A 57,339-nucleotide genomic window follows, 5' to 3' on the forward strand; every position below is an offset into this window, starting at 1 on the left:
TGGTTTTCGGAACTTTGAAAACTTTAAGAAACGAATTTTTATCGCTCTGAATATAAAAATGGAGAGAACGACGATCGTCCTCTCCAGATGTTAGCTTTTTTCAACCCACTACAGTTGACAAAGAGCCGATTTTTGTATAAATGAATTGAGTGTGTTAATTTGTCTACACTTACAACTCTGTTCGATTTTCAATGGCTCGTAAGAGTGTAACTTCATCCGCATACTCAATATCCGCTCCGACAGCGAGACCTCGTGCTAGACGCGTAACCTTGATACCAGCTGGCTTGAGCAAACGTGAAAGATACATGGATGTCGCTTCCCCATCTGCTGTAGCATTGGTCGCCACGATTACCTCTGAAACTTCACTATCCATAAGACGAGTCATAAGGCTCTTGAGATTGATATCATCTGGACTGATACCATTCATTGGAGAAATAAGACCATGTAAGACATGATAGAGTCCATGGTATTCTTGGATATTCTCCATGGCTGCCACATCGCGACTATCTTCGAGAACTAAAATCGTTGTCTGGTCACGAGTCGGATCGGTACAGATAGAGCACGGATCGTCATCAGTCAGGCGACCGCAGATGGAACAATAGGTCAGCTCTCTCTTAGCAGAAAGGAGATTTTTAGCAAATTCATTGACATCGTCATCAGACATTCCAATCGTATAGAAGGCCAGACGGGTAGCCGTCTTAATCCCGATACCCGGTAACTTAGAATAACTGTCAATCAGCTTGGCAATAGGTGTTGGATAAAGCATATGTTCCTTTCTAATTCATTGGATGATGTTGGTTATAGAGATTGATAATATCGCGCGCAATGGAAGGTCCGACACCATTTGTAAGGTTGGTGTTATGAGGGAAGACAACAGCTACAGCGATTTGAGGATTATCTGATGGTGCATAGGCCACAGCATTGGTATTATTAGCTTTTTGACCACCCTCAACATAACTTTCGGCAGTACCTGTTTTCCCACTAATGGAAACTGCTGCGCCATTTGAAAAGGCACGACCGGTTGTCAAAGCACCACCACCATGTGAAACTTGATAAAAGCCTTGTTGGAGGATGGAAACATCAGACTCAGAAATATTAATTTTATTCATTTCCTTGGTATCAATAGATTGAATTAAATCTCCTAAACCACCTTGCTCATTATTTCCATAAATCCCCTCGACAATGTGAGGTGCAATCCGAACACCGTTGTTTGCAATTGTGCCAACGTACTGGGCCAATTGCATTGGGGTGTAGTTATCAAACTGACCAAAGGCATTGGTAATGTAATTAGCAAAATTATACTCTTTTGGTATAAAACCAGTTGACTCATCTGGAAGGTCAATGCCTGTTGAGGCTCCAAGACCATATTCCGCAAATGTCGAACGAAGTTTCCCCATAGCGGATTCTAAATTGTTAGTTAAAACAAACATATTGGGTTGATAGGTCTGACCCATAATGCCCAAAGCCGTTTGAACCATGTAGGTATTAGAAGAATACTCCAAGGCTTCCACAGCTGTAATCGGGAATGAACCGTAGGCCTGAGTATACCAAGAATTAATTGGAGCTGAACCTTGGAAGACAATCGGCTGGTCTGTCAAGGTCTGGTTCCCTGATAAGACTCCATTTTCCCAACCGGAACTGATGGTTGCGGCCTTGACAACCGAACCGGGTACGAAGACATTGGTTACGGTTCCCAAGGAATCAGGTGTTAAATCTCCCGTTTTCAAGTCATGTTTTAGCCCTGACATAGACAAAACCGCACCTGTTTTTGGGTTAAGGGCGACTGCATAGACACCTTCAGAATACTTGGCTCCTCCATTTCCCAGTTCGGAATTGAAATAACTCTTAAGCAGATTGTCCACGCTATCTTGGAAGGCCAAATCAATGGTCAGTTTAATATTATTCCCTTTGGTACCATCTTCAATATTTTCGACACTTTCCATGTTGCCGTGCTTATCTAGATGAATCTCCTTCACCGAGCGTTTCCCTTGCAAGGTTTCTTCATATTGTTTTTCTAGATAAGAGGTTCCAACACGGTCGTTTAGAGAATAACCCTTTTTGATATAAGCATCTGCTTCCTCAGCTGGGAGACCAGCTTTTTCACTGGATACACTTCCTACTATAGACGAAAGCGAAGTCTCTAGAACCTTTCGATCCCACGAAGTTGAAATACTGATACCAGGTAAATTCTTAGAAGCAGAAGCTATCAAGGCAATCTGTGTATCTGTCAAGGAATCTGTCGCAATGGTCCCTGTCGCAAAATTTCCAACTGCATTGAGTTGGCTAAAGAGGTAAATTTCTTTCTTTTCGTCATCCGAGTAGGCCAATTGACTTGGATCGATACTTTCAACAGTATTATTGTAAAGCTCGGATTCAGATAATTGATTGCCATCAGAATCAAGTCGCTTCTCACGTGGTAAACTTTCCATTGCTTTCTTATAGACATCTTGATCTGCTAGATAATAGTCCGCCAACTGTCGGTCAGTCAATGTTGGAGAAGAAACTCCCACATAGGCCAGCAACTTCTTGGCTGTTTCTTTCAAATCGGCAGCCGTCATTTTATTGTTTCGAGTAAAGGAAACAACCTGTTTCACAGTATTTTCAACCAAGGGTTTGCCGCTGGCATCATAAATTTCGCCTCGAGCTGAACTAGTGGTCACCTTTGTTTTACTAGCCGATGCTAATTTTGCCTCATAAAAATCCTTGTTCAAAACCTGCATATAAATCAGGCGACCAATAATGGCCATAAAGAGCAAAATGACAATTGAAAACAATAAATTAAGCCGAATCGGAATCGAATGGCTATCAAATTTTCTCATACAAATCAGTCTCATTTCTATTTTAAATCTTACTCTTCATTGTACCACAAATTAATAAGAAAATTATAGAAAAGGAAAAAGCTTTTTTTCGTTTTTACGGTAAGATAAGTTTTTATTTATTCATCCCTATATTATATGATATAATAAATGTAAAAGTTCGATAACCCAATTTTTTCCAATACGACTCATTTAAAGGAGCCTTCCCTATGAACAAATCAGATATAGCAACCCTCATTGATTCCCACTTCGAAGAAATGACAGATTTAGAGCAAGAAATCGCTCGCTATTTTTTGCAAGATGAGACGATTAATGATAATTTATCTTCTCAGCAGGTTACTCAAAAATTACATATCTCTCAAGCTGCTCTGACCCGCTTTTCTAAAAAGTGTGGTTTTACTGGTTATCGGGAATTTATTTTCCAATACCAACATCAGGCAGAAAATCAAACCAAACAAGTCTCCAAGCACAGTCCACTGACAAAACGAGTCCTCAGAAGCTATAGTAATATGAGGGAACAAACACAGGACTTGATTGACGAAGAACAACTAGAACGAATTGCCCAACTAATCGAAGATGCTGAGCGTGTCTACTTCTTTGGAACAGGGAGTTCTGGGCTTGTCGCCCGTGAAATGAAATTGCGCTTCATGCGTCTAGGTGTGGTCTGCGAGGCTTTGACTGATCAAGACGGCTTTGCCTGGACAACCAGTATTATGGATGATAATTGCCTAGTAATGGGCTTCTCACTTTCTGGTACAACACCTTCTATTTTAGATAGTCTATTAGACGCTAAGGAGATGGGAGCAAAGACTGTACTCTTTACAAGTGTTCCCAATAAAGATAGTCTGGCCTATACAGAGACTGTTCTTGTAGCCACCCACAGCCAACCCTCCTACATCCAACGAATATCTGCCCAACTTCCTATGCTCTTCTTTATTGATTTGATTTATGCCTACTTTTTGGAAATCAATCGTGAAAACAAGGAAAAAATCTTTAATAGCTATTGGGAAAATAAAAAACTCAACGGCTATCGTAGACAAAAACGTGTAAGAAAATCCTAGTTTGGCTTAACCAAACTAGGATTGTTTTGTTTTAAAATGATAGTAGGCACCCAACATACCTGCTGTATTTTGGTGATGGGCAAATTCTAATCGTGTTTTTTCAGCTAGGCTTGGAACCAAGGCCTCTTTCAAGGCTGTGCGGATCTTGGGTTTGAGGATAGCCTCTTGCCCCATGATACCGCCGCCAAGAATAACAACTTCCGGATTGGCAACGTAGCAAATATTAGCCAGACCTTTCCCAAGGTAATCTACCATACGGTCAATACCAGCCATGCAGATTTTGTTTCCTTCGGTAGCTTCCTTAAAGATACGTCGGCCATTCCACTGATCAACATCTTCTCCATGTGCTTCAGCGACATATTTCACTAAAGCTGTTGTAGAAGCCAAGTCTTGAAAAGCTCCATCCTGCATATGCATATAACCGACTTCACAAGCCGAATTGCTAAAACCATGGAAAACTTTTCCATCCATAATCAAGCAACCACCGATACCTGTTCCAATAGTCAAGCAAAGAGTGACACTCGCTCCCTTGCCTGAACCAGATACTGCCTCAGCCAGACCTGCACAGTTAACATCATTTTCAATCTCACAAGGAATATCAAAGCTAGTCTCGATTTCCTTTTTGAACTGGGTTCCTGCGTAGTTAGGGATTTGAGGACCAGCATAGAAAATCTCACCCTTGTCAGGATTCACCATTCCTGCAGAAGATATGGCAACACCTGCTACTGGGCCCGTTTCTAAATAGCTGGCTACGATATCTTTGGTCTTTTGTAAGATATGAGGTCCACCCTTATGCGCCTCTGTTGGCATTTCATGCGATTCAACAAGTTGGCCTTCTTGGTCAATTAAACCATATTTGATGTTGGTTCCACCGATATCAATTGCAACGTAGTGTGTCATAAATACCTCCTTATGAATTAGAGGAAGCGCTCCTTGGTTTCACGAATCAAGGCTGCAGCTGCTTCTACAACTGGACGATCTTCTTCAGTCACTGGTGTCAATGGTGAACGAACAGAACCAATATTCAAGCCTTCATTGATTTTCAAGACTTCCTTAATCACACCGTACATATTTCCATGAGCTGCAGTCAATTTACCAATGATAGCGTTAATAGCATACTGCAATTCACGCGCTGTTTCCAAATCTTTATCCGCAATCAACTGATTGAGTTTCAAGAAGAGTTCTGGCATAGCACCATAAGTACCACCGATACCAGCTTTAGCTCCCATGAGGCGGCCACCTAGGAACTGCTCATCTGGACCATTAAAGACGATATGGTCTTCTCCACCAAGGCTCACAAAGGTTTGGATATCTTGAACTGGCATAGAAGAGTTCTTAACACCGATAACACGAGGATTTTTCAACATTTCAGTGTAAAGACTTGGAGTCAAAGCAACTCCTGCCAATTGAGGAATGTTGTAGATCACGTAGTCTGTATTTGGAGCTGCAGAACTAATATCGTTCCAGTATTTAGCAACTGAGTATTCTGGCAAGCGGAAGTAAATTGGTGGGATTGTTGCAATGGCGTCTACTCCCAAGCTCTCTGCATGACGAGCCAGTTCCATACTATCTTTGGTATTGTTGCAAGCAACGTGAGCAATGATGGTCAATTTACCTTTGGCAACTGCCATGACTTCTTCCAAGATTAACTTGCGGTCTTCAACGCTTTGGTAGATACATTCACCAGAAGAACCATTGACATAAAGACCTTGAACACCTTTATCAATGAAGTATTGAACCAAGGCACGCGTACGCTCTGGACTTACTTCTCCTTGTTCATCATAACATGCGTAGAAGGCTGGAATGACACCTTCGTATTTTTTTAAATCTGACATAGATTTTCTCCTAAGATTTCTTTTTTTCTGCTAAAAGCAGGATTTATTCTTTACGTGTTTAGTATACACCTTATGAAAAACGCTTTCAATATCTTGTGTACACTTAGATTTTAGTTTCGATATGAATTTTGAAATGTTTATGGCTTGAAAGTAGTTTCATAGACAAGCCATCCTATTGGTATTTTGCGAAAATTTTCTCCATCAATCCAGTCTGGAGAAAGACCAAGAGCCCAAACCCAAAAAGCAGGAAGGCTGAACCACCTAAAAGTAAACTGAAGGCGGACAGATAAAGAACCATCACAATAAGAAAGAGAATAACTAACATGAGGAAGAACCAAGGAAAGTTAAAACTTGCCAAGATAAGTCCTTTTTGTAAGACTTCTTTCCAAGTTAAATCAAAGCGTGCAGCGATGGGATAGCTAGCCAACATCACGATAGTGAGGAAGATAAGAATACCTAGACAAATAGCTTTCACCATTTGGAAAGGCATGGCTGTCTGACCCCAGAAGAGATAGAGATCTAGAAGGCTTAATGAGACAATGCCCAACTCAAGCAGACCTAACTGAAGACCTAGCTTCAGATTTTGCTTGAAAGCTCTTAAATAGATTCTAAAGACAGGCACACGTCTGCTCTTCTTAATTTCAAACATAGTCTCGTAGAGGCTTATTTTAGCCACCCCAATCGTCACAATGGGCAAACAAGAGACGACAAAAAGAAGATTAGCTGTCACAATATCCAAGACCTTCTCACTAAAACGCATGAGAAAGTTATCTGTATCAAATGCTGCCTTGATAAGGCTTACTCCTTTTTGTGCCATGTTTGCTCCTCCTGATTTTTTAATCAATCAAAATTTTAAAGAGATATTTGCGAACCTTGTCTTCCATACCTGCATAGCCATTTGGCTGGTGAGGTTCTCCTGGGAAGAAAATCGCAAAATTGTGATAACCCAACAAAAGTGGGTAGTGTTCATGACAATGAACAAAGCCAATGTCACTCGATTCGTCGAATGCTACTGCCTCGTCTTTGATACGTGAACCGTAGCTCGAATATTCATGTCCTGCTACCAGCAAATGCAAATCTGCATAGTTCTTATGATGCTCAAATTGATCATTTTCAGCTTGATTGAGGACATTTTCCTGAACAACTAGAAAGACCTTGTCCCCATCAATCTCATACTTACCTAATTCGAAAGAATCTTTACGGTGTTGGTAGAGATAGTCGATAGCCTTGTCTAGGTTGGGATGAATCCCTTTGTAAAAGGTGATGTTTTTCAAATCGTCAAAAATCATACTCTTTCCTTCGTTTCTGATAGTTAACTAAAATCATAGATTAAGTTTATAAGTGTCTGACAAAATCTTTAAGGTAAGCAAATACCCAACATTTTGTAGACACTTATAACATCTATATTTCCATAGCATGTCAAGACCACTTCCGCAATCTTGATAAACTAGTTTACTTTTCTTATCCTTTAACAGCTCCCATAGTAATCCCTTGAGTAAATGATTTTTGGAATACTAAGAAGACCGTTACGATTGGCACAGCTGCAAGGGCAGCACCAGCCATGATTAAACCGTAGTTAGTTGCCATCTCAGCCTGCATGGTCGCAACCCCGAGTGAGATGGTCAAGTTTTGACGTGAAGTCAACATTACCAACTGCATGAAGTAGTCGTTCCAAGTATTGATGAAGGTAAAGATTGCAAGGGCTGCAAATCCTGGCTTTACAATTGGGAAGGCTACGCTCCAGAAAGTACGAATTTCACCACAACCGTCGATCTTAGCTGATTCGAGCAATTCTGTTGGGATGTTTTCACTGAACTGTTTCATGAGGAAGACCCCGAATGGCCATCCAATCAAAGGCAAGATAACTGCCCAAAGAGTGTCATGGATTCCCATGAAGTTGACGATACGTACCAATGGTACAAGGACAACTTGTTTTGGAAGTGCCATGGCAGCAATAAAGATAGCAAATAGGATGCGTTGGCCATAGAAACGTTTTTTAGCTAGTACATAACCTGCTAGAGATGAGGTCGCACAAACTAAGAACATGGTTACCAATGAAATAAACACAGAGTTCCACATCCACTGCATAGCAGGGTTTTGCACCATGAGTTGTTGGAAGTTTTCCATGGTTGGCATTTTAGGGAACCATTGTGGCGGAATCATAATGGTATCAGGCTGTGATTTGAAGGCACCTGTCAAAATCCAGTAGAATGGAAAGATGAACAGCACGGTCAACAAGAGCAAGATAATAGTTGAAATAACAGTGAATGCTGTTAAAGGTTTCTTTTGTGTAGATTGCATAGCTGTCTCCTTTCTTTAGTATTCTACGTCGTTTCCAAGTACTTTAAATTGAACAAAGCTTACGATAGCAATCATAACTGCCAAGAAGACACCAATGGTATTTGCATAGCCGTACTCTGTCAATTGGAAGGCTTTTTCGTAAAGGTAGTACATAAGTGTACTTGTTGAGTAGTTTGGACCACCAGATGTCAACAACTGAATCAAGGCGAAACACTGGAATGAGTTGATTGTTGTAATGATTGCGATATAAAGTGTTGTTGGAAGGAGGCTAGGCCATTTAATCTTCCAGAAAACTTGCAATTCAGTCGCACCATCAACACGCGCTGCTTCCACCAATGAATTGTCAATATTCCCCATGGCAGCGATATAAAGGATAATCGGCTGACCAACAGATGTAGTCAAAAGGATAATCATAATCGCCATCAAAGCCCAGTTTTTATCTCCCAACCAAGAAATATTTTGGCTAATGATGTGGCTTGACTTAAGGACAAAGTTTAGAATCCCTGATAGTGGGTCATAGATCCATTTCCAAACAACTGTTACGGCAACACTACCTGTTACAACAGGAAGGAAGAAGACGAAACGGTAGAAAGATCTGGCAATGGCATTTTGATGATAGGTCTGAGATGCTACAAAGAGTGAGAACAGAACAACAACTGGTACAGATCCAATAACCAGAATCACGGTATTGATCAAAGACTTCATAAAGACAGGATCTTTAAACATACGAATGTAGTTGTCCAAGCCCACAAACTCAAATTTAGTCATTGAGTAGTTAAAGAAACTTGTAATGAATCCCATAATCATAGGAGCCAATACAAAGATGACAAAGAAGAATAACACTGGTGCTAGGAAAGCGTAGGAAATCACTGTTTCCCGCATACGAATTTTATTGACTTTCACAGTCGGCACCTCTCTTTCACAAATAGAATATTTTGGATTTTCTTGAACTGTTTTAAAATCAAAATGAAATTTTTTAAGATTCACTTATGTAAGAACTTCATTTTAATTTCGTGACAGTTCCTGATATTTCAAATAAAATCCTCCCTTTTCTTACATAGATTATGCACAGGGAAAAGGGAGGAGTCAATCTGATTTAGTGCTTATTGTTTTGTAGCTTTTTTAATTGTTTCGTTAGCTTTTTCAGTGAAGGCTTTCAAAGCATCCGCTGGTTTTTCGTCACCATTTGATACAGATTGCAACATTGGGAACCAAAGTGTTCTCATTTCAGCAAAACCATTGATAGTGTTGTAGTATGGTGAGTAGTATTGAGTCCAACCACTGATTGTTTCCATACGTTTGTCTTCATAAACTTTGCCAAATGAAGTACGAACTGGGAAAGCACCTGTACGAACAACGTCTTTTGGACCCCATTCTTTGTCATCCGCGATGAATTGAACGAATTTCTTAGATGCTGCAACTTTCTTGTCGTCCTTGTTGTTGAATACTGCAAATCCGTTTACAAGGTATTCAAGAGCTGGTTTACCTGAGTCTGATGGGAATGGTACTTCTACCACTTCTACTTTACTAGCTTCCAAGAGTTTAGCTTGGATACCGTTTTGAGATGGTGCCCAAAGAACTGTGTAAGATGTTTGACCGTTAGCAAAGTTTTGGATATCTGCTCCACCGTCAAATTGTGAACCGTTGTTCAACAAACCGTCTTTAATCCAGCTAGCTGCTTTTTCAAGACCTTTGACGAATTTAGGATCATCAGTTGTATATTTAGTTACTTCTTTATCAGTTACAGAACCGCCGTAAAGGTTAGAGATGAAGGCACGTGTTCCTTGGTCTCCCCCTTGACCAGAACTGAACAATGAACCTGGAGTATATCCTTTATCTTTAAGCGCTTTCAAAACTTTTTCAAAGTCGTCTGTTGTCCAACCTTCTTTAACAAGGTTAGCTACACCAGCGTCTTCCAACATTTTCTTGTTCATAGCCATGTAGAATGGTGCAGAACTGATTGGATACATATAAGCTTTATCGCCTGCTTTACTTGCTTTTATAATGTTTTCATTGTTAACATCTTTGACGAAGTCATCTGTGAAGAGGTCGTTCAACTCAGCCAATTTACCGTTTTTACCATATTGGATGATACGTCCTGGTGCGTCAAAAAGCACATCTGGAGCTGTTCCTGCTTCGATAGCTGTTGTGATTTTTTCAGGACCAGACTTGAAGTCGATGGTTTCCAATTTCACCTTTACATCTGGATTTGCTTTTTCAAAAGCTTCGATGATTGATTTTTCATATGTTCCAACACCGTCACCAGTTTTTTCTTGTGTGAAGACTGGGAATGCCCACCAAGTGATTTCTGTTTTTCCGCTATCGCTACCAGATTTTGCAGCATCTTTACTTCCGCCAGAATTACCACATGCAGCAAGGCCAAGAATCGCAGCACCCGCAAGTACTGTACAAGCTAGTTTTCTAAATTTCATTTGTATTCTCCTAATTGATAAGCGTATCCATATTGGATAATGAGTTCTTTGTATTTGTATACGTTTTCATTTTATTCGACGCATCCACCACTCTCCTCTGTTTTGATATTGTGTTATTTGAGACCAGCAACGAAGCGTTCCGTAATCTCTTTTGGTCTAGTAATAGCACCACCAACAACGATGCCTCGCACTCCGTACCCCAGGATTTGTTTGGCTTGTTCTGGTGTATGAATTTTTCCTTCTGCAATGACGTCCACGCCGGCATCACAGAGTTTTTTGATTAATTCAAAATCGGGACCATCCACTTTAGGACTGTAAGATGTGTAGCCTGATAAGGTTGTTCCGACAAAGTCAATTCCTGCTTCTACAGCTGCTAGCCCTTCTTCGATAGTACTTGTATCAGCCATCAAGAGTTGGTTAGGATATTTTTCCTTGACCTGACGGATAAACTCCTGAATCTCCAAACCATCGTAGCGTTCACGCTTGGTACAATCCAGAGCAATGACCTCAATGTCTAGTTCAGCCAATTCATCAACTTCTTTCATAGTAGCAGTGATGAAGGGTTCTTGTGGCGGATAATCTCGTTTGATTATCCCAATGATTGGAAGGTTTGTAACCTCCTTGATTTCCTTGATATCGCGAACACTGTTGGCTCGGATACCGACTGCTCCACCTTGCTCAGCCGCTTTGACCAGCAAGGGAATGACTCCTCCCGCTTCTGTATAAAGCGGTTCGTGAGGAAGGGCCTGACAAGAAACGATGATTCCATCTTTGATTTGTGCAATCAAGGCTTCTTTAGTAATCTGTGGCATCCTCTTTCCTCCTTCTCTTTTTTCTTATGGGTTTATTATATATCATTTTTAAAGCGCTTTCAATACTTTGTAGTGGAATAGATTTCAGTTTCAAAAACTAGACAAGTCAAACAGCACCTCTGAAAGTACTTTCAGAGGTGCTAGTCGACCTATAATAGGAGAATACCAAAATTTATTTTACAATTTCTGACAATTTTACTTTGCGATCTTCAAACATAGATTGGGTACAAGCATCTGCAGTAGCAATTGCTTCGAGAGCAGCTTCACCTGTCAACAATTTTGCAAATTCTTCTGATACTGGAGCTCCTTGCATAATCTCATGCAGATAGCGCATTTCTTTATCAATGACAGATGATAACCATAATGGAGTACGTTTACCTGGTTTTCCATAAGCAATTGCTCCATCCATCTCTGTACTATGATAGATACGAGTACGGTCATCATCTTCTTCTTGCGATTCATGAATCAAGAAATAACTTTCTTGTCCATCTAGCTTAAGAGTTCCTTTACAGTTGAATAAGTCTAAACGGATGGCACCTTTCGTTCCTTGAATCAAGACATAATGCTCACCCCAGCGATAAGCTGAACCCCATTCTAACAAAGCAAATCGCTTATTAGAAAATTCCATATTGACAAAAATCATATCATCTTCATCACCGAAATTTTCACCCTCATGGGCTACATTTCCACCTGTCATGGTTACAGTTTCAGGCATTCCACCCATAAGGAATTGCACGCAATCCAATTCATGAATATGGTGATACAAGTGACCACCTGATTTTTCACGAATTTTTTTCCATGATACTGACGGTTGTTGTTCTTCCCAACCATTACGAGCTGTGTGACAATATAGAACGTCTCCTATAACTCCTTGATTAATTAGTTCTTTTGCATGATGGACACCATTGAAGAAGTTCATAATATGTCCTGCCATAAAGGTTACATTGTTTTCTTTACATGCATCTACCATCTCGCGACAATCTTGATAAGAAAGCGCAATTGGTTTTTCACAGAAAACATTTTTACCATGTTGTGCAGCCTTAATAACCGGTTCCTTATGAAGATTATTTGGAGTTGCGACGATAACACAATCTACCTCATCGCTAGAAACCAACTCATCTAGGGAACTTGCTACTTTTGCTCCCAATTCTTCTGCAATCGCCTCTGCATTATCTGGATCATAGAGAAGAGTAATCTCTGCTCCATCATTCTTTTGCATATAGCGAGCTAACTCAGCTCCAAAATATCCTGTTCCAACAACACCATATTTAACCATGTTTTTTCTCCTTTATTAAATAAACTTTCTAATTTTAACTTATTTCACAGATCCTTCTGATAATCCACTTGCAATTTTATTTTGAATGATAGAGAAGAAAATGATTGATGGAAGAACTACAATAACAGATGCTGCCATCATATCTCCCCAGTCTAGGATTTCTGAACCATTAAGCGAACGAAGGGCTACTGCTACTGTCATCTTTCCTGTATTGTTAATCAAGATCAAAGCATACAAGAATTCATTCCAAGCATTAATAAATGTATAAATAGCTGTTGCTACAATACCTGGTGCTACAATCGGTAGCACAACTTTATAAAATGTAACAAATTTATTCGCACCATCAATTCTAGCTGCTTCTTCAATTCCAATTGGAACTGTTTGGAAAAATCCAACTAAGAGCCAAACTGCATATGGAACACTAAAAGATAGATAAACCATCATCAAGCCAAATAAACTATTTGTTAACCCAACTTTAGCAATGGCAATTGAATATGGAATTGCTAACAAAATTGGTGGGAAAATGTAGGTAATGACGAGTAGTCTCGACATGATTGCTCCCAATTTAGGGAAGAATCGGACAATACCATAGGCTGCCATAGCAGAAATAATAATCGCAATAACGGTTGTAGCTAAGGCAATGATTAAACTGTTTCGAATATTATCAATAAAGTGCAAATCGTTGATAACATGAGTGAAATAATCTAATGTAAATTGTTCAGGCCAAAATCGTGTTGGATACTGAGTTAATTCCCCTTTCCCCTTTACAGACGATATGATAATCCATACCAATGGGAAAATTGCAACGATAGTCGCACCAATCAAGAGTGCATGTGAGAGAATATCTAAATAAATATTGGATTTCTTCTTCATTATTTTCTACCCTCCTTTTCCCACTTACTGATGATAGCAAAGTAGATAAAGCAAATCGCCACCAAGAAGATAAAGAGCAATACTGTAACTGCTGAAGCACGACCCAACAATTTAGTTCCCCAACCTAGGTTGTAAGCAAAAATTGGAAGCGTCGTTGTAGCATTGGCTGGTCCACCACCAGTAATTAGGTAGATGATATCAAAGTTATTAAAGATCCATACAGTTCTCAAAACAACTAGAAGCCCTACAACCACTTTAATATGTGGAAAGACAATAAACTTGAACACTTGCCAACTTGAAGCTCCATCTATCTTAGCAGCTTCAAATTGTTCTTCTGGTACTGTTTGCAAAGCTGAAAGTACATTAACCATAATCATCGGTGCTCCAAACCAAATGTTGATAAACACCAAACATAGGAATGCCCATGTACTATCTGTCAAAAATGCAGGTGTATGATCCATTAAACCTAATTTTACTATTAGGTTAGGTAAGTAGCCATAAACCCCGTTTAGAATCCACTGCCAAGAAAAGGCAATGACGATTGTAGGAAATGCCCAAGGAACAATCAATAAGGTCCTATATAATTTCTTGAAGTGGCGTACTCTGTGAAGAGCTAAAGCCAATACAAACCCTACTAAAACTTGACCAACTAATGAGAAAACGGTCCACTTAATTGAATTAAAGAACGCATTAAAGAAGTTGGGATCTGATAGCACAGCTTTATAGTTAGCTAAACCAACAAATTTGTAATTGGGCATAATCAAATGCTTATTGGTAAAGCTATAAAAAATACTCGAGAAAAACGGATAAACAAATAGTAATCCTACAATAATAATAGCTGGCAAAACAAATATCCAGCGAGTTAAATTACGTTCTTTAACCATTCTCCTTCTCCCTTCTTTTACAAGATTGGGCTAGGGCTTTCCAGCTCACTAGCCCACCTATTTTCTAGTCTTTTACATCTACTGAACAGCCTCAAATAAATCGTTTAATTGTTTTTCTGCTTCTTTTGCTGCTTTCATAGGATCTGTTCCATTTGAAATGATATCTTGGAACATTTGTTCAATAATGTGTTGGTTAGTCAACATACCAGCTTGTACACTTGGTCCATTTTCATAACCAATAGCAGTACCTTTTTTAACAGCTTCAGTAATCACTTCTTCAGCATGTTTAAATTTCTTACGAGTTTCATTTTCTTTATAGGCTGCAGAATCGCTAATTCCCTTAATAGTTGGCAACATACCTACTGGAGTTGAATCAAGGAATTTAATGTAGTCTTCTTCATTATAAAGTGATTCTAAGAATGCTTTAGCAACTTCTGGGTGTTTTGAATTTTTCCAAACAACCATTGGAATGTTTGAGGTTTCAATTCCTTGGTCCTTATCAGATTCTTTGATTTTTGGAATAGGATAAGCATCAATCGAATCAATCAATTGAGGACTGTTGGCATTAATCCCTCCAATATGGAAGCCAGAGTTAAAGTCAAATGCTGTTTTTCCTTGGTAGAACAAGGTAGCTTGTTGAAGGACATTAAAGTTCAAAGAATCTTGAGGTGAGATTTCTTTATACATTTTAACCCAGTATTTAATACCATCTTGAGCAAGTTGGCTTGTCAAATCTGCTTTAAGATCTTTTGTCAAGAGACTTCCACCACCACTACGAACATAGAAGTTCAAGAAACGTGTTGCCATTAAGTCATTTGTTCCGAACGGAACAGACAAGCCATAAACTCCAGCTTCTTTCAATTTTTTAGAAGCTTCATAGAGTTGATCCCAAGTTTTAGGAACCTCAATATTATGTTCTTTTAACAAATCTGTTCTAACCCACATGACTTGTGCATGTGAATAAAGAGGAACAGAGTAGTAATCATCTCCGATTTTTGCTTCATTTAAAGCTGTTTCGTTAAATTTATCCTGTCCAATACGCTTGATAGAATCGTTTAGCGGAACCAAAGCATCTGAGTTTACCATTTCCATTACTTGGTTAGGAAGGGCTGTACTGATATCTGGCACATTTCCATTTGCTAAACCTGTAGTCCATTTAGTATAGAAGTCATTCCAAGAAAATGTTTCAATCTTGATTTTCGTTTTTGGATGTTTTTGCATGAAAGCATCTGCTGATTTTTGAATACTTTCTAAACGTGGTCCTTGAGTAAAGGAGTGCCACATCGTAATCTCACCAGATAATTCTGTCGGTGGTTCAGTGTCAGCTGTATTTTCTTTCTTTCCTGAGCAAGCCACCAAGGCAACGGCTGCTAAAGCAACTCCAGCTAGACATAAAAACTTTCTCATTTTTTTCATTGTTCTTCCCTTTCTACATTAAGAAATCGCAACTTTAAAGACAACTTTTTTCACAGGTTCATCATTTATACGAACCTTCGGTTGATGTAAATCTTCTGGAAAAGTGATGAGGCATTCGCCAGCTCTCAAATGAACTAACTGTTCCACTTTCCCTGTGTATAATTCAATATCTTTCTCTTCATCATATTTTTGGGTAACGCTTACATTTTCTGGCGACGTAACAGCCATGGCTTCTTCGTTTTCCAAAACTAAATGAATATCCAAATATTTTTGGTGAGTTTCAAAGAAAGCACCTGCTTGACCATCTGCTAAATATGTAAAGCAATTTCCAAACAATCGATCACCATCGATATCAATCGAACCTTCTGTTAAATTTTCCAGTCCTGTTTTTTCTAGAAAATCTATTAATGTTGCAAAATGTGGATTTACTTTCACATAAGTTCCTAAACGACTAATTTTTGTAATAATCATACCGTATCCTCCTTTCTACATCTAGTTTCACCAATAACTTTTTAAGAGAGAAATACTCTACATTTCATTCTCTAAATTAGTTTTGTTAGCGTTTTCAAATAGAGTATACTTTTTTTTTTTTAGCATTTCAACTCTTTTTCTAATTTGGAATTTAGTTTTAAATCTTTTTAACTATAGCAACCATATTAAAAGTACTTTCAAAAATAAGTAGGTTTCTTGCAAAACTTGTTTCGAGTGTACAAATTAAGAAACAGAAAAAGAAGAAAGTGGAAAAACTCAACTTCAGGAGAAAATGAAGTAAATCTTCCCACAATAAAACGCATAGTATCAAGGTTGTTCAATACCTGATACTATGCGTATTTGTGATTTTTAAGATTTTGTTCCTAGAGTCAACCCCTTATTTTACATACTTAAAAGGAATCTCACTACCACATAGCCAATTGTAGACTTGATCATTGACAAATACATTCATGGCTTCGTGAGCATACTCAGGCATGATGCGATAGGCCTTATCGCAGGTCAGGCGGTTGTAAATCGCAAACTGGGTAATAGGGTAGCAAACATCATCGTCCAAGCCCGTAATCATCTTAACCTCACCCTTGATACGATGGGCAAGATTTTTCACATCGATATAAGCAAGAGTTGCCATGATTTCCTCTTCTGTTTCATGGAAGGGATCGTGGAACTTGAAATAACGGAACAATTCGTCATAGGCCTCACTGGTATTGCCAATCTCAAGTACTCGTCTGAAGTCTGACAAGAAAGGATAGATGGCAACTGTTTTCTGAATTCGAGGATTGAGCGCTGCTGCAACCAGGGCTAAAGCCCCTCCTTGTGAAGCCCCATAGCTAGAAAGCCTTTCCTCATCCACCTGAGGCAGACTAGCAACAATTTCGATCAACTGGTAAATATCCAGATAGACATCCTTATAAAAGAGATGCTCCCGACCTTCCACAGCACCACGGATAATATGCCCCTTAACCGTATTTCCTAGAGGAGAACTCAAACCGTCTTGTGAATAACCCGACTGCCCTCGCACATCCATGGAAACAACACCGTAACCAGCCACGGTGAAGGCCAGCATGTCAGTCCAGTCCCAGCCACGTCCCATATAACCATGGAAATGGAAGATTATCGGAACCCTCTCCTCACTCTTTGGAAGAACGACGCGTGAATAGACTCTTCCTTCATTAGTTCCCTCAAAGGTTAGCTCATAACACTTGACTTGGGGAATATGGAAATCTCTTTCCTCCAACTGGTAGGCTGGAAGAGAGGAAACTTTCTTTACCTCTTCATCCCAGAAAGCATCAAAGTCCTCTGGGACCTCATCTCTTCCTTTATAAGTCTTGATTTCTTCTAGCAAAGCTGGATTTTTCATAGTATGCTCCTTTTATTTTGTAATCGCTACCACAACTGTAGCATATCTAAGTAATCAATGCAAGAAAGAAGGACAAATAGAAAGTGAATTTAGATTTTATTTCTTCAAACCTATCGTCTGAAACTAGTTTTAAAACGAAAAAAGAGCATTTCCGCTCTTTCTTCCATCTATTAAATCTTAATTTTTTACTTCTTTCTTCTGGAAAGTGGTTTGGTAATTTACTTTAATCGTTACTGTCATGTGAGAGTCCTCGTTTCTTTTTGATGACTCTAGTATAAGATCCAAACCTGAAAGCTAGCTTAAGTTTTCCTTAGAGAAAGCTTAATCTAAATGTTCTTTCTTTTCCAGATGAAGAGCAATCATGCGCCATTCTGGATCCTCTTGCCAACCTTCTATGGAACTAATGTAGCTAGCAACTTTTCTAGCTTCTTCTAAAATCGGAAAATCTTCGATAATATCAGCCACTTGGAACTCTGGAAGACCTGACTGTCTGGTTCCAAAAATCTCACCCGATCCGCGCATTTTCAAATCTTCCTCAGCAAGAACAAATCCATTGGTGGTTTCTGTCATGATTCGCATGCGGTCTTTCCCAGAATCTGTCTTAGGATTGGCAACGAGAACAGCGTAGGACTGCTTGTCTCCCCGACCGACACGACCTCTGAGCTGGTGAAGCTGGCTAAGCCCGAATCGATCGGCATCCATGATGATCATGACAGTCGCATTGGGAACGTTAACCCCGACCTCAATAACCGTTGTCGAAACTAGAATATCCGTTTTTCTCTCTTTGAAATCCTGCATGATCTGGTCTTTTTCGTCACTCTTCATCTTACCATGTAGAAGAGCCACCTCTGCCTTACCTGCAAAATGAGCCGTCAACTCCTCAGATAAGGCAATGGCATTTTTCAAATCCAGAGCTTCCGATTCTTCAATCAAGGGAGAGATGACGTAGGTTTGAGAACCTTTTTGAATTTCTCCCTCTAACCAAGTCAAGACCTGAGGTAGTTGCTCATGTTTGATCCAGCGTGTCACAATAGGTTTCCGTCCTGCTGGCATCTGGTCGATAATGGAAACATCCATATCACCAAAGGCTGTGATAGCTAAGGTTCGTGGAATGGGAGTCGCTGTCATCATGAGGACATCTGGATTGTCGCCTTTTTCCCGCAGAACACGCCTTTGCCCCACGCCAAAACGGTGCTGCTCATCAATAATTATCAAACCAAGGCGAGCATAATCCACCCCATCCTGAATCAGAGCGTGGGTTCCGATAATCAAATCAACCTCCCCCTTGGCAATAGCCTCCAAGACTTCTCTCTTTTCTGCAGCTTTCAAAGAACCTGTCAAGAGAGCCAGTTTCAAGTCTGGGAAGAGACTCTGTAGACTCTCAAAGTGTTGCTCTGCAAGGATTTCTGTTGGTACCATGAGGGCGGACTGATAGCCAGCCGTCACCGCTGCAAACATGGCCAAGCCAGCGACCACTGTTTTTCCACTCCCCACATCCCCTTGTAGGAGACGATTCATGTGGTGGTCCGACTTCATATCAACCAAAATTTCCTGCAAACTCTTTTCTTGAGCTGGAGTCAGGGCAAAAGGAAGACTTGCTTTAACCGCCGACACTTTTTCCTGAGACCAATCCAGAACCAGACCGCTTCCCTGAACTCTATTTTCATACTTGAGCGTCTGCAACTGCATTTGGAAATAAAAGAGTTCCTCAAACTTGATACGGCGAAGGGCCTGCTTGTATTCTGCCAAATCCTTAGGAAAATGCATGGCACGAACAGCTTGACAACGGGACATGAGTTTGTATTTGTCAAGCAAGGACTGGGGAAGATTTTCCTCTATCAAGAGGTCCAGTCCCTGATCAAAGGCTGTCTTGATGACCTTGACCAGACTGGCCTGACTGATTCCCTGAGCCAGACGATAGACAGGTTGGAGGTCATCTTCCACCTGAGCCAGAACTTTCATCCCAGTCAGACTAGCCTTGGCACGATCCCATTTTCCAAAAACGGCAAGAGTTGCTCCCAACTCTATCTTATCTGCTAGATAGGGCTGGTTAAAGAAGTTCACCGCAAAAACGACCTCCCCCTGCTTGAGGCTAAAACGTAGGCGATTACGCTTAAAACCATAATATTGAACACTGGCTGGTGTCACTACCTGACCAGATAAAACAGCCTTTTCACCGTCTTCTAGCTCTAGTACCTGTTTGGTCTTAAAATCTTCATAACGGAAAGGAAAGTAGAGCAATAGGTCTTGCAAGTTTTCGATTCCTAGTTTGGCATATTTTTCTGCTGACTTTGGTCCTACACCAGGTAAGACATGCAAGGGTTGATGTAGATTCATGCTCCACTCCTTTCTTTTCTAATAATATTCTCTCGGAATACGGTCACTGAGGAGACAAACCACCTCATAGTTAATGGTTTCGCGGTAGGTAGCTACCTGAGTAGCTGTAATTTCCTTTCCTCCGTTGGAACCAATTAAGGTTACCTTTGTTCCTAAGGGATAAAGCTTAGGCAGACGAATGGTAATTTGATCCATAGAAACCCGTCCGACGATTGGGCAGGCTTGGCCATCTACCAAGACAGAGAAATTCTGCATGTCTCGTGTCCAACCATCCGCATAGCCGATTGGAACTGTCGCGATGACTTGCTCGCTATCCGCCTGATAGGTCGCTCCGTAGCCCATGCAAGCTCCAGCTGGAACTGTCTTGACATGAACCAAGGCAGATTCCAAGGTTAAGGCTGGAGTCAAGTCATAAGGCAAGTCCAAGACCTCTCCGCTAGGATTAAGACCATACATGGCATCTCCCATACGAACCGCATTGAAAATAGTCTCTGCATGCCAAAGAGTCGTTGCAGAATTGCTAGCATGAACCAGGTCTGGAACTTCCTTCATACTAGCCAAAATAGTTTTAAACCGTTCTAACTGGGCATTAAAGTAGGCTTCTGATTCCTCGTCTGCAGTAGCAAAGTGGGTAAAGATTCCCTCAACACGAGCACCGTGTTGTTTAAGCAAGTCTTGAGCTTGATTAGCCTCACTGGCCTCTCTAAAACCAATCCGTCCCATTCCTGAATCAATCTTGAGATGGACTGTCAATCCAGTTAGGTCCACTTCTTTATCTAAGAGTGCTTGAACCCACTCCAGTCCAGCCACTGTCAAGATGATGTCGTATTCTTTAGCAAGAGAAACAGCTTCGATTTCAGAAACTCCTAAAATGAGGATTTTCTTGCTGAGTCCAGCTTGTCTGAGTTCAATGGCTTCATCGATATTAGAAACGCAAAAGCCATCGACATCATCTTGAATCGCCTTGGCAACGGCAACAGCCCCATGCCCATAAGCATTGGCCTTGACCACTACCCACTTGATCGTTCCTTGAGGGATATGGGCCCCCATTTGCTGAATATTTTGTCGAATAGCTCCTAGATGAATCAGAGCCTTGGTTGGTCTATGTGGACTAGCTTTCATGATTTTCCTCCAAAATGACACTAGCTGTCACAAACTGATCGGTGTGGCTGATAGACAGCCAAATCTTTCCTGAAAATGGTGACTGACTAAAATAAGGCGCTCCGCGTTCATTGTTCAAGACTTCCAAATCCTGAAAACCGAGCTTTCCAATACCAGTTCCCATGGCCTTGGAAAAAGCCTCCTTAGCCGACCAGCGACCAGCCAAATATTCGATTTGTCTGCGCCCTTTAAGACTGTTAAACCGTTCCATTTCCTTAGCAGTCAGCACGCGCTTAGCAAAGCCTTCATGTCGTGTAACTGCACTTTCTATCGAAGCCAATTCTTCGATATCAATTCCGTGTCCAACTATCATTCTCATCAAAAGGAGTTGAGATTCCCCCAACTCCATCCTTTTCACTTATTTTGTCAAGGTAGCATAGATTTCTTCTACCAAGGCCTCTGTATTTTCCCAACCTAGACAAGGATCGGTAATAGAGCAACCAAAGACTTCTGGTTGGTTTTGACGACCATCTGCTAGGTAAGATTCAATCATAAAGCCTCGAACTATTTTTTTGATTTTCTCATTCCAATCACGATTCTGCAAGGTCTGACGAACAATTCGAATCTGTTCCATATATTGCTTGCCTGAGTTATCATGGTTGGTGTCAATGAGGATAAAGGGATTTTCAAGCCCCATAGCTTCATAGCGTTCAATGGCAGTTAGCAGAGTTTCATAATAAAAGTTAGGCTCATTTTTCCCATATTCATTAACTGCGCCACGAAGGATGACGTGGGCCAAGGGATTTCCTGAAGTCTCAACTTCTTGGCCGTGGAAGAGGAAGGTCTGTTTGTTCTGAGCGGCATAGATACCATTAAACATGACACCCAAATTTCCAGAGGTTGGATTTTTCATCCCGACTGGCGCATCAATCCCTGAGGCCACAAAGCGGTGCTCTTGGTCTTCCACAGAACGAGCCCCAACAGCATGGTAACTGACCAAATCATCTACCAAGACCAGATTTGACGGATAAAGCATCTCATCTGCCGTTGTCAAACCAGTCTCTGTAATCACGCGGTAGTGCAACTGGCGCACAGCCTGTAAGCCGTTAATCAAGCTTGGAGCCTTCGAAGTATCTGGCTGGTGAACCAAACCTTTATAACCGTCTCCATTAGTGCGAGGTTTAGCTGTATAAACACGCATAACCATGAAAATCTTGTCCGCCACCTTCTTCTGCAAGGCTGATAAACGGCGAGCATATTCCAAGACAGCCTCTTCATTATCAGAAGAGCAAGGACCAATCACCAAAAGGATACGGTCATCTTCTCCTGAAATGATGTCTGACAATTCTCTATCACGGCGCTCTTTTAGTCGCAAGGCTTCCGCAGACAATTGAGTTTCTGCCTTGATTGCTTCAATATCGATTTCTTGACCTTTTTCAATAAATGCCATACTATTCTCCTAGCGTTTGGTAGATTTCTCTGACGAGGGCTTCCGTATTTTCCCAGCCAAGGCAAGGGTCTGTGATAGACTTGCCAAATACTTCCGGTTCGTTTTGACGGCCATCTTCTAGATAAGACTCAATCATAAAGCCACGAACGTACTGCTTGATTTTTGCATTCCAATCACGGTTAATCAAGGTCTGGCGGACAATTCGAATCTGATCCATGTATTGCTTACCAGAATTGTCATGATTGGTATCCACAATGATAAAAGGATTTTCCAAGCCCATTTTCTCATACTGGGCAATGGTATCCATCAAATTATCATAGTAGTAATTAGGAATATGCTTACCATATTCATTGATTGCTCCACGAAGAATGGCGTGCGAAAGCGGGTTCCCAGTTGTTTCCACTTCTTTTCCTAGGAAAAGGAAACTTTGCTTGTTTTGAGCAGCATAAATCCCATTAAACATGACATTGAGATTTCCAGAGGTTGGATTTTTAAAACCAGTCGCGAAATCTGCCCCACTTGCAACAAAGCGGTGTTGCTGGTCTTCAACTGAACGAGCACCAACCGCCATGTAAGAAATTAAATCATCTACTAGCGGAAGATTTTCAGGATAAAGCATTTCATCAGCTGTCGTCATACCTGTTTCCGTAATGACACGATAGTGAAGATGGCGCACGGCTTTAATTCCGTTGATGAGACTAGGCGCTTCTGCTGTGTTAGGCTGGTGAATCAATCCCTTATAGCCATCTCCGTTGGTACGGGGTTTGGCTGTGTAAACACGCATAACCATAAAGATACGGTCTGCTACTTCTTCTTGTAGGATTGCCAAACGCTTAGCGTATTCAAGGACAGCTTCTTCGTTGTCAGATGAGCATGGCCCGATTACCAAGAGAATTCGTTGGTCTTCTCCACGTATAATGGCTTCTAGCTCTTGATCGCGCTGTGATTTTCTCTCCAAAGCTTGGCCTTCTAATTTTGATAAGGCACGAACTTCTTCAATATTAATTTTAGGACTTTTTGCTGTAAATACCATAACTCATCTCCTTATAAAGCAAACGGATACCAAGTAAAAATTTACTTTTCACAAGGTATCCGCCTCTAAACTATCTCATTTTATTGTCTTTTACCGTGACAGTTTTTAAACTTCTTACCAGAACCACATGGGCAAAGTTCATTCCGTCCAATCTGGCTCAAATCCAAATCTTCTGGCATATTTGCTTGGTGGGCAGCGATATTGCGAGTCGCTGTTGTACTGATATGGTGTTCTGCTTGTGGTCTTTCTTGTTCATGAATTTGTGCTTTCATCATCAAGCGTGTCACATCAAACTCAATCGAACCAATCATGTCATTAAACATACGGAAACCTTCTGCCTGATACTCAACAACAGGGTTGTTCTGAGCATAGCCACGAAGTCCAACCGCGTTACGCAATTGATCGAGGGCGTCGATATGATCTGTCCACTTGTTATCTACCACTCGTAGAATCAAGACTTTTTGGAATTCTTTCACTGCTTCTTCATCGCGAAGTTTTGAAACCTGACTATCGTAAACCTTCAAGGCACGTTGGAAGAGTTCTTCCTTGATTGCCTTATCAGACAAGCCTGACAAGTCTTCCAACGTAATAGAATCTTCTGGAAGCAAGTTGTACTTAGCAAAGTTCAAAATTGCCTCTAGTTTTTCATCTTGTTTGGCACGCGCATGACCATCAACGACACGACCAATCGTGCGTTTGATCATTGACTGAATTTCAGGTGCCAAGTCACGGTCTGCAGTGATAACATCATAACGTTGAGCGTAGATAATCTCACGTTGTTCACGCATGACATCATCGTATTGAAGGACTTGTTTACGGGTATCGTAGTTATTTCCTTCGACACGTTTTTGCGCCGCTTCAACCTGACGTGTCAACATACGAGACTCAATCGCCTCTTCAGACATGTTGAGACGTTCAAAGATTCCCTTCAAGCGTTCTGAACCGAAACGTTTCATCAAATCGTCTTCGAGTGATAAGTAGAATTGTGATTCCCCTGGATCCCCTTGACGACCTGAACGTCCACGAAGCTGGTTATCAATACGACGGCTCTCGTGACGTTCTGTACCGATGACGCAAAGTCCACCAAGTTCACGAACACCTTCACCAAGCTTAATATCGGTACCACGACCAGCCATGTTGGTTGCAATAGTAATCGCACCACGTTGACCAGCATTCATGATGATTTGAGCTTCTCTATAGTGGTTTTTGGCATTCAATACTTCGTGAGGTACGCCTGCTTCAACCAATTTCTTAGATAGAAAATCACTGGTTTCAACGGCAACAGTACCTACCAAGACAGGCTGACCTTTTTGGTAACGGGCCTTAACATCTTCAACGACAGCCTTGAATTTTGCGTCGAGGCTAGCATATAGAAGATCTGAATGGTCGATACGTTGGATTGGACGGTTAGTAGGAATTGGAATAACACGAATGTTGTAGATTTCGCGGAATTCTTCTTCTTCCGTTTTACCAGTACCTGTCATACCTGCCAATTTTTTATACATACGGAAAAGGTTTTGGTAGGTAATCGATGCTGAAGTCTTAGTTTCATCTTGGATTGGCACACCTTCTTTTGCTTCAATCGCTTGGTGCAAGCCATCAGAGTAACGACGACCTTCCATGGTACGACCGGTAAATTGGTCGACAATCAAGATTTCCTGTTCTTCGCTAACCACATAGTCGATATCAAGAATCATGATGTAGTTGGCACGAAGGGCGTTGTCGATAAAGTGAGTCAAAGCCACATTTTCGATGTCATAAAGATTTTCTAGTTTGAAGAAACTTTCAGCCTTGTCGATACCTGAATCAGATAAACCAATTGTCTTAGATTGAATATCAATGATATAGTCATCTTTATCCAAAGACTTCACAAAGTTATCCGCCATATGGTAGAGTTGGCTTGTTTCAACTGCATTAGCTCCTGAAACGATCAATGGTGTACGAGCTTCATCGATCAAGATAGAGTCAACCTCATCGACCAAGGCATAGTTGAGCGGACGTTGAACCATGTTCTCCGCACGAACAACCATGTTATCACGAAGATAGTCGAAACCAATTTCTGAGTTCGTTGAGTAAGTAATGTCACAGAGATAAGCTTCTTTTTTCTCCATTGGAGATTTTGCTGCTAAGTTGATCCCTACTGACAAACCAAGCCATGAGTACAACTCACCCATCTCAGTCGCGTCACGTTCTGTAAGGTATTCGTTGACGGTAACTACGTGGACACCTTTCCCTGAAAGGGCATTAAGGTATACTGGCATCGTCGCTGTCAAGGTTTTCCCTTCCCCTGTACGCATCTCAGGAACGTCACCGTGGTGAAGAACGATACCACCCATAACCTGAACCTTGTATGGGAAGAGCCCAAGAACACGTTTAGCTCCTTCACGTACAACTGCAAAGGCTTCGTACAAGAGCTGGTCTAGCGTTTCACCATTTTGATAACGTTGCTTAAATTCTTCTGTCTTAGCTTGCAACTGCTCATCTGTCAAAGCAGCCATTTCATCTTCATATTTGAGGACTTTATCAGCCATCTTTTCTAGGCGGCGGAGTTCCCCTTTATCATTTTCGATGATTGTTTTTAATAAATTTGCCATTTTTTTCCTTACTTTAAATTCTGAATATTTTAGAATGTTCTTTTAATTTTAGCACAATTACTGATTATTTTCAAGGAAGAATCCCCATTTTGAAAAGGAAAAAGAGGCTAGTTTCCAAGCTAACCTCTCTGACTTTTAGGACTGTTTAATTGCCAAAAATCGGCAAAAGAGCAAATAGGATAAATAGATTAATCCAAAGAGAAAGACAGCAAATAAGTCCAAAAACGAAGAGACTGACTTTCTTGGATAAGAAGGCCATCAAAATGGACAAAATTCCAAAAACTAGCAAGACTTTCTGTATGATGAAGATGTCAATCGTTATCCCCAGAACAGGACTGCCCCAAGGAAGAAAGAAGAAAGCAAGCCAGATAAGCAGAACTAAACCAATATAAACCTTGGAATAGCGTGTAATAAATGATTTTAGATGTGCCATAAGTCACCTCCTACAAATAAAAACCGATATAATACTCTTCGAAAATCAAATTCAAACCACGTCAACGTCGCCTTGCCGTATATATGATACTGACTCAGTCAGTTTTATCTACAACCTCAAAGCAGTGCTTTGAGCAACCTGCGGCTAGTTTCCTAGTTTGCTCTTTGATTTTCATTGAGTATAAATCAATGCCTTCCGACTTTAGACTTCCCTAGTTCCCGTCTTAGTCTAAACATTTTTTTGAAAAAGATATAGGTTAACCAGTCAATGGCAAAAGAGATAAGTAGTAATAACAGCCAAACACCCCAAGACTTGATGTCTGCCACATTTTTCAAGACGATATTGAAAAACAGGACTGAAAAAACTGTCCAAGCAAGACTAAAAAGAGCATAGAGGGGGATGTAAAACCAGTAAAAATAGTAGAGGATTGGGAAAATTTTACTGTCCCTGTCAGCTTTGTCTATCCAATTGAAAAAGTAAAAACAGGGAAATAATATTATCAATTTAAACAAATGTTTCATCGACACCTCCTTTTGATAGCGTTTTCTTCAGCTTCATTCTACCAAAAAAATCTGGAAATGTCATTCCAGATTCTACATTTTTATTTTCGTTTTCTTGCGATGAGATGGATTGGAGTCCCTTCAAAAACAAAGGCCTTACGGATTTGATTTTCCAAGAAACGCAGGTAAGAAAAGTGCATGAGTTCTTCTTCGTTAACAAAGATGACAAAGGTTGGTGGTTTGGTTGCCACTTGAGTCGCATAGAAAATCTTGAGGCGTTTCCCTTTGTCGGTCGGTGTTGGATTGATGGCAATAGCATCCATAATCACATCATTCAAGACAGCAGATGGGATACGGGTATTTTGACTCTCGCTGATTTGCTTAATCATCTCAGGCAACTTGTGGAGACGTTGCTTGGTCAAAGCTGATACAAAGATAATCGGTGCGTAAGGCAGGTATTGGAACTGCTCACGGATATCCTCTTCCCAGTTTTTCATGGTGTGGTTGTCTTTTTCAAGTGTATCCCACTTGTTGACCACGATAATCATCCCTTTACCAGCTTCGTGGGCAAATCCAGCGATACGCTTGTCATACTCACGGATGCCTTCCTCGGCATTGAGGACCATCAAGACTACATCTGAACGGTCAATAGCACGCATAGCACGCATGACAGAGTATTTCTCTGTATTTTCATAGACTTTACCAGACTTACGCATACCAGCAGTATCAATCATGGTAAACTCTTGACCGTCAGCATCTGTAAAATGAGTGTCAATGGCATCACGAGTAGTACCAGCGACAGGGCTGGCAATGACGCGATCTTCTCCCAAAATGGCATTGATCAAGCTAGATTTTCCAACATTTGGACGTCCAATCAAGCTGAATTTAATAACATCTGGATTTTCTTCTTCAACTTCATGCGGGAGATTTTCCACAATAGCATCCAGCACATCCCCTGTCCCGATACCGTGAACAGATGAAATTGGTAGAGGTTCGCCCAATCCAAGAGCATAGAAATCATAGATATCATTTCGCATCTCTGGATTGTCAACCTTGTTAACGGCTAGGATAACTGGTTTATGAGTTTTATAAAGTTTACGGGCAACGTATTCGTCCGCATCTGTAATTCCTTCTTTACCTGACACGACAAAGACGATAACATCTGCTTCTTCCATGGCAATTTCTGCCTGGTGCTTGATTTGTTCCATGAAAGGCGCATCGACATCGTCAATCCCTCCAGTATCAATCATACTAAAAGAACGATTGAGCCACTCACCTGTGGCATAGATACGATCTCGCGTTACACCTTCAACATCTTCTACGATTGAGATGCGCTCTCCCGCGATACGGTTAAATAGGGTTGATTTCCCAACATTGGGACGTCCCACAATGGCAACAGTTGGTAAGGCCATGTTCTCTCACTTTCTACAATAACTTCTTCTGCTCAAGATTTTCTCGAGTTGAGCTTGGTTCTGGATTGCCGAATTGCTCTGCCAAACGTTGACTCCAAGTTGTAGTCGCACGCGCACCTGCATATTCAGTCTGTACACGGTCATAGGCTTCAATAGCCTCCGTTGACTGTTCTTGGTATTCTTCCTCAAAGACAACATTCTCAAGTGGCAATCTTGGTTTTACATCATGCTTTTGATTTGGCACACCTAGTGCAATCCCAAATACTGGATAGGTATAGTCAGGAAGCTTGAACAATTCTGCTAATTCAACAGACTTGTAACGCACCAAACCGATAATCACTCCTCCGTAGCCTAGGCTTTCTGCCGCAAGCAAGGTATTTTGCCCAGCAAGCGCAGCATCTACTGAAGTGATGAGGAGTCCTTCCACCCCTTGAGGTTGGAAAACATCCGTATGAAGACGGGCTCCTTTTTCTGCACGGTTTAAATCTCCTACAAAGAGAAGGAAGGCAGCAGACTGACGAATCGCTTCCTGAGGAACCAGCTCATACAAAGCTTCTTTCTTTTCTTGGCTTCTTACAACAATCACAGAATAAGATTGGAAGTTTTTCCAAGAAGAGGCCATTTGTGCGGCAGTTAAAATTTCAGTTAGGTCAGCTTGAGGAATTTCTTGTTCCTTAAAGCGACGTACTGAAGAGTGGGACTTCATTAATGTTGTAGTTTCTGTCATCGACGGTTTTCTCCTTTTAGTTGTGTTTCTTCAGCAAGGTAACGGATACGTTCCATGACACGTCTGGCTTCCCAAGTTTCGTCATTTCCGTTCTTGCCTTTTGCAAAATGTTTTTCCAAATCTTCAAAATTGAAGTTGGAAGTAAAGAAGGTCGGTAAATCTTCTTGCATACGATATTGAAGAATCACTTGTAAGACTTCATCTCGCACCCAAGGTGTTGATTGCTCAGCACCAATATCATCAAAAATCAAGACTTCAGCCAGCTTAATCTCATCCACCAAGGCCTTAACATTGCCATCACCGATGGCATTTTTGACATCGATGACAAAACTAGGATAGTGGAGGAGAGTTGATGAAACGCCACGTTTTTCTGACAAATCATGGGCTAGGGCAGCCACCATGAAACTTTTACCCACACCAAAATCTCCATATAAGTACAGACCTTTTCGAATAGCTGGATATTGCTCCACAAAGGCTAGGAGCTTTTCAAAAACGGACAAGCGCCCCAAATCATCTAAATCAACTTGAGCTAGGCTAGCTTTTTTAAGACTAGCTGGAAGATTGATTAGCTTGAGACGGTTTTTAATCGCCGCTTCTTTTTCTGCCGCGATTAGCTCCGGAGTTTCTTCATAAGAGACATCTGCATAGCCATGGTTCATGACTAGGATAGGCTTGTAACCACGCGCGATATAGTCTGTATCTCCTCGGAGGAACTTATCTCTCTCAGTGATGTATTGGTTAAACTTGGAAATACTACGGTTCAACTCCTCCTGACTGAGAGATTCTTTCTGGATAAAGGCCGCAACATCAGGGTCTTTCACAATTTGCTGGACCAAATCCTGATACTGAAATCGGCTTGGTTGACGCTTGAGTACGTCTCCGACACTTTCCATCTAGTCTCCTCCTTTTTCTAATCGAGCTAACATTTCTTTTTTCTTACGTTCTAGTTCTAAGCGAGTTTCTTCGCTGGTTTCATTTTTATAATCTGGATTGCTCCACTTGGGTACATTGGACTTAGCAGGACTAGGGTTACTGCTTTTTTGAGCCTGACTCTTCTGCCCTCGCTCACGGATGCGCAAGACTGCCTCTTCTGCCGAATGAATCTTTTGATAGGCATAGTCATTGGCTACCTTCATGGCATATTTCTCATTGATATTTGCTGAATCTACCTTATTAAAGGTCAATAAGAGAATGATATTGATGACTTCGTCCAGCAAGCCCAAGCCAGCCATCTGTTGCAAGAGTTCTCTTTCTGTTTGGGTAATGGTCCCCTTGCGTGTTTGTTTGATTTCTGCCAAGAACTGCAGGGCAGTCTTACTTTTGGCTTCTTTGATAATGGTTGCTTCCTTAGGACTAAAGTCAGAGGTAACCGGTTTTTGAGCAATTTTTTCCCGCATGCGTTTGGTTGAAATAACCTGGGAAACAGCTGTTGACTTGGCCAATTGATAAGTTTCAAACCAAGTCCATTTCTTTTCTTCGGCAATGGCAAAGAGATTTAAGACATCGGACTGTTCATCCGCAAAACGAAGCCCATCTCGAGCCATAAATTGACGAAAATGGTCCAAGTCAAAATCGTTGGCCACTTTCTTCTTGAGACCAAGGTCTTCTTGACTGCCTAGTTCTGCCAAGTCTGGAAAGACTTGATTGAGTGAGACAGGTATTGCTTCACCATCAGCACTCTCAGCTTTCAAATCCTCCACAGCTGCATCGCCAATCTTTTTCTCCAAGAGTCTGCGATAAACAGGATGCTCCAAGAAGTCTTGACTTGAAAGGGGAGCATGGAGGGCTAGCTGATAAACGTCCCCCTTTTGATAGAGGGTCAAGAGATTGAAAGCAGATAGGATTTTCAGAGATTTTATCAGTCTATCCATCCCAAAGTTGAGATGGTTGAGAATGCTTGAAAAGAGGTATTCCTTTCTACCATTGTCCCAAAAACTGATTGTATAAAGATAAAGGCTCAGTGCCTCCTGACCGATAATCGGGAGGTAGCACTGTACCAGAGATGAGGTATCTTGCGACACCCGATTATTCTTTAGATAAGAAAAACGGTCAATTGGCTTCATTTATCTTTCCTTTTTCTTTTTAGAGGACTGGGTGATTTGTTGGAGCAAGCTCTCTAACTCACTGACATCCTTAAAACTACGATAGACACTGGCAAAACGCACATAGGTAATCTCGTCTAATTCAGCCAACTCCTCCATGACGAGGGAACCAATGTCCTCGCTTTGAATTTCATTTTCATTTCGACCACGGAGTTTCTGTTCGATACGATTGACTACCATGTTGATTTCATCACTTGACACAGGACGTTTCTGGGCTGAGCGGATAATCCCATTAAAGATTTTATCTCTAGAGAATTGTTCCCGTGTGCCATCTTTTTTAACAACCACTAAGGTTCTTTCTTCTACTCGTTCGTAGGTTGTAAAACGGTGCTGGCATTCATCGCACTCACGTCTTCTACGAATGGTGTTCCCTTCTTCTGCTTGGCGACTATCGATAACACTTGACTTGGTAGCCCCACATTTTGGACAACGCATCCTTTCCCTCCTTATCGTTTTCTTTTCATTATACCATTTTTTAAGCGATTCCCAAAACAATTCTTCTTTTTGCTTGACAAGTTTTTTGTTTTGTTGTATTATTTAATTAAGACAAAAGGATAAAAGAAAGGAGACCAAGATGTCCTGGACGTTTGACAACAAAAAACCCATTTATTTACAGATTATGGAGAAAATCAAGCTTCAGATTGTCTCCCATACACTGGAACCCAATCAACAACTTCCAACCGTGAGAGAGCTAGCAAGCGAGGCGGGTGTTAATCCAAACACCATCCAAAGAGCCTTGTCAGACCTTGAACGAGAAGGATTTGTCTATAGCAAGCGAACAACTGGACGGTTTGTAACTGAGGATAAGGAGCTAATCGCCCAATCGCGCAAACAATTATCAGAAGAAGAATTGGAACACTTCGTTTCCTCCATGACCCATTTTGGCTATGAAAAAGAAGAACTACCAGGCGTAGTTGGAGATTATATTAAAGGAGTTTAAGCCTATGTCATTACTAGCATTTGAAAATGTATCCAAATCTTATGGAGCAACACCAGCCCTTGAAAATGTTTCCCTTGACATCCCATCTGGAAAAATCGTCGGTCTTCTTGGGCCAAACGGCTCAGGAAAAACAACCCTGATTAAACTAATCAATGGCCTCTTGCAACCAGATCAAGGACGCGTCCTTATCAACGATATGGATCCAAGCCCAGCAACCAAGGCCATCGTAGCTTATTTGCCGGATACGACCTATCTCAATGAGCAAATGAAGGTCAAAGAAGCCCTAACCTACTTCAAGACCTTCTATAAAGATTTCAATCTTGAACGCGCCCATCATCTACTTGCAGACCTAGGCATTGATGAAAATAGTCGCTTAAAGAAATTATCAAAAGGAAACAAGGAAAAGGTCCAACTGATTTTGGTTATGAGCCGTGATGCTCGTCTCTACGTTTTGGACGAACCCATTGGTGGGGTGGACCCAGCAGCCCGTGAGTATATCCTCAATACCATTATCAACAACTACTCTCCGACTTCTACCGTTTTGATTTCTACCCACTTGATTTCTGATATAGAGCCAATCTTGGATGAAATTGTCTTCCTCAAAGATGGAAAAGTCGTCCGTCAAGGAAACGTAGATGATATTCGCTATGAGTCAGGTGAATCCATTGACCAACTCTTCCGTCAGGAATTTAAGGCCTAAGCAAAGGAGATTATTATGTTTTGGAATTTAGTTCGCTACGAATTTAAAAATGTTAACAAGTGGTACTTAGCCCTTTACGCTGCCGTGCTCATCCTTTCTGCCCTTATCGGGATACAGACACAAGGCTTTAAAAATCTACCTTACCAAGAAAGTCAGGCTACTATGCTATTTTTTCTAGCTACAGTCTTTGGTGGCTTGATGCTTACACTTGGAATTTCAACTCTTTTCTTAATCATTAAACGCTTTAAAGGTAGTGTCTATGACCGACAAGGTTATCTGACTTTGACCTTGCCAGTTTCCGAACACCATATCATCACAGCCAAACTAATCGGTGCCTTTATCTGGTCGTTGATTAGCACTGCTGTCTTACTCCTATGTATCTATATTATCTTACTGTCAACAAATTCTGATGAAGTTCAACTTTCTACTCTTCTGTCATTTGTTGGAGAACATTTTACCGGCTTTGGTCTTACTGTCTTATCCTTCCTGCTTAGTACAATCTCAGGAATCCTCTGCATTTACTTGGCCATTTCTATTGGACAACTGTTCAATGAATACCGTACAGCACTCGCTATTGTAGCCTACATTGGAATTCGAATCGTCATTGGAATTATAGAAGTCTTCTTCAATACCAGTGCTAACTTCTATGTCAATTCACTTGCAGGATTTAATGATAATTTCTATATGGGTGCAAGCATAAGCATTGTTGAAGAACTCATATTCATAGCTATCTTTTATCTCGGAACCTACTATATCTTGAGAAACAAGGTTAATTTGCAATAAAAAATGCCCAGCTAAAAAGCTGGGTTTTTGCGTTAACTCAAGATCAAATTGGCTACGATCGGACTGACAAATACGTAGAGAATACCTGTAACACCGATGGCTAGTCCTCCCATAGCCCCCGCTACAGCTCCATAGCGAAAGGCAGTTCCTGTTCCAACTGCGTGACCAGTTCCTCCAAGAGCAAGACCTGTGGCTACTGGATCCTCAATTTTTAGCCACTTCAAGAGTGTTGGCCCGATGACACTGGTTAAAATCCCAGTCGCTACTACAACTACCACGGTCACAGTCGTCAAACCTTGCAATTTTTCTGTGATTCCCTCTGCCATGGCGGTCGTTACAGACTTTGGGAAAAGCGAAATCGCCAAGAAGAAATCCATACCAAAAATCTTAGCCACAAGGGCTGTGAAAGAGGTATTGACAACTACTGCTAGCAGACTACCAAAGAGAATACTTCGAGCATGGTGCTTCATCAGATGAAAACTCTTATAAAGCGGAATCCCCAAAGCCACTGTCGATGGGACAATCAAGTTGTTCAGATAAACTCCACCTTGGTAGTAATCTTGGTAAGAAATGCCCGTCACCTTTAGAAAGATGATAATGAAAACAGCTGACAAAAGTAAGGGTGTTGTCAAAGGATGGGGAAAACGTCTGTAAATCAACATCCCCACTAGATAAGCTAGGATGGACAGGGCAAGCCCAAACAGGGGATTGGAAACAAATTCACTCATTTGGCATCTCCTTTCTCATAATCTCCCTCAAACCGTCTCTTGATGAACTGAACTACCACGGCTATGAGGATAATATTGATGACTGCTGCAAAAAAGACAATCAAAACGATGGGCAAGAGATAAGGAGCAATCACATCAAACTTCTCCATAATTCCCACTGCTGGTGGCAAAAAGAGAATGGTCATATTGGCCAGCAAGAAATTCCCCACCATATTGACATGTCTAGTTCTCAGCCACTTGAATTGCAGGGCTAGAAAGAGAATGATCAAGCCGATAATACTGCCTGGGATGGGCAGATGAAAGAAACTGGAGATTCCCTCTCCGATTAGAGAAATCACAAAGAGAATCATTAATTGAACATATAATTTCATCCTAAACTCCACGAAATAGACTTCTTGCATACCAGTTTACTCTTTTTTCAGAAAATTTCAAGGAAATGCACAAGAGTTATTGAAAATTAGAGAAGAAAGGGGATACAGACAATTAAAAACTAGTGAAAACAGGCATGATGTAGGATACAAGATTTCAGCGTCCTTCTTGCCAGCATTCTTGAAAAGTAGTATAATTATTGCATGCGCAATCATCTTGTGATACAGAGACTGTCCGTGAATGGACTTTCTTCTATTTACAACTCTAAAAAGAAAGGAGATACTATGACCTACTTGGAAAAATGGTTTGACTTCAATCGGCGTCAGAAAGAAATTGAAAGTCTCTTGGAAGAGACAATTGCCCAGCAGAGCGAGCAAAGTCTGACCTTGAAAGAGTTTTACCTGCTCTACTATCTGGACTTGGCTCAAGAAAAATCTCTACGCCAGATTGACCTGCCAGATAAACTTCATCTGAGCCCGAGCGCTGTTTCTCGGATGGTGGCTCGCTTGGAAGCCAAAAATTGCGGTCTGCTTAGTCGCAGGTGTTGTGATCAAGATCGACGCTCTAGTTTTATCTGCCTGACAAGTGATGGGCAAAAGACACTGACCTCTCTACAAAAGGCTGTCGAAGAAAGCTTGGAAACTGGTTTAGATTTCTGGGTTTAAGATGACTTTGAAAAAAACTTGCGTGCGCAATCATTTTTCTTGACATTCTCTTTTACAAGGAGTAAAATAAAGTCATCATTAAACAAAGGAGTTTTAAACATGATTGAAATTACCTATCTAGATGCCAGCAAGAACGAAAGAACTGTAACTTTCGAGTCTTATGAAGACTTTGATCGTTCACAACAAGCTTGTCTTATCGGCGTCGCAGACTACTACCCTGTTCAAAAATTGACTTACAACGGTCATGATTTGGACTACCATGGAACTTACGGAGATATCTTCTTCTATCTCAAGAAACAAGATTTAAGCCAATATAACTAAAAAAGGAGAAATACAATGGCAAAAGCAATTACAGATGCAACATTCGAACAAGAAACAAAAGACGGTTTGGTCTTGGTAGACTTCTGGGCAACTTGGTGTGGTCCATGTCGTATGCAAGGTCCAATCTTGGACAAATTGTCTGAAGAACTTTCAGAAGATGTCTTGAAAATCGTTAAAATGGACGTTGATGAAAATCCAAACACAGCTCGTGCTTTTGGAATCATGTCTATCCCAACTCTTCTCTTCAAAAAAGACGGCCAAGTTGTGAAACAAGTTGCTGGTGTGCATACAGCAGAACAAATCAAGGCCATCGTTGCTGAATTGAGCTAATCACACTAGAGACCAAGTACATTATTTGGTCTCTTTTTTCTTGCCCTTTGCCATTTTTCAAAAAATATGCTAGACTGTAGGTAGAATATTACGATGTTTGGGACATGCCATCGCTAAAAAAAACCTCTACTTGGTATTTTTTAGCTCCCTCAAGGGAGCTTTTTGCGTGCTCTGAACATTTCCCATTTTGGAAGGAGTACTATGAAACGTCAATCAGCCTTGGTCGTCTTTAGTGGCGGTCAAGATTCTACAACCTGCCTCTTTTGGGCTAAAGAACACTATGAAACTGTCGAAGCCGTCACCTTTGCCTACGGCCAACGCCATCATCTCGAAATTCAAGTTGCTAGAGAAATCGCTAAGGAACAAGGTATTCGTCATCACATCTTAGATATGTCTCTGCTGGGGCAAATCACTGAAAATGCCCTGACCTCTGATCTGGAAATTGAGCAAAAAGAGGGAGAGGTTCCCAATACCTTTGTTGACGGTCGCAACCACCTCTTTTTGTCCTTTGCGGCAGTTCTTGCCAAACAACGAGGCATTAAAGACATCGTGACAGGTGTCTGTGAAACAGACTTCTCAGGCTACCCTGACTGCCGTGATGTCTTTGTCAAATCCCTCAATGTCACCCTCAACCTTGCCATGGATTACGACTTCGTTATCCAAACACCTCTCATGTGGCTAGATAAAGCTGAAACTTGGGAATTGGCTGACCAACTCGGTGCCTTTGACTATGTTCGTGAAAAAACTCTAACCTGCTACAACGGGATTATCGGAAGCGGCTGTGGAGATTGCCCAGCCTGCCACCTACGTCAACATGGTCTAGATGTTTATCTCTCACAGAAAGGAGAGTCCTAATGTTTTTTGCACCTAAAGAAATCAAACAGGAAACTGGGGAATCGCTTGTCTACAATCCTCACAGAACCTTAGTATCAAAAGAATTTACCTTCGATGCTGCCCACCATCTCTTTCACTATGAAGGAAAATGCAAATCCCTGCACGGCCACACCTATCATCTGCAGATTGCTGTCAGTGGATTTTTAGATGAACGTGGCATGACCTACGATTTTGGAGATATCAAAGCTATCTACAAGAACTACTTAGAGCCCCACTTGGATCATCGTTATCTCAATGAAACCCTGCCCTATATGAATACGACTGCTGAAAATATGGTTTACTGGATTTTCCAAACCATGAGCCAAGAGTTGCCAGATGAGCGTGGTCTCCGTTTGGAATATGTTCGCCTCTATGAAACTCCGACTGCCTTTGCGGAGTTTAGACGGGAGTGGTTAGATGACTAGGGAACGTGTACTTAAATTACCAGTTCTAGAAATTTTTGGCCCAACATTTCAAGGTGAAGGTCGTGCTATCGGCCAGAAAACCATGTTTGTCCGCACTGCAGGTTGCGACTACCACTGCGACTGGTGCGATTCTGCCTTTACTTGGGATGGTTCTGAGAAACCTACTCGCATGACAGCTGATGAAGTCATCGCTGAGTTAGACAAACTAGGAAGCTATGACTATGTAACCCTGTCTGGTGGAAATCCAGCCATCCTAGCTGCCAACATGACCGAGTTAGTCACCAAGCTCAAGCAACGTGGTGTTACTCTTGCCGTTGAAACCCAAGGCTCCCGCTGGCAACATTGGTTGAAAGACATCGACCAGGTCACCTTGAGTCCCAAGCCTCCTTCATCCAAGATGGAAGTCAACTTTGAGACCTTGGACTTTATCGTTTCTCAACTAGACCCAGACAAGGTCACCTTTAAAATCCCTGTCTTTGATGATGCAGATCTAGCCTTTGCCAAAGGAATTCAAGAACGCTACCAACCAGATGTCCTCTTCTTATCGGCGGGAAATCCTGAGCCCAAGGCTACAGGCAATATTGTCCAAGACCAACTAGACCGCCTCAAAGAACTCTGGGAATGCGTCGCTGCTGACGATAGCTGGGGCAATGTTCGCGTCCTTCCCCAACTCCATACCCTCCTCTACGATAACCAACGCGGTGTTTAAGATTAGAAAGAAAAAATCATGTCACAACAAAAAGAAATGAAAAACCTAAGCCTACTGGGCAATAAAGAAACAACCTACATCTTTGACTATCAACCAGAAGTCCTCGAATCCTTTGACAATCGTCATGTGGAAAATGACTATTTCATCAAATTCAACTGCCCTGAATTTACCTCACTTTGTCCAATTACCGCTCAGCCAGACTTTGCAACAATTTATATTTCCTACATTCCTGACAAGCTCTGTGTCGAGTCAAAATCCCTCAAACTCTACCTCTTTAGTTACCGAAATCATGGGGATTTTCACGAAAACTGTATCAACACCATCGGGAAAGATTTGGTCAACTTGCTAGACCCTCGCTATTTAGAGGTTTGGGGGAAATTTACACCTCGTGGTGGCATTTCAATTGACCCTTACTACAACTACGGTAGACCTGGAACCAAGTATGAAGGATTGGCAGAACAACGCCTCTTCCAACACGATCTTTATCCAGAGAAAATTGACAACCGTTAAACTCATACTCAATAAAAATCAAAGAGCAAACTAGGAAGCTAGCCGCAGGCTGCTCAAAGCACTGCTTTGAGGTTATAGATAAGACTGACGAAGTCAGCTCAAAACACTGTTTTGAGGTTGCAGATGGAAGCTGACGTGGTTTGAAGAAATTTTCGAAGAGTATGATACAAAAAAGCCCTGTTCCTCAAGCTGAGGAGCAAGGCTTTTTGAGTTTCAATTATTCTTCAGTTCCAAGGAAGTTTTTAGCAACAAGAGCTGCAAGAACTCCACCAACGATTGGTGCAAGGATGAAAATCCAAACTTGTTGAAGGGCTGCTCCACCTACCAAGACAGCTGGAGCCAAGCTACGAGCTGGGTTTACTGAAAGTCCAGTAATGTTCAAGCCAGCTAGAATCAAAGCTGTCAATGACAAACCGATGACCAAACCAGCGATTGCACCATTCCCTTTGCTTGCTGATGTTACAGTCATGATGACCAAAACAAACAAGAATGTTGCGATTGTTTCAAACAAGAAACCACCAAAGACAGTTACACCATTTGCCAAGGCATTTTCACCAAGACTTGCAGTTGACATACCTGAGTTCGCCAAGAGGAACAATACAGCTCCAGATGCAAGGAAAGCACCAACCACTTGACCAAGAATGTAGTTTACAAGCTCTGAAGATGACAAACGTTTGTTCACAAACATAGCGATAGAAACAGCTGGGTTCAAGTGAGCACCTGAAACAGTTCCGATTGAGAAGGCTGCGACTACGATTGCCAAACCAAAAGCAAGAGCAATTCCAAGGTGTCCAAGTCCTTCAACACCATTTCCAAAAACAACAGCTCCTGTTCCGATGAACACAAGCATAAATGTACCGATTAATTCAGCAACAAATTTTTTCATTTTTAGTCTCCTTTTTTCAAACTATGTATTAGTCTATCAGAAGAAGGAAAGGGTTTCAAGAAAATTGCTTGGAAAGTTTTTGAAAATCATAGAACTATTATCTAAGCCCTAGTATTGAAAAGACTGGATAGCTTCTTTCAAATCATCTTGTAAACTATTTCTCTGGTCAAGTTGGACATAGACTTCTAATAAACAGGATCTGAAATTGGAAAATTTATAAAAATCTTCCCTCTCTTCTATCGGGAAATCAAGTGACTTTATCCAAGAAGTCAGTGTCGCTTGCTCCACTTTTCCTTGCAAAATAGGTTCGTAAAGGACTCTGGCCAAGCGCCAGTCCTCATCATCTATAAATCGAACCGTAATTCTTTTAAATAGTTGGCCAAGTATGTCAAATACTTCATGAACTCTGTTTTTAGGAAAGTCTGGATGACAAACAACTTCAGTCAAAAGATCAGCCCCATGAGCAAAAGCATGCACCCAACCATATTGACTTGAAAAACCTGTCGTATCCTCTTCTTTTTCAAGGTAATGCAACCCTTGATCGAGCATCGTATTTCTGATATCAGTTTGCAACACTTGATAAAAAAGAGACTGTTCATTACCATCAGCTGATAAGAGATTTGCATAAATAAGTGCCTTAAAAGAACGTTCAAGAGTTGAAGTTCCTGTCTTATCAATCTCTTTATCTAGACCATCATCAGAAACAATCCTAGCAGCGATAAACTGAAATTGTTCCTGCGTAAATAACTCTTCTTGAATCCCCCTAGCCAGACTGGTAAAAACCAATTCATCACGAATATCTGGATTGGGATCCCCTAAGTGCTCAAGCAACCACATGAGTTCTTCTTGACGATAGCTCGGTTTTTCTTCTGCTATTTTTCTTTTCAATTCTGGATACATTTGCATACCTCCAATCATACAAATATATTATACAACATTCTTTTCTAGCTATCATCATTATAAAAGATAAATAGGTTAGTCTCAGATATTTTTTCACTCTTAGAGGGTTGATTTTTTCCAAAAAGTAGGTATTTGTTTGACACAAATTTCACAAAGGTGTATACTGAAACGTGATAGGACTTCTTTTAGAAACCTATCACGACTCACTTATAAACCTTTTGCTGTTCTTTTATGAACGTTTGAATGGTATCACGGATACCGAGGAGGAATCATATGTCTAAAGTAGCTATCGTTACAGGTGCAGGTCAAGGGATCGGTTTTGCAATCGCAAAACGCTTGGTTCAAGATGGTTTTAAAGTTGGGGTTTTAGACTACAACGCTGAAACAGCTGAAAAAGCAGTTGCTGAATTGTCAGCAGATAAAGCTTTTGCTGTTGTAGCTGATGTATCTAAACAAGCAGAAGTTGCTGCAGCTTTCCAAAAAGTTGTGGATCATTTCGGAGACTTGAACGTTGTTGTAAACAACGCCGGTGTCGCTCCTACTACACCTCTGGATACAATTACAGAGGAACAATTTGCTCGCACATTTGCTATTAACGTCGGTGGCGTGATTTGGGGAGCACAAGCTGCTCAAGCTCAATTTAAAGCACTTGGTCACGGTGGTAAAATCATCAATGCTACTTCTCAAGCAGGTGTTGTCGGAAATCCAAACTTGACTGTTTACGGTGGTACAAAATTCGCCGTTCGTGGAATCACTCAAACATTGGCGCGTGATTTAGCAGAGTCAGGTATCACTGTCAACGCCTATGCTCCAGGTATCGTTAAAACACCAATGATGTATGATATCGCTCATGAAGTTGGAAAAAATGCAGGAAAAGATGACGAGTGGGGTATGCAAACATTCGCAAAAGATATTACATTGAAACGTCTATCTGAACCAGAAGATGTAGCTGCAGCAGTTAGCTTCCTTGCTGGACCAGATTCAAACTACATTACAGGCCAAACCATTATCGTTGATGGTGGTATGCAATTCCATTAAGATTCATAAAAAGAGGTTGGAAAATGATCCAACCTCTTTTAATATCTGGCGATTCTAGATAGGAATCTTTTTTGTTCTAGAATTTTATTTTTAAAGCATATAAAATGAAGTACATTCTATATCTTTATCATTATCCAAAGATATCTCTTACCCTAGACTTCCAATTCCCCCAACTGGGCACTATAGGCGATAATCTGGTCAACCGTATCAGACAAGAATTGAATGGTATCACGGAGTGGTTTATCTGTTGAAATATCCGCTCCGATAATCATGGCTGACTCAAGTGGTGTCTTGCTACCACCAGACTTGAGAAGATTGAGCCAGTCTTCAGCTCCAGTTTCTGAATTTTTCAAATGGAGATAGCCAGCTGTCGAGATTACAAGACCTGCAGAGTAAGTATAGCTATACAAGCCCATGTAGTAGTGAGCTTGGCGCATCCAAGTCAAAGCCGCATCATCATCAATCTCAATAGCATCTCCCCAGAAATCTGTCAAAACTTCCTTCATAATGCTGTTGAGTTTGCTTGCTCCAAAGGTTTCCCCTTCTTCAATCAGTGTATAAACCTTACGTTGAAAGGCTGCTTCCAAGAGGTGGGTGATAAAGTTATGGAAGTAGGTATCTGTCAAGCGGTGTGCAAGAGCGAATCGTTTTTGACGTGGGTCGTCAGATTGGTGCTCCAAGTAGTCACTAAGAAGCAATTCATTGAAGGTTGACGGCGCTTCAACATAGTAGGTCGACATGTGGGCGTTAAAATAGCTTTGGTGATTGTCTGAAAAGATAAATTGACCAGAATGCCCGATTTCATGAATCAAGGTATAAACATCGCTCAAACGACCTGTCCAGCTCATGAGAACATAAGGATGCACACGGTATGGATCAGCTGCATAGCCACCAGAATCCTTGCCGCTATTGGCAGCAAAGTCCACCCAGCGCTCTTCTTGATAACGAGCAACTTCCTGACAATATTCTTGCCCCAAAGGTTCTACCGACTTCATGACCAAATCATAGGCATCGTCAATAGTCACTTCAGGATTGAGGGCGCTGTCCAAGTCCAATTTCCAGTCTGCAAAGGTCATCTTTTCAAGACCATTCACCTTGGCAACATGCTTGAGATATCGCTGAGCAACTGGCGCAAAGTCCTTCATGATGAGATCAATCTGACGATCAAACATAGCACGGTCTACTTCTTGCTCAGCTAAAAGATAGTCAAAGACGGAGTCATATCCCTTCATATCTGCCAACAGTTTTTCAGATTTAACCTGAGCAAGATAGGCTGCCGCAGCCGTATTTTGGTGCTTACGAAGTCCTTCTGAGAAAGAACGAAAGGATTTCTCACGAACCTCAGCATCCTCGTGATTTTGATAGAAATTCTCATAAGTAACAAAGCTGTTTTTGTAGGTTTTGCCATGAGCTTCAAAATCGGCCATTTCAAAGTCACCAGCTCGCATCTTAGTATAGATATCCTGTGGACTGTAGAAAACTTCACCCAGATTGGTCAAGGCCTTCTCCACATCAGCCCCAAGATAGTGGGCTTTTTTGATTTTGGCTTGACGAATGGCTGCAGTCAAATGTGGCAAGTCACCCAAACGGTCCAAGACTTCCTCGTCTGCTGCCACCAAGGCGTCATCAAAGAAAGTCAAGGCTACACTGGCATCTGTTTGAAACTCCATCCCAGCCTGGGCGATATTGGCAAAATCTTCATTGCTATAGTCCGTCGTCTGAGGCATAAAGCTGTAATTTCCAATATGACTCATCTGAATGTAGATTTGTTCCAATTCCGCAAAGGCCTTCTCGAAATCTTCAAAAGTGTGAAGATTGCCCTTGTAGTCACGGCTAAATTGATTGATGTCTTCACGCGCCTTCTCTATCGCACGTAAGAAGTCCTCACGGTCTTGGTATAGGGCTGTCAAATCCCAAAGTTCCTTTTCAGGAAATTCTGAACGGTGTTTTTGTTCCATTTTCTTCCTCTTATTTCTCTAATTCTAATAAAACACTAAGGGCTGACAGGGCATAAAGCGGTGCTGTTTCTGCTCGCAAAATACGAGGACCAAGACCTGCCAAGACTGCTCCTTTAACTTCAAAACTCTCGATTTCTGCAGGTGAGAGACCACCTTCTGGACCAAAGATAAAGAGCAATTTAGCTCCTTTTTCCAGTCCAGCAACTGCTTGTATAAGTGCGGCTGATTCTCCTTCTTTAGCCGACTCTTCATAAGCCACCACGATGCGGTCAAACTGGCTCAGTTGTGTTAGAAAATCTGCTTTCCTTTCAAAAAGCTGAATACTTGGAACCAGATTACGCTTGCTTTGCTCTGCTGCTCCAAGGGCGATTTTTTCTAGTTTCTCAACCTTTTTACCCAATTTCTTGCCGTCCCACTTGGCAACGGACCAGTCGGCAGGAAAGGCCCAGATTTGGCTAGCACCTAACTCAGTCACCTTTTGCGTGATAAACTCCAGCTTATCTCCCTTGGGAAATCCAGATGCGATGGTCACTTGGACTGGCAGTTCTACATTATCAGCTAATTCCTCAACTAGCTCCAACTGACGAGCCTCCACATCTAGCACGCGCGCCAAGCGCTTGATCCCATCATCAAAGACCAAGGTCACTTCATCATCTTCTTTCAAGCGCATAACCTGAAACATATGCTTGCTGGTTTCCTTGTCCTTGATGGTGACAGGTGAGACTGCACTGCCTTTGACAAAATACTGTTGCATGCTAGCCTCCAATCACACCTGAAATATCCTTGGTCTTCTTGAAAACACAGGCATTCCATTCGCCTTGAATCATATGGGTTTCAAGGAAAAATCCAGCTGACTCAGCCGATTCGCGCACCATGTCCCACTTATCCTTAATAATCCCACTCATGATCAGGTAGCCTTCATCCTTGACCAAACGATAAGCATCCTCTGTCAGGTGAATGAGAATATCTGCCAAGATATTAGCCACGATAACATCTGCCTCAATCTCAACACCCTTAAGCAAGTCTCCTGTTGCTACATGGATGTTTTCCATACCAGGATTGAGCTCAATATTTTCCTGAGCGACTCGAACCGCCACATCGTCCAGGTCATAGGCAAAAATTTCTTTAGCACCAAGTAGCGAGCTAGCAATGGAAAGAACCCCTGAACCAGTCCCCACATCTAGTACCGTCTCACCACCACGGAGAACCTGCTCCAAGGCAAAAAGGCTCATCTTGGTCGTTGGGTGGGTTCCAGTTCCAAATGCCATTCCTGGATCCAGCTTGATAATCTTTTCTCCAGCAGTCGCCTCATAGTCTGTCCAAGACGGCACGATGGTCAAATCATGAGTAATACGAGCTGGTTCATAGTATTTCTTCCAATTGTCCGCCCAATCTTCCTCAGCCAAGGCAGTTGTCCCCATCTTGACCTCTCCCAGATCCATAAAATCTGTCAATTCTGCTAAGTGAGCCTGCAAATCTGCCTCAACCACTGCTATATCAACCGTATCAGGATAGTAGGCTGTCACCACGATTTCTTCCTGTTGCTCAACCTCAGGGAAAATCTCACCAAAGCGATCCACATTTCCCACATAGTCCATGCTGTCTTCGATTGCAACACCTTGGGCGCCTAACTCAATCAGGAGATTAGAGACCAGCTCCTCTCCCTCGCGCTTAACTGTAACTTTTAACTCTTGCCATGTTTCCATAATTAAGATACCAAGCCCGTAAAACACAAAGCCAAAATAGGAACTTCTCTGAAGACGCTTGTGTCTATGAGAAGTTTATCTTTTTTGTCACAGTGTTTAGGGCGAGTTCAGTTTAGAAATTTAACTGAACCATCCTTTCTAATCACTTACTTTTAAATAATCCCTCAATCTTCTCTGCAACTGAGGTATAACTTGACTGGAAGTAAGAAATTCCTCAACTTTCATCAGCTGATAGGCCTGCCCTTCATCTCCAAATACGATACTGTCAAACTGATCTTGACTTAGCTGACCAACCATAAAGACCGACTGCTTCCCCTCAAAAAGCACACTTGAGTATACTTTACTCCAAAGCAGGCACTCTTCAGTTAGATGAATTCCTAGTTCTTCATAGACTTCACGCTGAGCGCAGTCAAAAGGACTTTCATCCCCTTCACGGCCACCACCTGGCAAATCTCACATGTTGGGACAAAGGATATCGTCCTTGTCATCACGTAAGATAGTCAAAACCTTACCCCCACAAATCAAGGCAATCTTAGAGCCTGTAAAATCCATTCTGCTATCCAATAATTCCATGATATTTACTCTTTTCTATGATAATAATTACTCTCTAAGAAAATACAAGCTAGTTTTCTTCGATTACTTTTTGGCACTCTACATCCCAGTACGCCTGCCATCTACCATGTTTTTTAGCAAAATAAACCGTAAACTCATCATTTACATAATCTGCAACATAGCGAAGATTAGGCGGGTTTTCCTCAAAACTTAATATCCAAGGATGGAAGTAAAATGTCCTTTCCCACTTCTTCTGAGTATAGCCGAGATCCTTAGCATACTGAGGGATGGGTTGTTGCAACTCACTTTCCAAATGGGACTGAATGGCATTGTCAAAACTATTCAAACGAGCTAATAGTTGCTGAAACTGCTCTTCTTCCTCCGTCTTAAAACCAACTAGAAATTCAAATTCCTCAAAATCTTCAGGAAATTCAAGTTCTGTGATTTTCCCATCCTCAGCATAGCGTCCTTCCTCATTAACAAGGCGACGAGCTCCTGATTTCAATACTCTCTCGAAATCCAGATCCGCAAAGCGATTGCGGGGAAGAATATCAACTGACGGCTCAGTTTTAGCTGACCTTCTCCTGAAAAACTGTTTGACTTTTTCTAGCATAGTCTCCCCCTTCTCCTTGAATTCATTATTTAAAAATGTCCACTTAGAATCTTTTCTAATACCTCGGATAAGGATAAAATTCTCCCTCTTCCAAGCCTGCTTTTCCTTCTTCAAAGACTTCTTGGTTCCATTCCATGACGAATTCTTCTGCTTCTGGGTCTTCCAAAAAGTCCATGAGGGCATCTAATCCAACCTCTGCAGTATCTTTGAGAAATAGCGCAAAATAAGCTAAAAATTCACGAGAAAAACCTTTTTTAGGCAGGTAAGGAATAACCGTCAAATAGTCTTCTTCATTAACTGTTGACTTAGCAGGATTGTAAAAGAGGACTGCTTCTTCAAAGAGAATATCGTCTGACGACACCTCTCCGTCCTCATCTAGCATCTCCACTCCTGCAGGATTTTGTGCCTCTAGCAAAAAACTCACTTCAACTGCATGATTGCGCTTATCCCAGCTAATCTCATAGTCAAAAGGAAAGTTCTTGTCCAATTCTTCTTGTAAAACATCTAAAAATCCGTATGTTGCCATGTTGTCCTCTTTCTATACGACTCTTAAATCGCCCCGAATACTCGGAAATATGCTAAAATAGATACTACCATATTACCACATATACATCAGAAAATCCATGTTAGAAAGGACTGCTATGCCAGACAATCTCGCGCTTCGTATGCGCCCCAAAACCATCGACCAGGTCATCGGTCAAGAGCATCTGGTAAGCCCAGGAAAAATCATCCGTCGCATGGTGGAGGCTAACCGCTTATCCTCCATGATTCTCTACGGGCCACCAGGAATCGGTAAGACCAGTATCGCTTCAGCCATCGCTGGAACGACCAAATATGCCTTTCGAACCTTCAATGCCACTGTTGATAGTAAAAAACGTCTCCAAGAGATTGCTGAAGAAGCTAAATTCTCAGGTGGCCTTGTACTGCTATTAGACGAGATCCACCGTCTTGACAAGACCAAGCAAGACTTTCTCTTGCCTCTTTTGGAAAGTGGACTGGTCATCATGATTGGTGCTACGACTGAAAATCCTTTCTTTTCTGTTACCCCAGCCATTCGTAGCCGAGTTCAAATTTTTGAGTTGGAACCTCTATCCAACCAAGATGTCAAAGAGGCCATCCAAATAGCCCTGACAGATCCTGAACGAGGTTTTGATTTCCCTGTTGAATTAGATGATGATGCCCTTGATTTTATCGCAACATCTACCAACGGTGACCTCCGTTCTGCTTTTAACTCCCTGGACTTGGCAGTTCTCTCCACTCCAGCTAATGACAAAGGTATCCACCATATTACACTGGATATCATGGAAAATAGTCTTCAGAGAAGCTACATCACTATGGACAAGGATGGAGACGGACACTATGATGTTCTTTCTGCCCTCCAAAAGTCTATCCGCGGGTCAGATGTCGACGCTAGCCTCCACTATGCTGCTCGCTTGATAGAGGCTGGTGACTTGCCAAGTCTCGCTCGTCGTTTGACTGTTATCGCTTATGAAGATATCGGCTTAGCCAATCCTGAAGCTCAGATTCACACCGTGACTGCTCTGGATGCTGCCCAAAAGATTGGGTTCCCAGAAGCCCGCATTCTCATTGCCAATGTCGTCATTGATTTGGCCCTTTCTCCAAAATCCAACTCAGCCTATGTAGCTATGAATAAGGCTCTTGCCGACCTCAAAACATCAGGGCACTTGCCTATTCCGCGACACCTGCGTGATGGGCACTACAGTGGAAGCAAGGAACTGGGGAATGCCCAAGACTATCTCTATCCACACAACTATCCTGGAAATTGGGTCAAGCAAGACTATCTACCAGAAAAAATTCGTAATCATCACTATTTCCAAGCAGAAGATACTGGTAAATATGAACGGGCTTTGGCTCAAAGAAAGGAAGCTATCGACCGTTTGCGAAAAATCTGAAATCCTTTTCAAAAAATTGCACTTTCCTCTTGATTTTTTTTGAAAAAGTGGTATTATATAAACATAGAAACGCTGTGGTGTACGACTTCACACTTAAGTGTTGACCGACTATTTTTTGTATTATTAGGGAAACAAAAGTCTTCTAACAGCATGTAGGCCGTCTCACACGGAAACAGCTTCAGTTAGAGCGAGTTGCCCACCTGCTTAATTGCGCGGGTTCAATACAAACCGTGAAGTTTCGGCACCAATACAGCTTTTTTCTTTGCCTCCTTAGCTCAGCTGGCAGAGCAGCGGACTCTTAATCCGTGGGTCACAGGTTCGATCCCTGTAGGGGGCATCTAAATACAACAGGAAAAAGCCTTGTAAATCAAGGCTTTTTTTGCTTGTCTATAACTGATTTACCCCATCATTTGTCCCACATTTTAAATCTATCTTTTCTTTTTGAATCAAATTACATCTTTACAAATAGTGTAAAGCCAGTTACTTTTGCTTTGATTCCATACAATATTTTCATGTAGAGAAGACAAATTTTATCTTCTCTTTTTATTTTCAAAATAATAAAAACTGATTTTCTTTTCATAAATCAGACTGAAACTTCCAAATTTTCCATTTTGTTTATTGATATTTCCTCTAAAAAGGTGTATAATATTTTTATTATCAAACTATACTATACTATATAGGGGGTATTGAAATGAAATTTTCTAATCGTTTACTGCTATTCCTTGCAGGAGTTGTTTTTGTCCTTTTAGCACTCTTTCTATTTACAGACCCAGTAGCTAATCTTGTTGCTTACAGCTGGTGGATTGCATTTGGTTTACTGGTTGCTTCTATAGCAGCTATTTTAGGCTATTTCTCTGTACCAAAAGTGCTTCGCTCACCAGCTCATCTTTTCCAAGGGATTGTTAATCTTCTCTTGGCTCTTTACCTCGTTGCCTATGGCTTTGTGACGCTGCCAGTTGTCATTCCAACTATTTTAGGAATTTGGTTAATTGTAGAAGCCATTATAGTTTTCTTTAAAGGCAATCGTCTGGGATTGATTTTCCCTATTATTGGCAACCATATCATGTGGATAGCGTTGCTTGCATTTTTACTAGGTCTAGTGATTTTGTTCAATCCAGTAGCTACAAGTGTCTTTGTCGTTTATGTCGTTGCCTTTGCATTTTTAATTGTTGGTTTCACCTATATCCTTGATGCCTTTCGTAAATAATCTAGCTGCCATTTTGGGCATATTAAAATAGCTGGGAAGTTACATTCTCAGCTTTTTCTGTTGCCTCCTTAGCTCAGTTGGTAGAGCAGTAGACTCTTAAGCTATGGGGCGCAGGTTCGAGCCCTGCAGGGGGCACATCTAAATCAACAGAAATAAGCCTTGAAACCAAGGCTTTTTTTAACGTCTAATAGCTTTTTGTAGAAAAGTATTTAAAAATAAAAGAGAAGAGAATCTCTCACTCTCTTCTCAGTATATCTTATTAAATTTAGTTTTTCTTAATCTAGCTGATTTTCCTTTGCAACGACAAATTCCTTAACCAATCGATAGATAACAGCAAATATCGGTGTAAAGAATATCATCCCAAGTAAGCCAAAGAGATTGCCTCCAATACTAGCAGCCGCAAGCGTGAAAATAGCTGGCAAACCAATAGACTGACCTACAACTCTAGGATAAATAAGGTTTCCTTCAATCAGCTGTATAACTTGATATAGAAGAAGAGAAAGTAAGGCTTGAGTAGGACTCACTGTGAAGATAAAAATCGCTCCCACAACACAAGCAATCATAGGCCCTACATAAGGAATGAACGATAGCACTCCTGCAAAGATACCTGTCATTACTCCATAGGGTATCCCAAACACGCTGTAACCAACCGCTATCATAACTCCTATGATAACTGCTTCAATCAGCTGACTCATCAAAAATTGGTCATAAGTCTCTAGTGCTACTTGTCCAATGTAAGTCAACTTTATCACCACCTTCTCTGGAAGAAAAACTTTTAGAAGTCGACTCGTCATCGCTGCCAAATGTTCCTTACTGGATAAAAATAAAAAGGTGAAGACTATAATCAAAAAGGCATTCATCAAACTTGAAAAAATATTGCCGATATTACTAGTCAGACCTGATAAAAAACCTATCAAAGCTTGGCTAATAGAACTAGATTGTCCCTGTATGCCTGATACGATAGTTGACAACATGTCTTTGGTTACAAATTCCGAGCTGCCTAGCAATTTCCCAAGTTGAGTAAGGACTGTTGAAAGGACTGTTCCCAGCTGACTAATAGTCTGGGCTAGGGTTGGCAGCACCAAAACCAAAAGAGCAATCACGATTAAGATAAGAGCTAGGAAAACAAGTACCATGGCAATCGGACGACGCAACTCTGCCTTTACCTTCAATTTAACTAAGTACTGTTCAATTTTTTTCATAGGAACATTAAGCACAAAAGCAATAACAGCACCATAAATCAAGGTTGATATTACATCAAAGAGAGAGATTGCTCCTGATATAAAGCTCGATGCATTCAGAATTACAAGAGCAACCAGCCCTATAAAAAGTATTAACGGGGTGTATTTTTTTACTAAGTTCATAAATTCTCCTTAATAAACATGTTTAGATACGACTATACTATTTGGTTTTTCAAACTCTCGATTAAGGTAGGCTTGGTAAGTTCCTGGAGCGATAAATCCTTTGGGTGAGAGGATATCGGTGCCAGCCTGACCGACTATGGTATCAGCCAAGAGCACACAGTTTGTAGATAAGACAAAGTAGGATTTAAACTTAGATTTGATAAATTTATAAAGTTCCCCATCTGTCTCATGTCTGATTTTATAAGCGTAGGTGTAGTCTTCCTTACCATCACCTGTCATGATTTTATCTGCACTTGGCTCCCATGGAATCGTCAGTTGTTTCAATTCAGCCAACTTTTTCTGAACTGCTTTTTCCATTTCAGGCGTCAAATCTATCCCATAACCAAAAAGCGTTTTTTGACTCTCCCGTTTACATAGGTCAATGTACTTGTCACGATCACAGAAATATAAGACACCATCTCCAACCATACCAAATAAGGTCTCAGATGACGGATCATAGTTGCCATAAGAAATAACACGGCCCTGATAGCAGATATCCACATGACCAATAGCTGAAAACAGGGAGGTCTCAGCTGTATGAACAAAAATTTCTAGCTCTGCTGTCTTACCAGACTTCACTATTCCAAGATGGATATCTTCTTCCTCATCAGCATTTTCCAGCATAAATTTGTTAATTTTTGCTAAAGTTCTTGCAGGGATGAGAGCGGCTAGGACAATAGGTAAGCTAATTCTAATGCGACGTTTGAGATGGTTTTTCCCAATTTCCCCTTCAAATAAGAAACCGTCACGGATATTGGACAGACCATAAAGGAAAAAATAAGCCCCTAAAACAAAGAGTTGAAAGACAGAATTTCCCGTAGAGGACAAAAGACTAGTCCCACCAAGAAAAACTAGTACGAGACCATCTAGTAAGAAACGAAAACGAGGTCGAATTTTGTTTTTGCGGTAGAGAAGATAGGTGACAAGGTTGATACTAGCATGAAAAATCTGATAAATTCCAATCACAAGAGCCAAAATATAAATCGGCACATCCGTCGCAAGATTGGAGCCAAGCAAATATCCCAGCACTAACAATTTAACCAGTGCAACTCCCAAGGTGTCCGTTGACTGACTTTTTTTGAAAATACGTAATACTAAATCTAAGACCGTTGCTATCCAAGCTAAAAACAGAACCAGTTGAATAACCTTTACTGGCAACCAAGTCCCCGTGACCATCAAGATGAGACCTAGCAGAACAAACAAGAACCCCTGAGCAAGTAATTTCTTACCTGTCAGACCTAAAGATAGAATTTTCGCCATATAAAAACCTTTCAACAATAAAAATTAAACACTCCGATTAAACTGACTAGTAAATAGCCAACACTACAAACAGCCTGTGCCAGCAACATATGGTGACTAGAAATGACTGTAGTAATGTCACCATCTTGTCTTATGCACTTCTAAAATTTGTTATATTGATTAGAAACCAGAGCTTATAAAAACTAGCTAAACTCGAGAGATAGACACAATTGCGACGAAAAAATGTATAACCAATTCAACTTGTTAAGGTAAGAAAGCATTATTTCCAATCTATTAATTATTCATCTATTACCTATTATGACACAATATTCCCTATAGTTCAACTTTTTACTTGTTTTTATATTACACGGACTAAAAAGTTTTCAACAGTTGATTGCATTTGTTTTAATAAGTTTTAACCTTTCTTGGTTAGATAAAAAAAGAATCATACAGTTTAGAATCTGTATGGTTTTTGCCCCACTTTTGCCCCATTTTTAAATCATGACATTGAAAATACCTAAAAGTACCTTCCGAAAATCATCTATATTTCAATATTTTTGATTACTTTCAATATGAAAATTTCATACAAATTCATGCAGGGGGCATCTATATACAACAGGAAAAGCCTTGATTTACAAGGCTTTTTTGTTTGTCTATAACTGATTTGCCCCATCATTTGCCCCACATTTTTTTATGAGCAATCTTTCCAGACATCTCTGATTATGAAAAACAAAAAAGCTATCCTACCTTTGCAAATTTGGATAAGATAGCAGAATATTTTAATGCAACTCCAACTCAACTTTTTGGAACTAGTAAAGAGATTGAATTAGAAAAGAGTGTTCTTGAATCGAATGAATACTCTGATAAAGTAAGTGAGATCTTAAAAGCTGTCAAATACATCGAGCATTTCCTACATACTAATGGACAGCACTTAGAAGATTTACTTTACCTAACAAGAGGCAACCAACTATACACAGAAGATGGAAAAGAGTTGTATATTGACCCAACTTCTCAGAAAAGAACATTTCATAACCAATATGAACCTGGTTTTATTGTAGCAAGAGAAAAATCTCCACTAGAACTCTTAATTGAAAATAAGGAGCTATTGGATTAAATAAAAAAGCGAGGATAACCTCGCTTTTCTGTTGTATAATCTTATCTTCGAAAGCCGTTTTCCCGACGGCTTTTTTGTTAGACTAAATATGTCAGAAGGAGGGAGAAATATGATTTCACAAGCTAAGTATTTTGAGCAAAGAAAAACAGTAAACCTTTTTCCGATTTACTGTTCCTCTGTTATTCTTATTAAGTTGCTAGTTCAACAAACAATTGGGATTTATTGCTTCGTTGCTTTAGAAAAAAATAACAAATAAACTCCAAATATAAATTTAATTATTGCATCAATATAGGCAAATAGTACCAAAGGGACATCAGAAAAAATATACCCCATGATAATATTAATAGTGCACATAATTCCTAATAAAATCATTGATTTTCCATGTACAAAATATAATGGGAAAAAATGCAATGCTGTGACTAATAATGCCCCCAACCATATCAATCTCCAATTCTCCGTAACAAAAAATGAACCGCCTAAAAAAACCATTAATATAAACAGAAATATTATTGAGTATTGAGAAACCTTATTTTGAAATTTAGTCGATGGTCCAGTGGATAGTTTTTTTAGTAAGTCTTTATTCATATTAATCGTAAAAAAGAAGACTATATAACCACTAGTAAACACTTGCATATTTATAATTTGTTGTCCACCTATTAAGGTAGCAACTGCGATAACTACGGCAACCGCAATTAACCACAAACCGCAAGATTTTTTATAATTAAATTCTAACTTTTCGTTTTTTTCATATCCTAACATTCGCCGAAAAACCTCTCTAAATTCTAATTTATTTATCTATGTTACTTAATATTATAGTATTTTTTAGGCATTTTTTCTATTGCCGGATTTCATACTCACTCGCTACTATTCCCCATTAGAATGTATTGGCATTTACTATAAAAGGGAACAGAGGTTCATACGAAGTCTTCTGGCAATATCCGTTAGTGATACTTTCTCAGTTAGAAGTTGAGCAACCTGTTGTCAGAAAAGGTTAGAGATTAGGAAACCTTTATGAGTCATTCGTTATTTTTGCCCCACTTTCGCCCCATTTTGAAATATTTACATTGAAAATACCTAAAAGTATTTCCCTAAAATCAGCTATATTTCAATATTTTTGTTTATTTTCAATATGAAAAGTTCTTACAAATTCATTCTCTTCCCAAGTAATAATATCTCCAAAGGCTGTTACGAACATCGGAAAAAGAAGTAAGGAACTATTCATAATAATAGCCGTAGCAAATCTTTGCATTTTTGCCTTATCTTTTTTAAGATAGTACTATTAAAAAAAGAAAAGGTGAAAATCATGGAAACATATACGCTTGCAAATGGGGTTGCTATTCCTAAAATTGGTTTTGGAACTTGGCAAATTGCTGAAGGTGAAGAAGCCTATAACAGCGTTAGCTTCGCACTTAAGGCGGGTTACACACATATTGATACCGCACAAATTTACGGTAACGAAGTTTCTGTAGGTAAGGCGATTGCTGATAGTAATTTGGCACGTGAGGATATTTTCCTAACTACCAAACTTTGGAATGATAAGCACGATTACGATTTGGCTAAGACTTCTATCGATGAATCTCTCGAAAGATTAGGTGTGGATTATTTGGATCTTTTGCTTATCCATTGGCCTAATCCAAAGGCGCTTCGTGAGAATGATGCTTGGAAGTCTGGTAATGCAGGCGCTTGGAAGGCAATGGAAGAAGCCTACAAAGAAGGTAAGGTGCGTGCTATCGGTGTGTCTAACTTTATGCAACATCACCTAGAAGCTCTTCTTGAAACAGCTGAAATTGTGCCACATGTCAATCAAATCCTCTTGGCTCCAGGTTGTGACCAAAAAGACTTAGTTGCCTATTGCCAAGAGCGCGATATCCTTCTTGAAGCCTATAGTCCACTAGGTACAGGTAGCATTTTTGGAAATGAAGATGTTGAAGCAGTGGCTGAACGTAACGGTAAATCTGTAGCACAAGTTGCTCTGCGTTGGAGCCTTCAAAAAGGTTTCTTGCCACTACCTAAGTCTGTGACACCTAAAAATATAAAAAGTAACTTGGATATCTTCGACTTCGACTTATCAGAGGAAGATATGGCAGTCTTGGATAAGATTCAAGGCATCAAAACTCAGGATGATCCTGACACAGTTAATTTTTAATAGGATTTTAAACCGTCCTCAATTTCCTTTTTCAACTTTGGTGTCAAACGAAACTTCCGACATTTTTCTTAACCCTGTGGTCGTATTGTTCCTGTGCTAAGGCTACGGAATAACCATTTTGGCATCGTCTTAACTCTCTTGAAATAGTAGACTTATGGACGCCAAGTTTATTTGCAATTTGGCAAGTTTTCAAACCTAATTCTAAGTAAGTTTCTATCTTTATTCGGTCGGTTATGGTAAGATGGGAGTAGCTCATAGTTTTTCCTCGGGTTCTGTTTGTGTGGTTACTTACAGTTTACACCAATGAAACGCTATGAGTTTTTTTCTTGCACTATATTTTACAATTTATCATTTGACATAATGATTTCCTCTTTATTTCATTTGATTTGTGAGATTATTATACAAAACAGAAACCGACAAGTAACTGACAAAAGAAGTTAGGGTTTTGACAATTCGCGTCACATGAAGTTATTTAAGCATCTCCTTTTTCTTTATTACCATTTTCTGTTATAATAAATTGTACTTCTAAAATAGAAAGGTATTAATATGACAACTCTTATTAAGCATAAACGTGTAGAATTTTCAGAACTATTTTATGACCTAGTGTTTGTTTTTGCAATTTCAAAAGCAACTGCTTTAATTCACCCTCTTCATAGCGGTGTTGTGGCTTGGGATTCTTTACTTGATTTCTTCATCTCTGTCATGGTTATCATCAATTCCTGGATGATTCAAACCATTTATACCAATCGCTATGGAACAAACTCGTTATTTAACATGGTAATCATGTTTATCAACATGGGACTTATGCTCTTTATGTCCAATATGATTGGATACAATTGGCAACAATGGTTCTATTATACCTGTTGGGCTGTTGGTACATTGACCCTTACCTTATTTTTTCAATATTTGGTTGAATTTTTTAGAAAATCAACCGATAATACTGATCGGGAAAGTATCAAAGGTTTTCTATGGTTAACAGGTCTAGGAAGTTTAGGAGTCTATCTGGCAGCTCTTTTTCCTATTTACGTTGGAGTCTATATCTTTATTGCTAGTATTCTGCTAACATTTATTGTGCCAATTTTCTTGATTACTAAAGATGAGCATTTCCAGGTAAATCTTCCCCATTTAATCGAGCGCGTCTCCCTTCTTGTGATTATTACGTTTGGAGAGATGGTTGTTGGGCTAGCTAGCTTCTTTACAGTCGAGAATTTCTCGATTTATTCGGTTCTCAATTTCGTTATCATGCTTTCCCTGTTCTTGTTTTATTTTGGCGAATTTGACCATGCTATTGATGAAGGATCTAGTCAAAAGGGATTATTTGTAATTTATAGTCACTATCCTATTTTCATCGGGCTTATGTTGATGACAGTTTCGATGGGTTATCTCCTGAATCCCGAGGCTAATCTTCTCGTTGCAATCAGCTTCTTTTATATCGGAATTGGCCTCTTCCAAGCTGCTGTCCTAGCAAATGGGCCCTATAACAAAAACTATCTTCGCTATCCGAGAAGTTACTACTGTGCTCAAGCGACACTCTATCTGGCTGCCTTGATTCTCTCTTTGCTTTTCGCTTCTAATCCTATAACAGTGTTGAGTATTGCAACCATTTTTACTCTAGCTATAGCCATTCATTTTATTTATTTTTATGTGACACAGAATAAAAAATATTCCAAATCTAACTGGGGGTTCTTTTAATGAGTTTATAACATAAAAAAGCTTTGGGAACCAAGGCTTTTTTTTCATTAATTTGTTTTTCCATTTTATCCTCCGATTTGAACTCGCACTGACATTTATTTATAACAACACTATATATCTAGTATGGCATAATCATTAGGTATTATAGATTTTCAAACCAAATGTGAGTCATTCGTTTTTGCCCCACTTTTGCCACGTTTTTAAAGCCTGACAGTGAAAACACCTAAAAGTATTTCCCTAAAATCAGCTATATTTCAACACTTTTGTTTATTTTCAATATGAAAAGTTCTTACAAATTCATGGTGGAGGCATCTAAACAACAGGAAAAAGCCTTGAAATCAAGGCTTTTTTGTTTTTTTCTAAGTATTTAGGGGC

Annotated in this window: 58 protein-coding genes, 2 tRNA genes and 2 pseudogenes; 19 read left to right on the forward strand and 43 right to left on the reverse strand. The window is 40.5% G+C overall.

Features of this window, described 5'->3' with window-relative positions:
• Positions 1–169 precede the first annotated feature (169 nt).
• Positions 170–766, reverse strand: a complete 597-nt coding sequence (recR, locus tag QM959_RS05355; RefSeq protein WP_000966754.1) for a recombination mediator RecR — start codon at positions 764–766, stop codon at positions 170–172.
• Positions 767–776: 10 nt separating this feature from the next.
• Positions 777–2,834: a penicillin-binding protein PBP2B gene (gene pbp2b, locus QM959_RS05360; protein WP_414371908.1), complete on the reverse strand. Its 2,058-nt coding sequence runs from the start codon at positions 2,832–2,834 to the stop codon at positions 777–779.
• 191 nt (positions 2,835–3,025) lie between these two features.
• Between pbp2b and QM959_RS05365 the strand changes: the two genes are divergently transcribed.
• Positions 3,026–3,877: a MurR/RpiR family transcriptional regulator gene (locus QM959_RS05365; RefSeq protein ID WP_414371909.1), complete on the forward strand. Its 852-nt coding sequence runs from the start codon at positions 3,026–3,028 to the stop codon at positions 3,875–3,877.
• Positions 3,878–3,892: 15 nt separating this feature from the next.
• Here QM959_RS05365 and QM959_RS05370 read toward each other — a convergent pair whose 3' ends face one another.
• The 27 genes from QM959_RS05370 to nrdR form a co-directional block, all read right to left on the reverse strand.
• Positions 3,893–4,777, reverse strand: coding sequence for an ROK family protein (locus QM959_RS05370; protein ID WP_414371911.1), 885 nt, complete (start codon positions 4,775–4,777; stop codon positions 3,893–3,895).
• 17 nt (positions 4,778–4,794) lie between these two features.
• Positions 4,795–5,712: a dihydrodipicolinate synthase family protein gene (locus tag QM959_RS05375; protein WP_001281522.1), complete on the reverse strand. Its 918-nt coding sequence runs from the start codon at positions 5,710–5,712 to the stop codon at positions 4,795–4,797.
• A gap of 172 nt (positions 5,713–5,884) precedes the next feature.
• The gene (locus QM959_RS05380) at positions 5,885–6,529 is read right to left on the reverse strand and encodes a DUF624 domain-containing protein (RefSeq protein ID WP_414371913.1); all 645 of its coding nucleotides are present in this window, start codon (positions 6,527–6,529) and stop codon (positions 5,885–5,887) included.
• A gap of 19 nt (positions 6,530–6,548) precedes the next feature.
• Complete coding sequence (locus QM959_RS05385; RefSeq protein WP_414371915.1) at positions 6,549–7,001, reverse strand: YhcH/YjgK/YiaL family protein; 453 nt, start codon at positions 6,999–7,001, stop codon at positions 6,549–6,551.
• Positions 7,002–7,173: 172 nt separating this feature from the next.
• A complete protein-coding gene (locus QM959_RS05390; RefSeq protein ID WP_020901679.1) occupies positions 7,174–8,013 on the reverse strand; it encodes a carbohydrate ABC transporter permease in 840 nt (279 codons plus the stop codon).
• Between the two features lie 15 nt (positions 8,014–8,028).
• Positions 8,029–8,895, reverse strand: a complete 867-nt coding sequence (locus QM959_RS05395; protein ID WP_161683542.1) for a carbohydrate ABC transporter permease — start codon at positions 8,893–8,895, stop codon at positions 8,029–8,031.
• 221 nt (positions 8,896–9,116) lie between these two features.
• Positions 9,117–10,445: an ABC transporter substrate-binding protein gene (locus tag QM959_RS05400; protein ID WP_414371917.1), complete on the reverse strand. Its 1,329-nt coding sequence runs from the start codon at positions 10,443–10,445 to the stop codon at positions 9,117–9,119.
• Between the two features lie 113 nt (positions 10,446–10,558).
• The gene (locus QM959_RS05405; protein WP_414371919.1) at positions 10,559–11,257 is read right to left on the reverse strand and encodes an N-acetylmannosamine-6-phosphate 2-epimerase; all 699 of its coding nucleotides are present in this window, start codon (positions 11,255–11,257) and stop codon (positions 10,559–10,561) included.
• A gap of 172 nt (positions 11,258–11,429) precedes the next feature.
• The gene (locus tag QM959_RS05410) at positions 11,430–12,533 is read right to left on the reverse strand and encodes a Gfo/Idh/MocA family protein (protein ID WP_000241736.1); all 1,104 of its coding nucleotides are present in this window, start codon (positions 12,531–12,533) and stop codon (positions 11,430–11,432) included.
• A gap of 39 nt (positions 12,534–12,572) precedes the next feature.
• Complete coding sequence (locus tag QM959_RS05415) at positions 12,573–13,406, reverse strand: carbohydrate ABC transporter permease (protein ID WP_247934922.1); 834 nt, start codon at positions 13,404–13,406, stop codon at positions 12,573–12,575.
• Entirely contained in the window at positions 13,406–14,290 is an 885-nt protein-coding gene (locus QM959_RS05420) for a carbohydrate ABC transporter permease (RefSeq protein WP_247934921.1), read from the reverse strand. The genes QM959_RS05415 and QM959_RS05420 overlap by 1 nt, the downstream gene beginning before the upstream one ends.
• 78 nt (positions 14,291–14,368) lie before the next feature.
• Positions 14,369–15,706 carry an ABC transporter substrate-binding protein gene (locus tag QM959_RS05425; RefSeq protein WP_414371921.1) on the reverse strand — a complete coding sequence of 446 codons (1,338 nt, stop codon included), beginning with the start codon at positions 15,704–15,706 and terminating at the stop codon, positions 14,369–14,371.
• Positions 15,707–15,724: 18 nt separating this feature from the next.
• Positions 15,725–16,177: a YhcH/YjgK/YiaL family protein gene (locus QM959_RS05430; RefSeq protein WP_078352447.1), complete on the reverse strand. Its 453-nt coding sequence runs from the start codon at positions 16,175–16,177 to the stop codon at positions 15,725–15,727.
• Positions 16,178–16,574: 397 nt separating this feature from the next.
• Entirely contained in the window at positions 16,575–17,555 is a 981-nt protein-coding gene (locus QM959_RS05435) for an acetylxylan esterase (protein WP_414371923.1), read from the reverse strand.
• A gap of 321 nt (positions 17,556–17,876) precedes the next feature.
• A complete protein-coding gene (gene recG, locus QM959_RS05440; protein WP_414371925.1) occupies positions 17,877–19,892 on the reverse strand; it encodes an ATP-dependent DNA helicase RecG in 2,016 nt (671 codons plus the stop codon).
• 18 nt (positions 19,893–19,910) lie between these two features.
• Positions 19,911–21,014 carry an alanine racemase gene (gene alr, locus QM959_RS05445; protein ID WP_414371927.1) on the reverse strand — a complete coding sequence of 368 codons (1,104 nt, stop codon included), beginning with the start codon at positions 21,012–21,014 and terminating at the stop codon, positions 19,911–19,913.
• A complete protein-coding gene (gene acpS / locus QM959_RS05450; protein WP_033681488.1) occupies positions 21,004–21,366 on the reverse strand; it encodes a holo-ACP synthase in 363 nt (120 codons plus the stop codon). Before acpS ends, alr begins: the two co-directional genes overlap by 11 nt.
• Positions 21,367–21,411: 45 nt before the next feature.
• Positions 21,412–22,443: a 3-deoxy-7-phosphoheptulonate synthase gene (locus QM959_RS05455; protein WP_247934914.1), complete on the reverse strand. Its 1,032-nt coding sequence runs from the start codon at positions 22,441–22,443 to the stop codon at positions 21,412–21,414.
• A gap of 1 nt (position 22,444) precedes the next feature.
• Positions 22,445–23,476, reverse strand: coding sequence for a 3-deoxy-7-phosphoheptulonate synthase (locus QM959_RS05460; RefSeq protein WP_414371929.1), 1,032 nt, complete (start codon positions 23,474–23,476; stop codon positions 22,445–22,447).
• Positions 23,477–23,556: 80 nt separating this feature from the next.
• Entirely contained in the window at positions 23,557–26,070 is a 2,514-nt protein-coding gene (gene secA / locus QM959_RS05465) for a preprotein translocase subunit SecA (RefSeq protein WP_414371931.1), read from the reverse strand.
• Positions 26,071–26,215: 145 nt separating this feature from the next.
• On the reverse strand, positions 26,216–26,503 hold the full coding sequence (locus QM959_RS05470) for a hypothetical protein (RefSeq protein ID WP_414371933.1): 288 nt from the start codon (positions 26,501–26,503) through the stop codon (positions 26,216–26,218).
• A gap of 185 nt (positions 26,504–26,688) precedes the next feature.
• Complete coding sequence (locus QM959_RS05475; protein WP_414371934.1) at positions 26,689–27,024, reverse strand: hypothetical protein; 336 nt, start codon at positions 27,022–27,024, stop codon at positions 26,689–26,691.
• Between the two features lie 80 nt (positions 27,025–27,104).
• Positions 27,105–28,415 (reverse strand): ribosome biogenesis GTPase Der, encoded by a 1,311-nt coding sequence (der, locus tag QM959_RS05480; protein ID WP_045762664.1) that lies wholly within the window; start codon positions 28,413–28,415, stop codon positions 27,105–27,107.
• Positions 28,416–28,428: 13 nt separating this feature from the next.
• Entirely contained in the window at positions 28,429–29,142 is a 714-nt protein-coding gene (locus tag QM959_RS05485; protein WP_414371936.1) for an NADPH-dependent oxidoreductase, read from the reverse strand.
• Positions 29,139–30,035, reverse strand: a complete 897-nt coding sequence (gene dnaI / locus QM959_RS05490; protein ID WP_414371938.1) for a primosomal protein DnaI — start codon at positions 30,033–30,035, stop codon at positions 29,139–29,141. Before dnaI ends, QM959_RS05485 begins: the two co-directional genes overlap by 4 nt.
• Entirely contained in the window at positions 30,036–31,205 is a 1,170-nt protein-coding gene (locus QM959_RS05495) for a DnaD domain protein (protein ID WP_414371940.1), read from the reverse strand. It lies immediately after the preceding gene.
• On the reverse strand, positions 31,206–31,679 hold the full coding sequence (nrdR, locus tag QM959_RS05500; protein WP_001203672.1) for a transcriptional regulator NrdR: 474 nt from the start codon (positions 31,677–31,679) through the stop codon (positions 31,206–31,208).
• A gap of 139 nt (positions 31,680–31,818) precedes the next feature.
• Between nrdR and QM959_RS05505 the strand changes: the two genes are divergently transcribed.
• Genes QM959_RS05505 through QM959_RS05515 form a run of 3 tightly spaced genes read left to right on the forward strand, consistent with a single transcriptional unit; the run spans position 31,819 to position 33,667 of the window.
• Positions 31,819–32,184, forward strand: coding sequence for a GntR family transcriptional regulator (locus QM959_RS05505; RefSeq protein ID WP_000119149.1), 366 nt, complete (start codon positions 31,819–31,821; stop codon positions 32,182–32,184).
• Between the two features lie 4 nt (positions 32,185–32,188).
• Entirely contained in the window at positions 32,189–32,884 is a 696-nt protein-coding gene (locus QM959_RS05510; RefSeq protein ID WP_414371942.1) for an ABC transporter ATP-binding protein, read from the forward strand.
• A gap of 15 nt (positions 32,885–32,899) precedes the next feature.
• A complete protein-coding gene (locus QM959_RS05515) occupies positions 32,900–33,667 on the forward strand; it encodes a hypothetical protein (RefSeq protein WP_414371944.1) in 768 nt (255 codons plus the stop codon).
• Between the two features lie 32 nt (positions 33,668–33,699).
• On the opposite strand, the gene QM959_RS05520 is transcribed toward QM959_RS05515, so the two are convergent.
• Positions 33,700–34,395, reverse strand: coding sequence for an LrgB family protein (locus tag QM959_RS05520; protein WP_414371946.1), 696 nt, complete (start codon positions 34,393–34,395; stop codon positions 33,700–33,702).
• Entirely contained in the window at positions 34,392–34,766 is a 375-nt protein-coding gene (locus QM959_RS05525; protein ID WP_000781327.1) for a CidA/LrgA family protein, read from the reverse strand. The genes QM959_RS05520 and QM959_RS05525 overlap by 4 nt, the downstream gene beginning before the upstream one ends.
• Positions 34,767–35,048: 282 nt before the next feature.
• Between QM959_RS05525 and QM959_RS05530 the strand changes: the two genes are divergently transcribed.
• From QM959_RS05530 to queF, 7 genes are all read left to right on the forward strand, one after another.
• A complete protein-coding gene (locus tag QM959_RS05530; protein WP_414371949.1) occupies positions 35,049–35,429 on the forward strand; it encodes a MarR family winged helix-turn-helix transcriptional regulator in 381 nt (126 codons plus the stop codon).
• A 99-nt stretch (positions 35,430–35,528) separates the two neighbouring features.
• Entirely contained in the window at positions 35,529–35,750 is a 222-nt protein-coding gene (locus QM959_RS05535) for a DUF4649 family protein (RefSeq protein WP_000570255.1), read from the forward strand.
• A gap of 15 nt (positions 35,751–35,765) precedes the next feature.
• Complete coding sequence (trxA, locus tag QM959_RS05540; protein WP_001029581.1) at positions 35,766–36,080, forward strand: thioredoxin; 315 nt, start codon at positions 35,766–35,768, stop codon at positions 36,078–36,080.
• Positions 36,081–36,281: 201 nt separating this feature from the next.
• Positions 36,282–36,935 (forward strand): 7-cyano-7-deazaguanine synthase QueC, encoded by a 654-nt coding sequence (gene queC, locus QM959_RS05545; protein ID WP_247934899.1) that lies wholly within the window; start codon positions 36,282–36,284, stop codon positions 36,933–36,935.
• The gene (gene queD / locus QM959_RS05550; protein WP_000464575.1) at positions 36,935–37,378 is read left to right on the forward strand and encodes a 6-carboxytetrahydropterin synthase QueD; all 444 of its coding nucleotides are present in this window, start codon (positions 36,935–36,937) and stop codon (positions 37,376–37,378) included. The genes queC and queD overlap by 1 nt, the downstream gene beginning before the upstream one ends.
• On the forward strand, positions 37,371–38,087 hold the full coding sequence (gene queE / locus QM959_RS05555) for a 7-carboxy-7-deazaguanine synthase QueE (protein ID WP_414371951.1): 717 nt from the start codon (positions 37,371–37,373) through the stop codon (positions 38,085–38,087). The genes queD and queE overlap by 8 nt, the downstream gene beginning before the upstream one ends.
• A gap of 18 nt (positions 38,088–38,105) precedes the next feature.
• Complete coding sequence (gene queF / locus QM959_RS05560; protein WP_414371953.1) at positions 38,106–38,597, forward strand: preQ(1) synthase; 492 nt, start codon at positions 38,106–38,108, stop codon at positions 38,595–38,597.
• A gap of 217 nt (positions 38,598–38,814) precedes the next feature.
• Here the strand turns inward: queF and QM959_RS05565 are convergent, their stop codons facing one another.
• On the reverse strand, positions 38,815–39,483 hold the full coding sequence (locus QM959_RS05565) for an MIP/aquaporin family protein (protein WP_414371955.1): 669 nt from the start codon (positions 39,481–39,483) through the stop codon (positions 38,815–38,817).
• Between the two features lie 108 nt (positions 39,484–39,591).
• A complete protein-coding gene (locus QM959_RS05570; RefSeq protein WP_414371956.1) occupies positions 39,592–40,383 on the reverse strand; it encodes a DUF2785 domain-containing protein in 792 nt (263 codons plus the stop codon).
• Between the two features lie 273 nt (positions 40,384–40,656).
• Between QM959_RS05570 and QM959_RS05575 the strand changes: the two genes are divergently transcribed.
• Positions 40,657–41,421: a (S)-acetoin forming diacetyl reductase gene (locus QM959_RS05575; RefSeq protein ID WP_000048146.1), complete on the forward strand. Its 765-nt coding sequence runs from the start codon at positions 40,657–40,659 to the stop codon at positions 41,419–41,421.
• Positions 41,422–41,573: 152 nt separating this feature from the next.
• Here QM959_RS05575 and pepF read toward each other — a convergent pair whose 3' ends face one another.
• The 6 genes and pseudogenes from pepF to QM959_RS05605 form a co-directional block, all read right to left on the reverse strand.
• Positions 41,574–43,379 (reverse strand): oligoendopeptidase F, encoded by a 1,806-nt coding sequence (gene pepF / locus QM959_RS05580; RefSeq protein ID WP_414371958.1) that lies wholly within the window; start codon positions 43,377–43,379, stop codon positions 41,574–41,576.
• Positions 43,380–43,389: 10 nt separating this feature from the next.
• Positions 43,390–44,133: a 16S rRNA (uracil(1498)-N(3))-methyltransferase gene (locus tag QM959_RS05585; protein ID WP_414371960.1), complete on the reverse strand. Its 744-nt coding sequence runs from the start codon at positions 44,131–44,133 to the stop codon at positions 43,390–43,392.
• A 1-nt stretch (position 44,134) separates the two neighbouring features.
• Complete coding sequence (gene prmA / locus QM959_RS05590) at positions 44,135–45,085, reverse strand: 50S ribosomal protein L11 methyltransferase (RefSeq protein WP_414371963.1); 951 nt, start codon at positions 45,083–45,085, stop codon at positions 44,135–44,137.
• Positions 45,086–45,223: 138 nt separating this feature from the next.
• A pseudogene (locus QM959_RS05595) lies at positions 45,224–45,658 on the reverse strand (NUDIX hydrolase).
• Between the two features lie 49 nt (positions 45,659–45,707).
• Positions 45,708–46,250: a hypothetical protein gene (locus tag QM959_RS05600; RefSeq protein WP_247934889.1), complete on the reverse strand. Its 543-nt coding sequence runs from the start codon at positions 46,248–46,250 to the stop codon at positions 45,708–45,710.
• Between the two features lie 55 nt (positions 46,251–46,305).
• Entirely contained in the window at positions 46,306–46,776 is a 471-nt protein-coding gene (locus tag QM959_RS05605) for a DUF3013 family protein (RefSeq protein WP_414259732.1), read from the reverse strand.
• 115 nt (positions 46,777–46,891) lie between these two features.
• On the opposite strand from QM959_RS05605, the gene QM959_RS05610 reads away from it, so the two are divergent.
• The 4 genes from QM959_RS05610 (at position 46,892) to QM959_RS05625 (ending at position 49,505) form a co-directional block, all read left to right on the forward strand.
• Positions 46,892–48,163: a replication-associated recombination protein A gene (locus QM959_RS05610; protein ID WP_414371965.1), complete on the forward strand. Its 1,272-nt coding sequence runs from the start codon at positions 46,892–46,894 to the stop codon at positions 48,161–48,163.
• 264 nt (positions 48,164–48,427) lie between these two features.
• Positions 48,428–48,500 (forward strand) — tRNA-Lys (locus tag QM959_RS05615).
• A gap of 354 nt (positions 48,501–48,854) precedes the next feature.
• Positions 48,855–49,370, forward strand: coding sequence for a DUF308 domain-containing protein (locus QM959_RS05620; RefSeq protein ID WP_414371967.1), 516 nt, complete (start codon positions 48,855–48,857; stop codon positions 49,368–49,370).
• 62 nt (positions 49,371–49,432) lie between these two features.
• Positions 49,433–49,505 (forward strand) — tRNA-Lys (locus tag QM959_RS05625).
• A 140-nt stretch (positions 49,506–49,645) separates the two neighbouring features.
• Here the strand turns inward: QM959_RS05625 and QM959_RS05630 are convergent.
• Positions 49,646–50,734 carry an AI-2E family transporter gene (locus tag QM959_RS05630; protein WP_004256071.1) on the reverse strand — a complete coding sequence of 363 codons (1,089 nt, stop codon included), beginning with the start codon at positions 50,732–50,734 and terminating at the stop codon, positions 49,646–49,648.
• A 9-nt stretch (positions 50,735–50,743) separates the two neighbouring features.
• The gene (locus QM959_RS05635; RefSeq protein WP_125425916.1) at positions 50,744–52,033 is read right to left on the reverse strand and encodes a DUF308 domain-containing protein; all 1,290 of its coding nucleotides are present in this window, start codon (positions 52,031–52,033) and stop codon (positions 50,744–50,746) included.
• A gap of 679 nt (positions 52,034–52,712) precedes the next feature.
• Between QM959_RS05635 and QM959_RS05640 the strand changes: the two genes are divergently transcribed.
• Complete coding sequence (locus QM959_RS05640) at positions 52,713–53,126, forward strand: helix-turn-helix domain-containing protein (protein ID WP_414372006.1); 414 nt, start codon at positions 52,713–52,715, stop codon at positions 53,124–53,126.
• Between the two features lie 219 nt (positions 53,127–53,345).
• Here the strand turns inward: QM959_RS05640 and QM959_RS05645 are convergent, their stop codons facing one another.
• Complete coding sequence (locus QM959_RS05645; protein WP_414275118.1) at positions 53,346–53,885, reverse strand: DUF6609 family protein; 540 nt, start codon at positions 53,883–53,885, stop codon at positions 53,346–53,348.
• A gap of 544 nt (positions 53,886–54,429) precedes the next feature.
• On the opposite strand from QM959_RS05645, the gene QM959_RS05650 reads away from it, so the two are divergent.
• A complete protein-coding gene (locus QM959_RS05650; RefSeq protein WP_315640463.1) occupies positions 54,430–55,272 on the forward strand; it encodes an aldo/keto reductase in 843 nt (280 codons plus the stop codon).
• Positions 55,273–55,274: 2 nt separating this feature from the next.
• Here QM959_RS05650 and QM959_RS05655 read toward each other — a convergent pair.
• A pseudogene (locus QM959_RS05655) lies at positions 55,275–55,528 on the reverse strand (helix-turn-helix domain-containing protein); the annotation flags it as partial.
• 290 nt (positions 55,529–55,818) lie between these two features.
• Between QM959_RS05655 and QM959_RS05660 the strand changes: the two are divergent.
• Positions 55,819–56,964, forward strand: a complete 1,146-nt coding sequence (locus tag QM959_RS05660) for a low temperature requirement protein A (RefSeq protein ID WP_000209242.1) — start codon at positions 55,819–55,821, stop codon at positions 56,962–56,964.
• The last annotated feature ends 375 nt before the right edge of the window (positions 56,965–57,339 follow it).

It is taken from the genome of Streptococcus mitis (assembly GCF_047459985.1).
GTDB lineage: Bacteria > Bacillota > Bacilli > Lactobacillales > Streptococcaceae > Streptococcus > Streptococcus mitis_DZ.

Excerpts from the sequence above, each read along its gene's own strand:
- QM959_RS05635 (WP_125425916.1), bottom strand. The coding sequence starts at position 52,033 with ATGGCGAAAATTCTATCTTTAGGTCTGACAGGTAAGAAATTACTTGCT.
- QM959_RS05385 (WP_414371915.1), bottom strand. The coding sequence starts at position 7,001 with ATGATTTTTGACGATTTGAAAAACATCACCTTTTACAAAGGGATTCAT.
- QM959_RS05660 (WP_000209242.1), top strand. The coding sequence starts at position 55,819 with ATGACAACTCTTATTAAGCATAAACGTGTAGAATTTTCAGAACTATTT.
- QM959_RS05375 (WP_001281522.1), bottom strand. The coding sequence starts at position 5,712 with ATGTCAGATTTAAAAAAATACGAAGGTGTCATTCCAGCCTTCTACGCA.
- QM959_RS05485 (WP_414371936.1), bottom strand. The coding sequence starts at position 29,142 with ATGACAGAAACTACAACATTAATGAAGTCCCACTCTTCAGTACGTCGC.
- QM959_RS05605 (WP_414259732.1), bottom strand. The coding sequence starts at position 46,776 with ATGGCAACATACGGATTTTTAGATGTTTTACAAGAAGAATTGGACAAG.
- QM959_RS05395 (WP_161683542.1), bottom strand. The coding sequence starts at position 8,895 with ATGCGGGAAACAGTGATTTCCTACGCTTTCCTAGCACCAGTGTTATTC.
- QM959_RS05475 (WP_414371934.1), bottom strand. The coding sequence starts at position 27,024 with ATGAAACATTTGTTTAAATTGATAATATTATTTCCCTGTTTTTACTTT.
- queF (WP_414371953.1), top strand. The coding sequence starts at position 38,106 with ATGTCACAACAAAAAGAAATGAAAAACCTAAGCCTACTGGGCAATAAA.
- QM959_RS05505 (WP_000119149.1), top strand. The coding sequence starts at position 31,819 with ATGTCCTGGACGTTTGACAACAAAAAACCCATTTATTTACAGATTATG.
- QM959_RS05525 (WP_000781327.1), bottom strand. The coding sequence starts at position 34,766 with ATGAAATTATATGTTCAATTAATGATTCTCTTTGTGATTTCTCTAATC.
- QM959_RS05425 (WP_414371921.1), bottom strand. The coding sequence starts at position 15,706 with ATGAAAAAAATGAGAAAGTTTTTATGTCTAGCTGGAGTTGCTTTAGCA.
- QM959_RS05365 (WP_414371909.1), top strand. The coding sequence starts at position 3,026 with ATGAACAAATCAGATATAGCAACCCTCATTGATTCCCACTTCGAAGAA.
- QM959_RS05650 (WP_315640463.1), top strand. The coding sequence starts at position 54,430 with ATGGAAACATATACGCTTGCAAATGGGGTTGCTATTCCTAAAATTGGT.
- queE (WP_414371951.1), top strand. The coding sequence starts at position 37,371 with ATGACTAGGGAACGTGTACTTAAATTACCAGTTCTAGAAATTTTTGGC.
- recR (WP_000966754.1), bottom strand. The coding sequence starts at position 766 with ATGCTTTATCCAACACCTATTGCCAAGCTGATTGACAGTTATTCTAAG.
- QM959_RS05630 (WP_004256071.1), bottom strand. The coding sequence starts at position 50,734 with ATGAACTTAGTAAAAAAATACACCCCGTTAATACTTTTTATAGGGCTG.
- QM959_RS05415 (WP_247934922.1), bottom strand. The coding sequence starts at position 13,406 with ATGAAGAAGAAATCCAATATTTATTTAGATATTCTCTCACATGCACTC.
- queC (WP_247934899.1), top strand. The coding sequence starts at position 36,282 with ATGAAACGTCAATCAGCCTTGGTCGTCTTTAGTGGCGGTCAAGATTCT.
- QM959_RS05460 (WP_414371929.1), bottom strand. The coding sequence starts at position 23,476 with ATGGTATTTACAGCAAAAAGTCCTAAAATTAATATTGAAGAAGTTCGT.
- prmA (WP_414371963.1), bottom strand. The coding sequence starts at position 45,085 with ATGGAAACATGGCAAGAGTTAAAAGTTACAGTTAAGCGCGAGGGAGAG.
- QM959_RS05585 (WP_414371960.1), bottom strand. The coding sequence starts at position 44,133 with ATGCAACAGTATTTTGTCAAAGGCAGTGCAGTCTCACCTGTCACCATC.
- QM959_RS05600 (WP_247934889.1), bottom strand. The coding sequence starts at position 46,250 with ATGCTAGAAAAAGTCAAACAGTTTTTCAGGAGAAGGTCAGCTAAAACT.
- QM959_RS05435 (WP_414371923.1), bottom strand. The coding sequence starts at position 17,555 with ATGAAAAATCCAGCTTTGCTAGAAGAAATCAAGACTTATAAAGGAAGA.
- QM959_RS05370 (WP_414371911.1), bottom strand. The coding sequence starts at position 4,777 with ATGACACACTACGTTGCAATTGATATCGGTGGAACCAACATCAAATAT.
- queD (WP_000464575.1), top strand. The coding sequence starts at position 36,935 with ATGTTTTTTGCACCTAAAGAAATCAAACAGGAAACTGGGGAATCGCTT.
- trxA (WP_001029581.1), top strand. The coding sequence starts at position 35,766 with ATGGCAAAAGCAATTACAGATGCAACATTCGAACAAGAAACAAAAGAC.
- dnaI (WP_414371938.1), bottom strand. The coding sequence starts at position 30,035 with ATGGAAAGTGTCGGAGACGTACTCAAGCGTCAACCAAGCCGATTTCAG.
- QM959_RS05495 (WP_414371940.1), bottom strand. The coding sequence starts at position 31,205 with ATGAAGCCAATTGACCGTTTTTCTTATCTAAAGAATAATCGGGTGTCG.
- nrdR (WP_001203672.1), bottom strand. The coding sequence starts at position 31,679 with ATGCGTTGTCCAAAATGTGGGGCTACCAAGTCAAGTGTTATCGATAGT.
- QM959_RS05400 (WP_414371917.1), bottom strand. The coding sequence starts at position 10,445 with ATGAAATTTAGAAAACTAGCTTGTACAGTACTTGCGGGTGCTGCGATT.
- secA (WP_414371931.1), bottom strand. The coding sequence starts at position 26,070 with ATGGCAAATTTATTAAAAACAATCATCGAAAATGATAAAGGGGAACTC.
- QM959_RS05515 (WP_414371944.1), top strand. The coding sequence starts at position 32,900 with ATGTTTTGGAATTTAGTTCGCTACGAATTTAAAAATGTTAACAAGTGG.
- QM959_RS05455 (WP_247934914.1), bottom strand. The coding sequence starts at position 22,443 with ATGGCATTTATTGAAAAAGGTCAAGAAATCGATATTGAAGCAATCAAG.
- acpS (WP_033681488.1), bottom strand. The coding sequence starts at position 21,366 with ATGATAGTTGGACACGGAATTGATATCGAAGAATTGGCTTCGATAGAA.
- QM959_RS05620 (WP_414371967.1), top strand. The coding sequence starts at position 48,855 with ATGAAATTTTCTAATCGTTTACTGCTATTCCTTGCAGGAGTTGTTTTT.
- QM959_RS05575 (WP_000048146.1), top strand. The coding sequence starts at position 40,657 with ATGTCTAAAGTAGCTATCGTTACAGGTGCAGGTCAAGGGATCGGTTTT.
- QM959_RS05380 (WP_414371913.1), bottom strand. The coding sequence starts at position 6,529 with ATGGCACAAAAAGGAGTAAGCCTTATCAAGGCAGCATTTGATACAGAT.
- QM959_RS05610 (WP_414371965.1), top strand. The coding sequence starts at position 46,892 with ATGCCAGACAATCTCGCGCTTCGTATGCGCCCCAAAACCATCGACCAG.
- QM959_RS05430 (WP_078352447.1), bottom strand. The coding sequence starts at position 16,177 with ATGATTATTACAAAAATTAGTCGTTTAGGAACTTATGTGAAAGTAAAT.
- recG (WP_414371925.1), bottom strand. The coding sequence starts at position 19,892 with ATGAATCTACATCAACCCTTGCATGTCTTACCTGGTGTAGGACCAAAG.
- QM959_RS05530 (WP_414371949.1), top strand. The coding sequence starts at position 35,049 with ATGACCTACTTGGAAAAATGGTTTGACTTCAATCGGCGTCAGAAAGAA.
- der (WP_045762664.1), bottom strand. The coding sequence starts at position 28,415 with ATGGCCTTACCAACTGTTGCCATTGTGGGACGTCCCAATGTTGGGAAA.
- QM959_RS05390 (WP_020901679.1), bottom strand. The coding sequence starts at position 8,013 with ATGCAATCTACACAAAAGAAACCTTTAACAGCATTCACTGTTATTTCA.
- QM959_RS05510 (WP_414371942.1), top strand. The coding sequence starts at position 32,189 with ATGTCATTACTAGCATTTGAAAATGTATCCAAATCTTATGGAGCAACA.
- QM959_RS05420 (WP_247934921.1), bottom strand. The coding sequence starts at position 14,290 with ATGGTTAAAGAACGTAATTTAACTCGCTGGATATTTGTTTTGCCAGCT.
- QM959_RS05470 (WP_414371933.1), bottom strand. The coding sequence starts at position 26,503 with ATGGCACATCTAAAATCATTTATTACACGCTATTCCAAGGTTTATATT.
- QM959_RS05570 (WP_414371956.1), bottom strand. The coding sequence starts at position 40,383 with ATGTATCCAGAATTGAAAAGAAAAATAGCAGAAGAAAAACCGAGCTAT.
- pbp2b (WP_414371908.1), bottom strand. The coding sequence starts at position 2,834 with ATGAGACTGATTTGTATGAGAAAATTTGATAGCCATTCGATTCCGATT.
- pepF (WP_414371958.1), bottom strand. The coding sequence starts at position 43,379 with ATGGAACAAAAACACCGTTCAGAATTTCCTGAAAAGGAACTTTGGGAT.
- QM959_RS05405 (WP_414371919.1), bottom strand. The coding sequence starts at position 11,257 with ATGCCACAGATTACTAAAGAAGCCTTGATTGCACAAATCAAAGATGGA.
- QM959_RS05645 (WP_414275118.1), bottom strand. The coding sequence starts at position 53,885 with ATGTTAGGATATGAAAAAAACGAAAAGTTAGAATTTAATTATAAAAAA.
- QM959_RS05535 (WP_000570255.1), top strand. The coding sequence starts at position 35,529 with ATGATTGAAATTACCTATCTAGATGCCAGCAAGAACGAAAGAACTGTA.
- alr (WP_414371927.1), bottom strand. The coding sequence starts at position 21,014 with ATGAAAGCTAGTCCACATAGACCAACCAAGGCTCTGATTCATCTAGGA.
- QM959_RS05520 (WP_414371946.1), bottom strand. The coding sequence starts at position 34,395 with ATGAGTGAATTTGTTTCCAATCCCCTGTTTGGGCTTGCCCTGTCCATC.
- QM959_RS05410 (WP_000241736.1), bottom strand. The coding sequence starts at position 12,533 with ATGGTTAAATATGGTGTTGTTGGAACAGGATATTTTGGAGCTGAGTTA.
- QM959_RS05565 (WP_414371955.1), bottom strand. The coding sequence starts at position 39,483 with ATGAAAAAATTTGTTGCTGAATTAATCGGTACATTTATGCTTGTGTTC.